Genomic DNA, 56,590 nt, shown 5'->3' with positions numbered 1-56,590 from the left:
TGGTTTAACGCCTATAGGAAGGGCTACGGTTGAAATTTTACGCTTAAATCGAGAAGGTTTAGTTAATCTACGACGTATTCTCTATGCAATGGGAGAACATCCTCCTGTATGAACTCGCCACTCATCAATACCATCCCACAGTTCAGAAATAGGATGTAATTTGCCTTCTTTAATTTGCTGGAGGGAGGTACGGAGGCTGGCTAGGACGAGTTCGGCGGGTTCGTCATCGGCATCTGCGGGCGGACTGACAATATGGCGGTTTATTAATAGTTGGTAGAAGTCGTCCGCTGAAATTTTAGCGAGTTGAGCGGCTTTATCGAGACTGAGGCTGTGCTGCTGATAAAGTCCGATCGCCAATTCGATCCTCACATCAGCTTCAGTCAGGGGGAGATTGTCGGGAAGGTCGATCGTAATTTGCATGATTTATAGTAATCTTAGGTTTGTATAGGCTTTTAAGTGCGATCGATACAGATTCATTAAACTTTGATTGATTCGCTGTATTCTTCAAGATTGAAACGAGTAGATATATCAGCACTTTAACAGTGCTGGGGGTTTGTGGCCCACCTTACCTCCACAATAATTTATCTCTTGTGGAACAGGCCGGAAAGCCTGTTCTTGACAATGGTGCAATATCTCAAATTCAAGTCAACCTAGGGTGCATCGCCAATCACAACTCTCGCCCCACAACGCCGGATTAAACCAGCGACGCACCCTACAACTTATCACTTCAGTAAACCCTATTGAACCTGTATCTCAGCTTTTTGAGAGGGGTTGACGAATACTCACCTATCTAAAGTATGAATAATCGCGAACCCGCCCGATCTAATTTATGTTATATTGCAACTCATATCCCCAGATAATTGACTGAAACGGGCATTTTCTCGGTAGTCTACCGGACAGTCAATCACGCAGGGAACATCTTGAGCAAGCGCTTCCTTCAGGATAGGAATCAAATCGCTAGCAGCTTCCACGCGATAACCTTTTAAACCCATACTTTCGGCAAATTTTACAAAGTCGGGATTGCCAAATTTGATGAAATCTGAATGGCCAAACTGATCTTCTTGCTTCCATTCAATTAACCCGTAGCCGCCGTCATTAAAGATGAGAGTCACAAAATTAGTACCGACGCGCAACGCAGTTTCTAACTCTTGACAGTTCATCATAAAACCGCCGTCGCCGGTGGCTGCTACTACTTTGCGATCGGGATAAACGAGTTTTGCAGCCACCGCGCCGGGAATCGCAATTCCCATTGCCGCAAATCCGTTGGAAATTAAACAGGTATTAGGGCGATCGCAATGATAGTGCCGCGCGATCCACATTTTGTGAGCTCCCACATCAGATATGACAATATCTTCCGGGCCCATGACTTGCCGCAAATCGTAAATGATTTTTTGCGGCTTGATCGGGAAACCGTCGTCTGCTGCATATTGTTCGTACCCAGCGCGAATATCCGCCCGCAATTGCTTCGCAAAAGGGTCTACTTTTTCCATGCGATCCGCGCGCTGCAAAATTTCATTGAGGGAATCAGAAATATCCCCCACAACTTCTACAATAGGAATATAACTGCTATCAACTTCTGCAGGCAAAGCTCCAATGTGAATAATCGGAATTTTCCCGTCAGGATTCCACTTTTTCGGGGAATATTCAATTAAATCGTAGCCAACAGCAATCACTAAATCCGTTTCTTCAAAAGCACAGCTAATGTAATCTCGCTTTTGCAATCCCGTCGTCCAAAGTGCCAAAGGATGAGTGTAAGGAATTACGCCTTTGCCCATAAAAGTATTAGCTACTGGAATATTTAATCGAGTAGCAAATTCTGTCAAAGTATCGCTGGCGTTAGCGCGGACTGCGCCGTTTCCTACTAACAGCAAAGGACTTTTTGCCTTAGAAATTGCTATGGCTGCTTTATTCAGGCTTTTGTAAGCGCCAAAAGTTTTTTCGCGGTTGTCTTTGGTGAGCGGCTTTCCTTCCACAGGCATTGCGGCGATGTTTTCTGGCAAGTCAATATGAACGGCTCCGGGCTTTTCGCTTTGAGCAACTTTAAAAGCTTTGCGGACGATTTCTGAGGTAGTGCTGGGACGGACAATCTGAGCGTTCCACTTAGTAACAGGCGCAAACATAGCCACCAAATCTAAGTATTGGTGCGATTCTATGTGCATTCTGTCTGTACCGACTTGTCCGGTAATTGCTATTAGAGGAGCGCCGTCTAAGTTGGCATCAGCAACTCCTGTCATTAAGTTAGTTGCGCCGGGGCCCAAGGTGGACAAGCAAACGCCGGCTTTGCCTGTGAGGCGGCCGTAAACGTCGGCCATGAAGGCTGCGCCTTGTTCGTGGCGAGTAGTAATAAATTTAATTGAAGAGGTTCTTAGGGCTTCTAAAACTTCTAAATTTTCTTCTCCGGGAAGTCCGAATACGTATTCTACGCCTTCGTTCTCTAAACATTTGACAAGTAGTTGAGCTGTGTTCATTTCGGCTTTTTCCTATTTAAATGGAGGCGGTATTTTTGACAAATCTTTCGTCAAAATACTAGATTAATTTTAACCGCTAATGAATGCGGATTGACGCAGATTAATTGATGTTTTGACGAAAAATTTGTCAAATTTTGTTTATTTTACCCACACTGTTTTGATGTTGACAAATTCGTGAATTCCTTGGATGCTCAATTCGCGTCCGTAACCGGAGCGTTTGATGCCGCCAAAGGGCAGTCTGGGGTCGGATTTGACTAAGCCGTTAATGAATACTGCGCCGGCTTCTAGTTCCGAAATAAACCGATCGCTCTCTGTTCTTACTGTAGTCCAAGCTGCGGCACCCAAGCCAAAGGATGTGCTGTTAGCTAGGGCGATCGCCTCATCGATGCCTGCAACCCGGAATACTAAGGCTACCGGGCCGAAAAACTCTTCTTGACGCGCCGCAGCATCCGCAGGAATATCTGACAGGATAGTTGGTAAGTAAAAATTGCCCGCCTTCTCTGACAGCGGGCGGCCGCCAGTGAGAAGTTTGGCCCCCGATTTGATACAGGTTTGCACTTGACTGTCCAATTCTTTGAGGATTGCTGGGGTAGCTAAAGGGCCGATATCGGTTTCGGGCAACATCGGATCGCCTACTTTTAATTGCTCGAATTTTTCGATAAATCCTTTGATGAATTCGTCGGCGATTTCTTCTGCTAAAATAAAGCGTTTGGCGGCGATGCAAGATTGGCCGTTATTCAGCATCCGCGATGTGACTGCTGTTGATAAAGCTAATTCTAAATCGGCGCTGGACATTACAATAAATGGGTCGCTTCCTCCCAATTCCAACACTACTTTTTTGAGATTTTTGCCGGCATTTGCTGCCAAACTTTCCCCAGCGGGTTCGCTACCGGTGAGAGTTGCTGCTTTGATGCGATCGTCCGCAACTATCTTAGCTACTTTGTCGGCTCCCACTAACAAAGTTTGAAAAACTCCTTCGGGAAAGCCAGCTTCCGCGAAAATTTCTTCGATTTTCAAGGCGCACTGCGGCACGTTGGAAGCGTGTTTGAGCAAGCCGACATTGCCCGCCATCAGCGCCGGTGCGGCAAACCGAAAAACTTGCCAAAATGGGAAATTCCAGGGCATGACGGCTAAAATAACGCCCAGCGGTTGGTAGCGGACAAAGCTACTGCTAGCGTCGGTGGTTGCCGGTACGTCTGCCATAAATTGAGCTGCATTTTTGGCGTAGTAGCGGCAAACTAAGGCGCATTTTTCTATTTCGCCGATCGCCGATTTGAACGTTTTGCCCATTTCCAGCGTCATCATTTCGGCGTAAATTTCGCGATCGCGCTCCAAGATATCCGCAGCTTTTTGCAGCCAACTTGCTCGCTGCTCAAACTGCAAGTCGCGGTAATTGTTAAAAGCTTGCTGTGCTAATTCCAGCTTAGCTTCAATTGCCTCATCCGTTATCTCCTCAAAAGTTGAGAGCGTTTCTCCCGTTGCTGGATTGATAGTAGCAATAGTCATTGTTTCATCTCCTTTTCAAAAAACACAAAACTCCCTTATAGTTTGCAAGCTAACTGGGAGTTGTTGTATAGATGTATTACAAAATTGAAATTTGCCAGCCATACTTTTAGGTCTTCCTAACTTGCAACTCCCGATATTTGTTTAAATGTCTCAATTTTCAATTATACGGCAGGGGAGCAATCGCAAATCTTAAGAAATTTTGTTATTAAAGTTTATGTTCGCCGTCAACCTGTTTGAAACCGACTGCACCTGTCAAACAGACATCTTGCACCATTGTCAAGAACGGGCCGCAGAGCCCGTTCCACAAGAAAATTCATCTCTTGTGGGATGGGCAGGAGATCCCGTCCATAAAAGGCTTGTTGAGAATGGTACAACATCTGGGTTAAACAGACTTCTCCTCAATGTAATTCTGCACGTAAGACTGATAGTAATACCTGCTGCCCTTATCGTTATTAGCCACCATTCCCAACAGCGGAATTCCTGCCATTTTCAAATCCTCAAAAGCTAACAACAGTGCCTCCCGCTCAGTTTGATGCAGCCCAACTACCAGCATCAATCCGTTAGTTTGACCGGCCAACAAATTTGCATCTGCCAAACCCAAAAGCGGCGCAGTATCGTAAATAACTAAGTCAAAATGACTTGCCAAAGCTGCCATTAAATGCTGCATTTTTCGCGAAGAAAGCACCTTGGTGGGATCTGGAGGTACTGGCCCGGATGTTAACACAAATAGGTTTTCATCCCTGGGCGATCGCACGATCGCATCTTCCACATCCAAATCCTCAGCAATCACGTTGTGCAAGCCTTGCCAGTTCGGCAAACCGAGCATTTCGTGCACCTGCGGCCGCCGTAAATCCGCATCCACCAACAGCACTTGCTGGCCCATTGCAGCCGCCGCCCGTGCCAGATTTACTGCCACAGTAGACTTGCCATCAGCTACTTGACAAGACGAAATTACACAAGAATTGATCGGAGTATCAACGTTTAGCAACCGAATATTAGCATTGAGCGATCGAAAAGCCTCTTGAAAAGCATCCGTCGGCATCGGCGAAATTTCCACATCCACCGAAGTCTTCTCAGCAGGCGGCAGTCTCAAAATTTTATCGCTAGCAGGAATTATCCCCAACAAAGGTAGGTGAATCGAATGTTTGACATCCTCGGGAGTCTGGAACACCGTTTTATTATTAAACCGTTCCGCCAACTGCGCCATCAGCATACCGAACACCAAACCAGCCAATCCCCCCAAAGCCAAATTCAAAGGCATAATCGGAGCAACAGCCATCAACTCGCCATTTCTATAGCGCGGAATTTCCGGCTTCGCAATCACCTCCCAAGCCACCTCTTTTTGACCGACAGCTTCTAGCTGCAAAGCTTGCTGTTTCGCCAGCAAACTATTCAGCGTATTATTAGTCAACTCCGCCTCCCGCTGCAAATCCGAATAGCGGCGCAAAATCACCGGAAATCCTTGAGAATATTGATTCAACTCCTTAGCAGCTTGTTCCAAAACCACATTTCGCACCCCCAGCACCTGAATCAAATTAGCAGTACCGATAAACTGCTCGATCAACTTAATCCGCACCGGATCTTGAAAAGCCAGCACCTGCGAATTCACCTTAGCCAAATCAGTTCCCAAAACTTGTTGGGCTTCTTTCTGCAACAAAGGAATCAAATTATTGCGCTGTTCTCGCAACAATTGAATTTGCGGAGTTTGGTCTGTATATGTAGCCGAATTAATGGCAATTTGCCCTTCCAATTGCTGTAATTGAGTCAGCATTGCTTGATAGCGGGGAGCTTGACTCAAAGCCGAAGCCATCAGCGCTTGTTTCTGGTTCAATCCGAGCTGATTTTGCAGGTTAGCATAGAGCAATCTCTGCTGGTTGAACTGTGTTTGCGCGTCTAATCGTTGCGCTTGAATTTGACTAATTTGTTGCGCTAGTTGTTGGCTCTGAATTTGCGGATCAATGAAATTGTATTGCTGCCGCAATTTTTGAATTTCGGTTTGCAGAAGTTGTTGGCGCTTTTTTTGGTTCGGAAGTTGCGATTTCACAAAATCTAGACTCTGGTTAATTTGTGATTTGGTATCTTGCACGCTGTAGTTGCGGAAACCAACAGCCACTTTTTCCAAAACAAAATTAATTTTTTTCGGGTCGTAATCTCGATATCTAACTTCGATAATTTTGGTATTTTTGAACCGATTGACTGACAGCCTGGTTTGTCCAGAAAACGGTAAATTATCTGCTTTTTGGTTCAAAAGGTAGCTGTAATTTATTTCGGGATATTTAGCCTGCAATTGTTTAATAATTGGCGACATCACTTGCGGGCTTTGCAAAACTTGAATTTGCGATTCGTAGTCAAAAACCGGATTTTCTGGCGTGCCGGGAGTCGCCGGTTGCAGTTTCAGCTCGCCGGAGTAGACTTTTGCTAAAGTGTTTTGCGTAACAGCGGGTTCTACTAATAATTGAAACCGCCCTTCGTACTCGCTTTTTTGATTCAGAGTCCAGGCAAAAACCCCCGTTGTCACTGCCACTGCTACGCCGATGACTAAGAAGGAACGGCTGCGACAAATCTCCCAAAAACTTAACTCTTCTTCCTGTGTGTTTTCCCTGTCTAAAAATTGATTGTCTTGATAAACTGCTGTTGATATTTTTTGTCGATCCAAAAGTTGTCTATTGTTATTAAACTGTGTTATTTGAGACTTTTTACCTGGTTTCATTTGATTTTACAACTTATTAGTTTAAACGTCTGTAAGGCTGGAGTCGTTTCATTAATCCGGTTTCTGACTAGATATCTAGTTACCCAACTGAAATTTTTTCTAGAAACCTGGTTTTTGAAGGCCTAGCACTAGTCTATTCAAATCACCGAAAAATATTGAACAACCGAAATATTCCCAACAGCGGGCTCAAAGGAGCGAGAGTTCCGCCTACATTATCCGAGAAGGTAGCACGGCCCGATCGCCTTACCATAATTACATCATTATTTTGCAGTTTGGGATTAGTTTCCTCATTGGCTGTTGCAGAAAAATTCACCTTAACACTTAGCTGGGAAACAGTACCGTTAGAATTCATGCGAATTAAATCTACAGAATCCATTTCGGCGCGCGATTTATTAAAACCTCCGGCTGCTACAAGCGCTTGATTTAAAGAAGTGTTGGGCATCATCGCAAACGATCCGGCTTTCACGACTTCTCCCACAATGCTCACCTTAATTGTATCCGGTGAAAAAGTAGAACTAGCCACTTGTTCACCTTCGACTGCATCAAGATTATCGGCTTTGGGAACAATTACCGTATCTCCCTGTTGTAGCGCTAAGTCTTGAGATACATCTCCCCCTTCTAAAAGTTGCCACAAATTTACATTAATAATTTGTTCCGTACCCGCGCGAGTCAGGCGGCGAACTTGTATTTGTCTGATATCGGCTACCGGTGTAATGCCGCCGGCCATTTTAATCGCTTTAGTTACAGTTTGCTGTACGAGAGTTTCCCCGCCGGCGGGAGTTTCGCTGGCAGCAAACAAACCAGAATTTGCACCTATTTCATTCTCTTGTACTTTACTTTGAACCTCTTTTGCCAGAGTATAAGTACCGGGGCGAGTTACTTCGCCCACCACAGCAATATTAATTGGTTGAGTGCTTTGTCCGGTAATGTTAGCTACTGCTAAAGTGGGTGCTTCTTGACGGTTGAGGCTAGTTACAGTGGGAATAAATATCGTGTCGCCGTCGCGCAAAGTCAAATCGGCGCGCAAATTGCCGTTTTGCAATAAGTCCCACAAATCCACACTAATAATTTGTTCCGGTGCGTTGCGCTGGGGGCGACGGATTTTGATTTGCCGCACGTCTGCTGATTGGGTAATTCCTCCCGCCATTCGCAGAGCCCGCGATATCGTGGGCATTTGAATGCCAATTTGTTCTGAGGTGCCTCCGGGGCCTGCTGCTGAGGATATTGTATAGGCTCCGGGGCGGTTGATTTCACCGGCGATCGCAATTTGCAAAGGACGCGCCGCCAGCAGTTTAAGCGTAATCCAAGGACGTTTGAGATATTTGCCGTATAGCTCCTTGACAGCATTAGAAGCTTGTTCTAAGGTCATTCCTGCCACTTCCAGGCTGCCAATTAAGGGCAAACTCAGGGAACCGTCGGCCTGTATTTGGTGTTGACCGTTGGGGCCGCTGTATTCCGGGACGTTGAAGATGTCGATTTGAATGCGATCGCCCGCGCCCAAAGTGTAAACTTCTGATCGAAAACTTGTAGGCGCACTTTCCGGAAATCCAGGAAATCCCGGCGCTGCGGGTACGGATATCGGCTCGCCCGAAGCAGGAGGAGGAGGAGGAGGAGGCAAAAACTGAGCAGCCGCCGGAGACGAACCCACAGCCCCCAGCACTGAAACTGTTAAACTTTGGACAATCAAATTTTTGACGGCATTACTTGTCAAATAACCCAGCTTGCAGCTTTTGCTGGAAACATCTCTCCGGGTTCCTTTCCTCGAAACAGAAGCGAACAATCGAACCATTTCCGTCAAAGCCAAGAAAGCCCGAGGGTCAGGTTTTTTATCAAGTTGCACGCCGCGCGAAGAACTTTTCACCACCATCGCTTTTTGCCCCTATCCTCTTCCTACCCCGCCAACATCAAATGTAACCTAACTGTTCTAACTTGTTCAGAACTTTTTTAACACTCTCTTCTACACTTTCTTGCTCTGTGTAGCAAATAATCTCAGGATTGAGCGGTTCTTCATAGGGATCGTCAATGCCGGTAAAACCCTTAATTTCTCCGGCTCTCGCCTTAGCGTACAGCCCCTTGACATCGCGACCTTCGCACACTGCTAAGGGCGCTTTGACATACACCTCAACAAAATTTGGCTCCATCGCTCTAATTTCGTCGCGAATTGCTCTGTAGGGGCTAATAGCTGCGGTCATTGCGGCAACTCCATTGCGGCTCAGCAGGTGAGCGACAAATCCAATCCGCCGAATATTAGTATCCCGGTCTTCTTGGCTAAATCCCAAACCTTTTGACAAGTTGGTACGCACGACATCTCCATCCAAGATTTCCACTTTGCAGCCTCGACGCTTCAATTCTGGTTCGAGAGCTTCGCTGATAGTTGTCTTACCGGAACCGCTCAGGCCGGTGAACCACAAAATAAAACCTTTTTCCATTTTTAATTGCTTGGTTAGTAGTGAATAGTGAGGAAATAGTGGGATTTATTATTTTAATCTTTTGGTTCCCATTTTCTGATTGTTTTTGATTTGAGATGCGCTCTAATTTTCAGATTTTTATTAACCGCAGAGGACGCAGAGGACGCAGAGGAAGGGGGAAGGAAAGGGAGGAAAAATAGGTAGTCTTAAAATCCGTTGTACAATTTTTACGATCGCCTGTCGGCTGCGAGCCGTCTTTTCGCAAAAAACCCGGTTTCTGGCCCCATGCGTAACTAAAATCTAAAATCTTCATGTCTTCTCTCTTAAAAGCAGATGTTTTAGTCGTCGGTGGCGGCACCGGCGGCACTGCCGCAGCCTTGCAAGCAGCCCGCCGCGGTGCCAAAACTATTTTAGTCAGCGAATTCCCTTGGCTGGGAGGAATGCTGACTTCCGCTGGCGTTTGTGCGCCGGATGGTAACGAATTAGCAGCTTTTCAAACTGGTTTGTGGGGTGCATTTCTCCGGGAACTTCAGCAGCGACAGCCGGGAGGTTTGGATTGGGGCTGGGTCAGTTTTTTTACTTACGATCCCCGCGTCGGTGCGGAAATTTTTGCTGATTGGGTTAAGTGTTTGCCGAACTTGCACTGGATTTCTGGACAAATAGCTCGCGATGTGATTTGCGAAGGTAACAGAATTTCTGGCGTTCGGTTTGCAGATGTTACTGTTTTGGCAAAAGTCACTTTGGATGCAACGGAATTAGGAGATTTATTGGCTTTAGCGGAAGTCGGGCACCGCTGGGGTTGGGAATTTCAAGCCGAGTGGGGAGAACCCAGCGCGCCGATCGCCCCTAACGATCTCACACAACGGTATTCGGTGCAAGCTCCGACTCGGGTGGTTGTCATGCAGGATTTTGGGGAAGGCGCTGCGGCACCAGAAATTCCCGCGCCTCCGGTGGACAATCCCGATCGATTTTTCGGTGCTTGGGACGGTTACACTCCCGAACAATTTCTCAACTACGGCAGGCTACCGGGGGGATTGTTGATGATTAATTGGCCGATTCGCGGTAATGATTATGGTGAAGGGGTCGATCGACTAATTGAATCAACAGCATCTCGACAAGCATTCTACCAAGAAAGTCTCTGGCACAGTCAAAGTTTCGCCCGCTTCATTCAAACTCAACTCGGCCGCCGCTACGGTTTAGCACAGAATATTTTCCCGATTTCCCAGCCCGAAAATTCACCAAATTCTCCCCTGCTTTCCTCTGCTTTCGCGCTGCATCCTTACTACCGAGAAAGCCGCCGTTTGCGGGGACTCTGTACAGTAACAGAACAAGATATTTTGCCCATTGTTGGTGGAAGAGTCGCGAAATTGCCGATAAATTCTCAGGGAATTTGCGAGACAATTGCGATCGGCAACTACGCCAACGATCATCACTATCCCTGCGGCGACATTCCCTTGCAGCCAAAATCTATCCGCTGGGGCGGCCGCTGGACTGGCACAACTTTTACAATTCCTTACAGCGCGTTAATTCCTGCGAGTGCAGACGGATTGCTGGTTTGCGAAAAAAATATTTCTGTCTCTCACATCGCCAACGGTGCAACTCGCTTGCAGCCGGTGGTGATGAATATCGGACAGGCGGCGGGGATGGCGGCGGCTTTGTGCGTGGAAGCTGGATGTGGGCCGCGCGATTTGTCGGTGAGGGTTTTGCAGGAAGCTTTGCTGCAAGATTCCGAGGCGAGGGCGGCGGTTGTTCCTTTATTTAATTTGACACCGGATCGATCGGATTGGCTCGATCGCCAGCGCTATTATCTCGATCGACCTCAAGCATATCCCGCCAGCGGCGAATGTCCTTCCTCAGATCGAATATCGCGACAAACCCGGTTTCTCAACGAAACTTCTGTATTTGAACCCAGAACCTTGACATCTGAACTTAGTTTCTGCCCAAACCCCAGCAGTCAGACAGCAAATACCCACAACGAATTTTCGGGCATTTTCCGCCGAAAAGGCTCGCAAGACTGGACGCTAACCCTGACAAGTCCCGCATCCTTAGCCTGTCAAACTTGGCAACTCGTGACTTTGGACTGGGAAACTGACAGCTTTTTAGACAATTGCGAAACCGAACAGCCGATCGTAGTGTGGGGCTGGCCCAATAAAGCCGGTGGTTGGCTGCGGCTGACATCTGTAGCATTACAAGAGTAAGGTTTTTTGCAAAGTTCCGAAATTGGCAGAAATCTATCCTGATCGATCGGGCCAAGTCCGTATCAGGTAATAGACACTGACACGGATACTACCCATGCAAACCTACACTGCAATTGCTTTACTGAGCCTGTTGGGCATTACCTTGAGTGCCAGCGCCGCTCGAGCTTTTGAATCTCCCGCCCCAATGCTCGAAACTGCTACCGCCCAATATTATATGTTGTCAGCGCAAACTCAACAAAAGGGCGAGCGTGGCCCAGAGAGAGGCAGCGGACGCAGAAGCTTTATCGAGCCTAATGTTACTCATGCGCTACAAGATTTCTAATATTAATCTATCTCAGCGAGTGCCACAACTGAGTTGGTTCGGGCCGTTGGTTCGATGGATCTGATTTTCTGAAATTCTAATTTTTCAGGTTAAACGGTAACTGCACTTTTTGTTGACACTTCTTAGGAGATTCTTTGTGTGCGATATATGTTAGCATATAAATCTGCAACCGCCATCTAGCTAGAGATAGATTCTAGTATTTGGCGGTTTTGTTTTGAAAACGCTTTCCTCTGCCCCATCAGACCCTCGCCCGTTGTCGGAGCCACTTCAAATTCCTGCGATCGCAATACTTATTTACGTTTGCCGCCCCCAGGTGCGGTTGAATTTTCAACGGCTGTATTATAATTAACGTGCGATAACTAACTTAAATATAGGTAAACCCTGAGTGCAGAGGGTAGAGCAATCTACTTAAATTCGCCAATAAGAACCACTTATTTGGTGTCGGTCGCATTTAAGCCAATGCCCCAGTGAACTCAGGGAAATTAATAGGCCTGAATATTAGGATACCTGCCAAGCTTTCCGGCGACAGTCGGCTATGCTAGATTCGGCGCTCTCGCAATAATTTAATGGAGGATCGCAAGATGCCTCCTAGTTTGGCTATTTCGGGGATTGTGATGAAAAATGACTCTTTAGATCTGGTCAAAAGCCTCAGCCCTAGTGCAATGGATCAGATCATGCTATATCTGGCGTTTAGCGCCATGAGAACCAGCGGGCACAGGCACGGGGCGTTTCTAGACGCGGCCGCAACGGCGGCTAAGTGTGCCATTTATATGACTTATATGGAGCAGGATAACCTGCGGATGACCGGACACTTGCATCACATTGAGCCTAAACGGGTGAAGGTGATTGTCGAAGAAGTTCAGGAAGCTCTGACTAAGGGAAAATTGCTGAAAATGTTGGGTTCCCAAGAACCTAGATATTTGATTCAGTTTCCCTATGTCTGGCTGGAACAGTATGCTTGGTTGCCGGGCCGCCCCCGCATTCCGGGAAATAGTTTGAATGCTGATGAAAAAAAATATCTCGAAGGCAAGGTTCCTGCTAATCCGCCTGATGCTCAACTGATCAATTCTTTTCAGTTTATGGAGTTGATCGAGTTTCTGCACAGGCGATCGCAAGAAGAGATGCACCCAGAAAGGCGAATGCCTTTGAGCGAAGCTCTAGCAGAACACATCAAGCGCCGCTTGATCTATTCGGGAACAGTTACTCGCATAGATTCTCCTTGGGGAATGCCGTTTTATGCTCTCACCCGTGCTACCTACTCTCCCGCAGAGCAGGAAGAGCGCACGTTTACGATGGTGGAGGATACGGCTAGATATTTCCGGCTGATGAAAGATTGGGCGGAAAAGCAACCGAACGTGATGCGAGTTATGGAGACTTTGGATATCCCACCGGAACGGCTGGATCAAGCTGTTGAAGAATTAGATGAAATTATTCGCAATTGGGCCGATCGCTATCACAAGCGAGGCGAACCAACGATGGTTGTACAAATGGTTTTTGGGCCGCAAGACGACGACGCTTAATGTCAGGAAAGCAGTTGGTAGTTGGTAGTTGGCAGTTGTTAGTTGGTAGTTGGCAGTTGGCAGTTGGTAGTTGGTAGTTGGTAGTTGGCAGTTGGTAGTTGGTAGTTGGCAGTTGGCAGTTGTTAGTAATTAACAGTCAACAGTCAACAGTCAACAGTTAGCAGTTAACAGTCAACAGTCAACAGTCAACAATTCAGTGATTAGTCATTAGTTATTAGTCGATCGCTCGAAACTAATGATTAATGATTAATCACTAATAGTGCAGAAACCGGGTTGTTTTCCGCAAATACTGCGTTAATGCCTTGAATGCTGGTAAAAAACCCGGTTTCTTGAGTTTGCGACCTTCAAAAATTACTAAACTAAAAAAGCTTTCCAGACATAGGCCAAGACGATCGCACAAATCGCTCCGATCAGCGTATTAAAAAAATTCACTACCTCATTCGTCAGCCATTCAAACTTTGATTGCACCGTCGCGCCAATCACGCTCTCGATGTTGGTAGCAATAAAAGCTGCAATAATACAAAAAACAACTCCTGTCAAGTCAATTAAACCCACAGCCCAACTCAAAAACGCAATCAGGATCGAACCGACAATGCCCGCGATCGTTCCTTCCAGACTTACCGCCCCTTCCGTACCCCTAGGTACAGGCTGCAGCGTAGTAATCAAAAACGTATGTTTGCCGTAAGCTTTGCCGATTTCGCTAGCGCAGGTATCGGAAAGTTTGGTACAAAAACTCGCGGCATAACCCAGCAACAACAGAGAAATCACATCTTGTGGCACAGGCATATTGCCCGTATCTCCGAAAATAGATAATGCCAAAACTCCCACAGCACAAAAAGTAGCTGTTAAAGCCGAACCCCAGACATTTTCCGGCCCTCGCGCGCCCGATCGCTTTTCAGCAATCCCTTCTGCTTCTTTCTGGGCTTTGCCGATGCGGGTAACTCCCGATCCCACAAGAAAGTAAAACATCACCACCGCATAGCCCCGCCATCCCAAACTCGCCCAGATAATTACACCTAGCAGCCAGCCGTGAAATTGTCCGGCGGGAGTGAGCAATTTTTTGGGAGCAACTGTGGCGATCGCGAGTAAAAATGTATTAAGGGCGATCGCCACCAACCAAGGATTAGACCAAGATAAATAATTAAAGAACAATTCTGAATTCTGCACAGTCACTTTATATACCTCCATGAGCCAAATCTTATTTCATCTTGCCTTCCCCGTAACGGATCTTGCCCAAACAAAAGCCTTCTACGTAGACGGGCTCGGCTGCACATTAGGTCGCGAATCCCCGAATTCTGCGATTATGGGTTTGTGCGGCCATCAAATTGTCGCCCACGTCAGCCGCGAACCCTTGACACCTCAGCGAGGCATCTATCCCCGGCATTTTGGGTTAATTTTCACTTCAGAAGCTGACTGGGAAGGATTGCTAGAAAAAGCACAGCAAAACAACTTAAATTTCTATCAAGAAGCCAGAAGGCGATTTGTCGGTTTGCCTACAGAGCACCGCACCTTCTTCTTAGAAGACCCTTTCCACAATATACTAGAGTTCAAGTATTACTGCGAAGCTGAAGCAATTTTTGGCCTCAGCGAATACGCTGAAGTCGGCGATGCTGTTTGATATCTAGTCCGGTAGCGATTTGCCGTGTTCGTGGGGGCGGGTTTACAAGATTGTTGGTTTTAGGCAATTATTGTAGGTGACACCCGCCCTACAAAATTTGACCTTATACAAGAATGAATCAAACGGTTAATCATGAACTTTCAATGGTTCTGAAAGTGCTTCAGCAACCGCTTTTAAACTGCGGTCATGTCTCACCATCATAGCATGGGCGAATACAGAAACTTTTACTTCTTTGGCTGCGGATATTTGGGAACTAGAAGCCGGGACGATGATAAAATCCCAATCTGTCCAAATCGAAGTAAAATTGAGCTTTGCCAACAATTCAGCATCTCGATTTAAATCTTCCAGAAAAGCACTGCCGGGACGCATTTGAACGCAGCCTTTTCCCCAGAGAGTGTAGGCCGTCCAAGTACCGTTGTGAGGGGAAGATATCGCAATAAAGCGCTGGACTCGGTTAATTCCGCCTAACCTTTGCAAGTAATAGCGAGTTACTAAGCCGCCCATGCTCAATCCTACTATATCTAAAGGCTGTTGTGGCTCGAAGTTTTTGTCTATATAATTTGCCATTTGTTGGGCTAATTCGTCGATGCTGGCGTTGCCCCAGTGGGGCGAAAGATCTAGGCTGTAGACTGACCAGCCTAAATCTCTGAGGTAGGCAGACATTTTGTGAAAGATTCCCGATTTTCTGAATATGCCATGAATTAGCAAGACTGGGTTGCGGCTGAAATTGCTATTCATTTTTAAGGGGAAATTTTATTTTTAATTGGTGCTTTTAGTTCTTCAATTAATGCGTTAATACTTTGGTCGTCTGTCACCATTTGGCGGTGCAGCATTACATTGAGTTTAACTTCTTTACCTACTGGCATTTTGGAGCTTTTCGACGGTACAATCATGATGTCAAACGGGGTCCAAATTGATGTAAAGTTTATTCGTCTGAGATCCATCACATCTTGATTTAAATCGCGCAGCAAGTCGCTATTGAGCCGCATATCCAGGTATCCTGGTAAAGATAGGCAATAGGCGGTGAGGGTGCCGCTGTGAGGGGCAGATATGGTGATGAAACGCTGTACTCGGTTAATTCCTCCGAGTCGCTGCACGTAGTAGCGGCTGATGATGCCTCCCATGCTGTAGCCTACTATGTCTAAAGTCTGTTGTGGCTCGAAGTTTTGAGAGATGTAGTCTGCTAGTTGTTTCGCTAGCGAGTCGAGGCTGAGGCTGCCGTCGTTGGGGGTGAGGTTGAGGCTGTGGACACACCATCCGAGTTCGGTGAGGCGGGCGGACATTTTGCTGAAAATAGCCTTTGTGTCCCAGATTCCGTGGATCAGGATGACAGGATTGCGATCGAGCGTACTGTTCATTTTACTAAAAAATTGCTTACAGATTAAAGCATAAATCGATCGCCTAGGTAATTTTACCCATATTGGGACAGCTAGCGAATCGGCTCGATGTATCCCAGGCTAGTAGGCAATATCTCATAAATTCTGAGATAATCGTAAACAAGTGCAAAGTAAAATTGGGATTCTTGAGTAAAAATTACTAGAATGTCCCTGTTTTTAATCAAAATATTGTTAATTTTGATTAAGAAATATAGACAAAAGTTGCCCAACCTCGTAGGCTAACCTTGTTGACAAGCTTGTACAAATTTCTCTAAAAGAACAAAAGGAGTAAGTCTAATGTTTGGTTTTATCAAAAATTTCTTCGGCGGTATTTTCGGCTTTTTCGGCAGACTGTTGGGCTTGAAAAAGTCTGAATATTTCATGGATTTAGGCGAATCTTCCGCGAAGGAACCCGCTAAGGTTGCACCGGCGAAGGTAGAGGCTGCTGTTGCGAAGAAGGTAGAGGCTGCACCTGCGAAGGTAGGTGATGCTGTTGCGAAGGTAGAGGATGCTGTTGCGGCTGTACCTGCAAAAGTTGAGGCTGTTATGTCAGACAAGTCTGAACCGGCGAAGAAGGCTAAGGTAGAGAAAAAGTCTAAGAAGAAAGAAAAGGAAGCAGTCGCTAGTCTTCCTGCTAAGACTTCGGAACCGGCGAAGGTTCCTGCTGCTGTAACTAACGGGAAAGTGTCGAGTCAAGCTGAATCCGATCGCACTTTTGCTCCTAATAATTTAATGCCGATACCAACTACCACTCGTCGCAGCCCTGGCCCTAGCATGAACAATTTCCGGGAAATGGCTCGTCAGGTGAAAATGAAGTAGAAGTTAGGGATTTGGTAATAGGGAATTTGGCATTTGACAATTGCAAATGCTGGGGTTAAAAATTTAAAAATGAGCAATGGCATTTTTAATTTTTAACTCTTTTTTTGGTTCTATTCCCTATTTCCTTGGTTTCTGAGAAAGGCTAGGGTGCTGTATAGCTGGAAAGCGGGATCCCAAGGAGTTTCGGATTTGCGATCGACCTCTACGTGAGATTTAATTTTGCTCAACATATGCGTGTAATCGAGGACTGTCTCAGCAAAGGGCGTAAATTCTGACCACACTGTAACGTCAAGCTGGCGATCGAATATTTCCAGTAAGCGATTCCAGTTAATTCGGGTGGTACTTTGAGGAATTTGTGGGGATTTTTCGACTCTGGAAGTTGGGTTTTTCAGGTTCGGTGAAGCTGGGATAGCTGCTGAAATTTGGGTGAAGTCAACACCTGCTTTAAATTCGTAACTTTGGTCGCAAATTCGCAGGATGCAGTTGCGGCTGGGAATGTGCAAGTCGCAGATTTGAGCGTAATCTTGGGTAATTTCTTTGTGGCGAAATTGATCGGTTCTGCGGTTGGGTGAGTAGTCCATGATTTCCATGAACATCGGTAACAAACCTTCTACTCTTTGGCTGACTTCTGACCAATTGAATTCTATAGAACCGAGTCGATTTAGATGATCTTTGCAAACAACGGCTGGGGAAGAGAGAGACTGGAAGTGTTGAACGCGGAAAATTTGGATTTTTTGAATGTCGGCTAGGGTTGTCCAAAATACGGGAATCCCGGCGCTGAGAAGTTCTTGACCGTAAATTCGGAGTTCGGCGATGGGGCCGGTTTTGTAGAGTCTCCAGCCACGGCTTTGGATTTGCATCCGGGTGGTGTAGGCATCGATTTTGAAGATTCTGCTGATATTTTGTACGGCGGCGGGCTTGTCTTCGGGACTCACGGGTTCGAGGATCAGGAGTCCGGGTTCGAGGCTGCTGGGGTCGTTTTTGGCGGTTTCGATGGCTTGTTGGCGGAGGTTTTGTTGTGCGGTTTCAATGCGTTGAATGCCTTGGCGGGCTTGGGTGACGATTTTGGGGTTGGTGATGTCGCGGAGTATTTGTTTGTAGGTTGTTTGGGCTTTGTCGGGGTTGTTGGTGAGTTCGTAGTAGCGGCCGATGTAGTATTGCACCCAGGGGTTTTCGGGGGATTTTTTTTGCAGTTGTTTGATGAGTTGGGCGGCTTGTTTGTAGTTTTGGCTTTCTAGGGAGGCGACTATTTCCTGGATGTCTGTCATGGCGGTTGCGGGAATGGGGTTGTTTCTATCTTGGCTGATGTTTTGTTGCTTTGGCTAGTGGTTAATAGGTTTGGCTTTTATGTTAGGATATAAAACTTAATAACTTAAGCATCTTTTGCAGTCTTCTCTCCTGTAAGTTGTGAGTTCAAAGAAGGCATAGCCTGCGGATCTGCATTACCAGGCAAAGCCTGGTAACGAGCAAATATGTAATACCATGCGAGCAAAATAAGTGCTACATAGAACGCCCCAACCGCCCCCTTATTAAGGGGCTAGAACTTCATATATTAGGAAGTATTTATTAAATTGGTCTAATATTTGGGCGGTTTTTTGTTAAAGTTGATTGGATTTCTTGCCTTCATTGGCTTTCAATTCCTGAAATTATCTGCTATGGGGTGTGTTTATCTGCCTTATATCTGCGGTTGAAGGATGGATAGAAGATTTGGGGATAGAGTCGTCCGCTATTTTGGGACGGACAGAGGGGTGAGTTTTGGTCGATCGACATTGCTCAAATCTAAGCGATAATTTGTTGTTGTTGCACCAGGCCCGTTGCCTCCTCGGACTGTGATAATAAAGCCAGTTGGGTTTTTGGGGTCTCGGACTACTTTGTCAATAAATTGTCTTTGTATTTTTTCGACATTTAAAACTTGAGGCCTGATGAAAATTCTTTCGGAAATACAGAAAAGTGAGGCTCCGTCTTGATAGCGGGCTGCGTAGAACCAATATTTTTTACGGTTAGTTGTAAATTCCTCTCTGCTAAATATAGTGTATCTTTCAAGTGGGGCTAATTGTTGGTTGAGGTTGCAATTTTTATCGATGTAGGTTGCGTTGGCTGGTAGTTGCAATTGTTGGGCGAAAACTCCTGGTGCAATCGCGGTAACAATTGCTGAGATGAGGCTGAGGGTGAGGGTGAAGGACGATCGGCTATTCATAAATACTTGCCTCTATTTATTTGTATCAAGTGTTGTACAGTGTACTTGGTATTTTATCTTTCTTTTAAATACTGTTCTAATTCCGCTGTGCGGGCTTTTGTCATCCGATCCAAACATTCATTGAGAAAACCTCCATAACCAGTACCGCCGCGATTTTTATAAACTTCAAATTCGCAGGTTTTATCTCTTAACTGAATCCACCCTAATTGTGCTTCTGCAAGGATCGATCGCTCTTCGGCACTCAAACTAGCAATCAGTTGCTTGTAAACCTCATTCAGCCGTTTGTCTGAGGCTTCATACCTAAACCTAATACAAGTTCTGGCTTCCACATCTCCTTGCGGCCGATCGCAATTAATCTGTTGAGCAATGACAGATTGCCCCGATCGTGCGAAAATTGATGCTGTAGCTAAGATTGTCACAAGTGCGATCGACCACAAGGGCGATCGGTTTTTCGGTAAATTTATTTTCATTACCATAAAACCCACGTATTTTACGATTTTTTATAACACAAGACAGATTTTATTCAATAAATTTAAAGATTATTTTTAGATTGGGCGAGGGTTGGCTCTGTCGGTCGAATTCCCAAAGTATGCTTGATAGCTGCATCTACTGCGGCCATATTTGACCAAATACCAATTTTGCGATCGATTTCAACTTCTAGAAGTGTCACCAGATTGTCTGTCATGATTACCGAGTCAGCCAACAATCGTGTTTGCTGGCCCTCCCTTGTGGCGAGGGAAACAAAAACCCGGCTTGGGTGTCCAACACGAGCTAAATTGCTAGTAATCATTGCTGTAATGGTTTGTCCTAAACCAGTCCCCAAATTATTAGCTTGAACTATCAAAACTGGGCGGCGCTTCGCAGTACGCAAATCAGCATTGGGAAACAGAACCAGCGCTACATCACCGCGTTTATAAATCATCGTAAGCATCCATTTCCGGTTGTTCCCAATCCTCGGCAAATCTGCTCAACCTGATGCGTAAATCTCCTGCTTGTTCGCGATCTATACCGCGAGATTGTAGTTCGACTAATCCTGATTCGGCGAGAAAAGTAACAATAACTTTCCCTTCTGTTAAGTCGCCAGGAGTTTCTAATAACACAACTTTGCCGTCTCGATATATACCCTTTACTGATTTTAACATTTTACTTTTATGCCCAACGACTTATTGACATTTTAGCTTTGTTTAGGATATCTAGCAGCTCAGGGAAATATTTTTGGGGATTGACACTTTTCAAAAGCGGCTCCCACCAAAGATAAAGCCACCATCGGCGCTGTTACCGCCCTCAAAATTCTACTACCCAAAGAGACAGGCTCAAAACCAAATTCGATCGCCCTTTCCACTTCACCATCAGTCCACCCACCCTCCGGGCCAACCGCAATCGCGATCGATAATTCCTCCGTTTCTTGCTCCCCCCTTAGCAAGCGGGGCTGGGGGGATTCCTCCGGTTCTTGCTCCCCCCTTAACAAGGGGGGCTGGGGGGGTTCTAAACCGCTCACGCAGTCCCACAAATGGCGATTTCCCCCGCGAGCCACACAAATAAATCGATGTTTTTGACCGCAATTTTTCACAGCCAAATCAAAGGAAACAGGCTCTAAAATTTCTGGGACAATTTGACGTTCCGACTGTTCTGCGGCCTCTGCAGCAATCCTTCTCCAACGATCGACCTTTTGAGAACTAGGTTTGAGCAAAGTGCGATCGCTCGTCACCGGCACAATACTAGCCACACCCAACTCCGTCGCCTGCCTGACAACCTCATCAAAGCCGTTTCCCTTGGGCAATGCCGCCATCAAAGTTACTGTCACCGGAAGCTCCCCGTTCGCGGCAATCTCCTCTGTTATCGAGGCAAATAACCCGGTTTCCGTGGCGGCTAGAATTGCTAACCACCAATGTCCGCGGCCGTCCATCGCAATAAATCGATCGCCCGCTTGCAACCGCAACACCCGATTTAAATAATGCTGTTGTTCCTTAGTTAAATCGATTTGGTTAGCACAAATTTGGGCTGCGGTAACTGCTAATCTTTGTAATTGAGCCATTGAATTTTAGATTGCTCGTTTTCTATTAGATTTTTTTATTTAACCGCAGAGAGCGCAGAGAACGCAGAGGAAGAGAGGAGATGGATTGTTTACCTGATGTATTTCTTAGTCCGCGCAGGCGGACATCGTTTGTCTAGAAGTGATTTCAATCGCCGTTTTTATCTAAAAACCAAGCACCTCATAAATATTAAAGGCAAAGCATTTACAACCGGAATTATTTGACAAATTCAAGTTTTTTTTCTGCAAATGCTCTGCCCTTATGTTACTTTTGCCTAAACTCTATTTGATGCGATGGAAAATTGACAATCGTAAATCGGCTTATCCTTCCTCCTTAATCTTCTTCAGATAAGTGGAAATCGCTTCTGTCGCTAGCTGTGTAATCGGCTTGCTCTGACGGGCGGCTTCTTCCTTGAGTTCGTTGTAGATTTCATCGCGGACGCTAATTCGACGACGGACTTTGCCGCCAGCAGTAGCAGTCTCATTCTCTTCGCCGTTACTAGACGTAACATCTAAATCATTTATCTCAGTTGTCATCGAGTCAGCAGATTGGTGATTGGTTACAAATTGACGGATAGATTCTAACCCAACACGATCGCAAAAATTGCCAAAACTCTCGCTCAAGTGCCGTTTTTGCTTAAAATAAACAAAAATTGGCTCCAGAAAAGCTTCAAAATCATTTACGTGCAGCTTTTGCTCAATTGGTTGTGCCAGCCGCGTTTGGTCTGGGGAACCTCCCAGCCAAATCTGGTAGGATTCCGGCGCACTCCCGACAAACGCCAATTCTGCTAAATAAGGGCGGGCGCATCCGTTGGGGCAACCGGTCATCCGCACCACAAAATGCTCGTCTTCTAAACCAACTTTGGTCAAAAGTGCCCGAATTCGCTCTAAAAAGCTCGGCATCACGCGCTCGGACTCGGTAATCGCCAGCCCGCAAGTCGGGAATGCCGGACAGGCCATCGCATAGCGTACTATGGGGTCGATCGCTGTTTCCCGCTGAATGCCGCAGCGATCGAGTATTCCCTGAATTTCCTGTTTGAAATCCGGCGAAATATCGTAAATCAAAACGTTTTGGTGGGGCGTTACCAGCATCGGCACATTGTACTTCTGCACGATTTCCCGCAAAGCCGTTTTTAACTGAAACGAACCTTCGTCCTTAATTCGGCCATTGTCTATGGAAATGCCGACAAACAGCTTGCCGTCGCCTTGTTCCTGCCAGCCCAAGAAATCCAAATACTTCCAATCAGGCAGGGGTTTAAATGCTTCTAGCGGCTTGCCAAAATATTCGGCTACTTTTGCCCGGAACCACTGCAAGCCTTTGTCGTTAATCAGATATTTCAGTCGCGCGTGTCGTCTGTCTGTGCGATCGCCAAAATCTCTTTGTGTTGCTACAATTGCCTTGACCAAATCGTAAACATCATCCTTGGCAACATAGCAAATCTCATCCGCAAGCCGCGCAAAAGTTTCTTCTTTATTGTGAGTACGTCCCAAACCGCCGCCGGCATACACATCAAAACCTTGCAACTCGCCAGCTTCATTGGTAATTACTACCAAGCTCAAATCTTGAGAGTACAAATCAACCGAATTGTCTCCCGGTACAGTAACAGAACACTTGAACTTGCGCGGCATATAATGGGTGCCGTAAATCGGTTCTTCCTTGTCGTGAAAGATTGTGCCGTTACCGTTTCGCTGTCTGGCGGCCTTGACTGCTGGGTCTTCCTCGCCTGAAACAGCCTTTTCGCCATCCAGCCAAATTTCGTAATAAGCACCGGTTTGCGGTGCCAGCAAATCGGCTACATTGTTGGCGTATTGCAGCGCATACTCGTATTCTGGGCGATTTTTGTACGGTGCTGGCGGTGCCATGACGTTGCGGTTCAAGTCGCCGCAAGCTCCCAAGGTTGACCCCATATTTTTTATAATTGAGGAAAACACTGCTTTAAGATTTTTCTTCAACACGCCGTGCACTTGGAAACCTTGGCGCGTTGTGACGCGGAGCGTGTGGTTGCCGTATTCTTCGGATAGCTTGTCTAGGGTAAGATATAGTTCTGGGGGCACGAAACCGCCGGGATTGCGGGTGCGGAGCATGAACTGATAGTCTTTTTCTTGTCCTTTAACTCGATTGTCGCGGTTGTCTTGCTGGTACGAACCGTGAAATTTTAGAATCTGAAGCCCTTCTTCGGTGAAGTGGGTTGTCTCTTCTAACAGTTCACTCGCAACGGGTTCTCGCAAATAGTTGCTGCGTTCTTTGAGACCTTCTGATTTTGAGGGCTTGCGCGCCACGGGGGTTGAAGTGGAAGATGTGATCATGGGAATGTATAGTGCCAGTTATAATTAGATACAGCCGATCGAATATTTCTTGACAATTTGACACTTGACAAGTTTTTACTTGACAAATCTCCTCAGAAATGCTGTGTCGGATCTGTTGATAACTCGGTTAATAACTAAGTTAACAACGGTAATCCGGTAGGAATTCTGATGTTGTTCAATTGTAACACGATCGAACCGGGGCTGAAAAATGGTAATTCAGAGTGTATACTTTCGATCGCTTAACTTGACGAAACTTTAGAAATAATTAACCTGAACCTTTGAAATTATGTCACTGTATGACGAAGACACTTTTGTGGTGTTAGAAACAAACCAGCCGGAGCAGTTTTTGACGGCGGCGGAATTATTAGAAAAGCTGAAAGAGGTTTTAGCCGGGGAACACGAAGATTTGCCACAGGATTTGCTCAAATTATCTTCTGTGGAAGAACAAGCTAAGTATTTAATTGATACTTATTGTGAATTAGATGTCGGTCCCGGAAAATTTTTGCAGTGGTATGCAGTGCGTTTAGAAAAATAATTTTGGTTATTGGTTAGTTGTTATTGGTTATTTGTTAGTTGTTATTTGTTGCTTGTTATTTGTTAGTTATAATAACCAATCACCAATAACACTAATCACCAATAACCAATAAGAACTAACTATTCTTCCAACTGTTGTACTGATGATACTTCCACGGCGGTAACATCGATCGTACCGGGCGGCGTCAAACGGCTAAAATGACCTTCCTCTATTTTCAGAGGTTCGCCACAATTAGCACACTGAAACTGAGTTTGATTTAAAGCTGTAAATTCGTATTGACAAACTGGACAATTGTCTTCAATTAAATTGCGTTTCAGCCACCACTGAAGTGCGAAAAATGCGACTACAGGTGTCAGCAGCAACAAACCTACTACAATCAATACTGATTTAACTATCCAACCCAAACCAATTGATCCCAACACGCAGGCGATGCCCAGCAGTATCAGCCAATTGCTAATACGGGGTAGATTTAAAGATATTTTGGGGGTGCCTTGGTTCACGGTGGTCTCCTTTGGTGTCTTTGCGGGTAGGCATAACTCTATCCTACTGAGAAATTCACGCGGTCGATCGAGTTAATTTGGCTATTGTACAGGCCGAAACCGCTCTCTACAGCATAAGTCGATCGGAGTCAGAGGGTTGAAAAATCCCTTGTAAAGATTGACAAAGCGATTGAAAACTAAATTTTGCCAGGGTTTGTTCCCTCAACCAAGGGCGATCGCACCTTTGATCCTCTCCTCGCAAAATTTCTACACAAGCAACCGCTACTGCTGCCGAATCTCGGTGAGGAACTCGCCATCCCAGTTTACCATCTTGCAGCGGCTCTGCCGAACCGTCCGCGTCCCCCGCCAGCACCGGTACTCCGCAAGCTAAAGCTTCTAAATAAGCTATACCGAAGCCTTCCTGGGAGGGCATTACATAAGCATCCGCCAACTGGTAATGTTCTGCTAAATTTTGTGTCGGTACAAAACCCGCAAATATTACTCTTTCGGTAACTCCCAAATCGGCGGCGAGTTTAGCTAATCTCGGGCGATCGTCCCCGCGTCCAATAACTAAGTATTTCACATTGGGAAAACTTTTGGCAATTTCCGGCAAAGCTTGAATTGTGACATCGACTCCTTTGTAACTATCGTGCGATCGCAATCTAGCTACAGTTATCAATATTTTAGCACCAACCAGATCGTATTTTTCTAATAAATGCACAGGTTTGGGCCCAGTCGTAAATATATTTTCATCTACAGTACAAGGCACTATTTGGAATTTGTCAGGATTTAAATTGTTAAGTTCGCAAGTGTGATCGCGCGTGTACCTGCTAATCGTCCAAATGCTGTCAGCGTCTCTCATTGCTATTTGATATTTTGGTGGCAGCAGTTCCCAAACTTCCTTGCCGTAAGTTAAAATTGTGTAGGGAATTCCCAGCGGCTGGCATAAGGTTTTAATTAGCGGTGCGAGTTTGATGTGACCGCAAAAAACCCGTTCCGGTCGTTTTTGCAGCAAACAAGTTAGCAATTTTGCGGCAAACTTAAGACGACCAAGCCAAACGGGATCAGTTTTTAGGTAAGAGAATTTGAGATTTTTTGACTCGAAGGGATTTTGGCAATCAGGAGAATCTCGCAATAGCAAAACTTCTGCTTGTGGCGGAAAGTTGTTGGCTGCGGTTAGTGACAGGTAAGCTTTCAGGATGTCTCGGGCGTAGGATTGAATGCCGCCTTCGCTGGAAAATATTTCTAGGAAACAGAATAGGTGATTTGTCGATCGCATTTTTCTCCCGATAAGAAGACTGGGCGGTTTCAACCGCCTTCCTATCTTAACTTTCCTGCGATCCCCAAAACAAAAATCCCCTCACCATCGCTGGTTAGGGGAGAAAATTATCAGGGTGCATCTACTAATGTGCTTACTATAGCATCATTTTGTGGGGTGTCACCCATCATGGGTGACACCAAGCAAATTTTTCAATGAGAATAAGTTATCGTTGAGGTGCTAAATGATTGCCAAAGCTTGTATGTCTGAGGATATAGTCCCTGTTAACCTAAGATAAGACAGACGCAAGAATCCTCAGAAACCCTGTGAATTCGTAGATTTATGCTTGCCAAAGCCAATATTTTCCACGAAATCGGGTTTCCGATCGCAAATCCTTATAAAATTGAAAATTTAGAAAAAATCTGTGCTAGACCTCAAATTAATCCGAGAAAACCCGCAAGCCGTGCAAGAAAGCCTCAACACTAGAGGAGGCAACTATGAAATCGAGCCGATTTTGCAGTTAGACAAACAGCAGCGGGAGTTGGAAGGCAAGCGATCGCAACTGCAAGCCCGCAGCAACGAAATAGCCAAACTCATCGGCCAAAAAAGAAAATCGGGTTTACCCCTCGAATCCCCCGAAATTCAGACTTTGCAAGCAGAAGGCAACGAAGTCGGCGCGCAGTCGAACGAATTGCAAGCACAGGAAAAAGACCTCAAAGCTCAAATAGAAGTTCTATTGCTGCCCTTGCCCAACTTGCCGGGTAAATCAACCCCCTTGGGCAAAAACGAAGAAGAAAACATCGAAATTCGGCGCTGGGGAGACGAATACATTCCCCAAAATCCCGATATTTTGCCGCACTGGGAAATTGGCGAAAAACTAGGAATCATTAACTTTGAACGGGCAGTAAAAATCGCAGCGCCTCGATTTATTACCTTAATTGGAGCTGGTGCAGCCCTGGAAAGAGCGATTATTCAATTCATGCTCGACCGCCACACTAAAGCTGGTTATATAGAAGTAATTCCCCCATTTTTAGTCAACTCAGAATCTCTGACTGCTACGGGTCAATTGCCAAAATTTGCCGAAGAAAGTTTCAAGTGCGATAGAGACGATTTGTGGTTAATTCCTACTTCCGAAGTTCCGGTGGTGAATTTGTACAGAGGTGAAATATTAACAGCGGAACAGTTGCCAATTTATCACTGTTCTTTCACTCCTTGCTTTCGCCGAGAAGCTGGCAGTTACGGCAAAGATACGCGGGGATTAATTCGGTTGCACCAATTTAATAAGGTAGAATTGGTGAAACTGGTGCATCCGAGTACCTCCGAGGCAGAACACGAAAAGCTCGTGCAGGATGCTGAGGGAGTTTTGCAGGCGCTAAAATTGCCTTATCGGACGATCGAGCTTTGTACCGGCGACTTGGGTTTCGCAGCAGCAAAAACCTACGATTTAGAGGTGTGGCTGCCGAATGCCGGCAAATACCGCGAGATTTCCAGTTGTTCCAACGTCGCAGATTTTCAGGCGCGGCGGGCTAACATTCGCTTTAAAGAAGCGGGGAAAAAAGGCACTCAATTCGTGCACGCCCTCAACGGTTCCGGTTTAGCCGTGGGCCGGACAATGGCGGCAATTTTGGAGAATTACCAGCAGCCGGACGGGACGGTAAAAGTGCCGGAAGTGCTGCAACCTTATCTCAATCGCGAGGTTTTGTAAACTACGAAGACGGGGCGGTTAAAACCGCCGACTTACAAATTTTTTAGCGCTTCCTTAATATCCAGCGCTAAAAATCTATCCAACGCTAAATACATCCAATAAAGAGATAGTTGAGCATCACTATTAGTCTTTTGAAACCCCAAAGCAAAACTCATTTTTTCGTACATCGGGTGAATGATTAGCGTGTGCAAATCGCAAAGATTGGGAAAATCTTGTTTCATTTCTACTAAAACTTTCTGGATGTGTTCGAGAAAAATAACGCGGTATTCTTCTAAATATTGCGGATCTATCATCCAACTGCGAACAAATACTGACTGGCAATTTTCATCTCCCGGAAGTGCCATGATAAAAGGATCGATCTCAGCAGCAACCGAACTTAAATGCAGGCTTTTACTGGGTGCGTTAAAAAAATTAACTTCCGATTCGGCTGCGGTGGGATACAATAAGTAAAAACCTACAGGATTCAGATTGTCGCAGCGGCGCAAAACTCGCATTCCTTTTGAATATTTGCCTGCCAAAAGTCGGAGAATTTTAGCGATTTGGTAGGGAACTGCGTTAGTGCTGCGATTCATCCAGTTGTAATTGGTTGCTAGTAAATTTGCAACGGGAATTGCATCGCACCGAGGATTAAAATTATCTAATTTGAGTTTGACTGAATTTTCCGGCGGCGCGGGATCTAAAATGTCGGAAACTGGTTGAATTTGAATTGCTGTAGCGTTACCGTCAAAGTGTTTTGCGATCAATCCTAGTGCTGCTAATTTGTCTAACATCATGCCGGCGGCGCGATCGCTCCCGCGATCGGAATCGGAGTAAAATAGTTCTGCTGCTTCCCGATGAGTGCACTGCACTTCTGTTGCTAGCAATTCCAGTTTAACCAGCGGCGGTTTGAGGCTGGGCTGGCTTTCCTGAAGCTGTTTGACTGATAGGTAAATCCAAAGCCGTATAAAACATTCAGCCCTAGTGCGAGTTACGCCTACTCGTTTCATCAACAGCGAAACAGCCGCGCGGCGCTGTGATTGAGAATACCAAGCATCTAGTGAAGCAATATCCATTTGAGTCGGGAAGCAGCGAAGGAACTTTAGTTACATATTGGCTCAATTTTACAAAAAACTTCACCCCGCTTCACATTACTTCTTGCTATTGTTGGTCAACTTGTCTGATTTCGCCCAACTCTACAATATAACTGGTTGCTCATTGCAAGTTCGCTGCTTCCCAAAGCACAATTAATTTTAGATATTTTCGGGCTTGATTTAACAAAGTAAATTAGCAATTTTAGAGGTTGACGCGATGTACAGTGCTTATATCAATCGGATTGGAAAATTTTTGCCGGGAAAACCAATTAATAATGATGAGATGGAGGAGTATTTGGGCAAAATTGCCTCGCGCCCTTCGCGAGTCAGACAGCGCATTCTCAACAGCAACGGGATTAAACAGCGCTATTACGCGATCGACAAACAGCAGCAAACACTGTATTCTAACAGCCAAATGGCAGCTTTTGCCGTCCGTGACGCGATCGCCCAAGCTAATTTGGAACCAAGGGCGATCGACTTGCTAGCCTGCGCCACCACTTTACCAGACTTATTAGTACCGGGATTTGCCAGCACAGTACACGGCGAACTTTCTGAATTATCTCCCCTAGAAATAGTTTCCACTCAAGGAGTTTGCTGTGCCGGAATTACCGCCTTAAACTACGCCGCATCTCAACTCGAACTCGGCAAAAAACAAACAGCAATCGCCGTCGCCTCCGAATTTCCCTCGCGCCTGTTCAAAAACACCAAATTTGAAGCAGAAACATCAGTCCAAGCCGGAAAACCCCTGCCTTTCGATACAGAATTTCTGCGCTGGATGCTATCAGACGGTGCCGGAGCATTTTTGCTGCAAAACCATCCCAACAACACAGGAATTAGCTTAAAAATAGAATGGATTGAATTAATTTCCCACGCCAACGCCTATCCAGTTTGTATGTATTCAGGATTAGCCAGCCCCACAGCAACCAAAAGCTGGTTAGATTATTCTTCCTACCTCGATGCAGCCGCAGCAGGAGCTTTTGACTTGCGGCAAAATATTCGCTTGCTCGACAATGTAATGCAATTAGGCGTTGAAGGTTGGCTGAGATTGATTAAAGCAGGAAAAGTTTTTCCGCAGGAAATCGACTGGCTGTTGTGCCACTATTCCTCTCACTTTTTTCGGGAACAAATTGTGGAACTTCTGGAACAAGCAGGCTGCATGATTCCTGAAGAAAAATGGTTTACCAACTTGTACACCAGGGGAAATACAGGCTGCGCCTCGATTTATTTAATGTTAGAAGAATTGTTCAATTCTGGCAAATTGCAGCCGGGACAAAAAATCTTTTGTTTTGTCCCGGAAAGCGGCCGCTTTACAACAGCTTACATGATGTTAACTGTTGTGGAAAATGCCAAGAAATCTATGATTTCTCAAATCTCTAAATCCGTTGATGTTCCCGAAGCTTCGCCTCTCGAAAGTGTTAAACCGCAACAGCCCAACTCTCCGCAAGCTTATTTGTTGCGGGAGTTAGCCTGGATTTGGCTGAAGTTCGATCGCGAAATTCGTTCTGTTCCCATTGTCCGCAAATTGTACCGGGGAGAGTTTACAATAGAAGACTATCAAGCATTGCTGTGCAATCTCCGCCCGCAAGTTGTCGAGGGTGCTCGCTGGATTGCGCGTGCTGCTTCTAACATGACTGACTTTCGCCTGCGATCGACTTTTATCGGCCACGCCCAAGACGAACACCGCGACTATCAAATGCTAGAAAAAAATTATGTTTCTGTCGGCGGCGAGTTGTCAAAAATTGTCGAATATGATAAGAATATTGGCAGCGAAGCTCTATCAGCTTTTATCTTCCACCAAGCATCGCGGGAAAATCCGGTCGATTTAATTGGTAGTATGTTTATAATCGAAGGATTGGGAAATCGGTTGGCTCTCAAGTGGGCAAAAGAAATTAAGGAAACTCTCGGTTTGCAAGACGAACAAGTATCGTTTTTAGCTTATCACGGAGTTAATGACGAGTCGCATTTAGCTAAACTAGAAAATTTAATTAATGCCGAATGGATGACGGATGATATCGCCCACCGCATTGTCAAAACTGCCCGCGTTACTGCTCGTTTATATTTGCTGCAATTGGAGGAAATCCGCTAATGCAAAAGCTGCAAAAACAAGATACGGAAAATCTCCAGGATGAGCGAAAAATCCCTTATGTTACGAAACCCTACAACCGCCGCGATCCGAATGTTTGGGATGTCCTGTTTTGCGATCGGTCAATTCCCGTCGATTTAGTTGCAAAAGCATACATGATCGGGGATTTACAAAACTGGACTCGCAGTTATTTGCTCATCCCGATCAAAGTAATTGCTAACTTGTTGCTGGCGGTAATTATGACAACAAAGCGCCTGTTGCCCTTTCAATTTCGCGCTTACACTTTAATGCACAAATCGGCCGCATTTTTCCTAAATAACTTTGTCTCGCCAGAAGCTTGTTATTTAATTGTGCGGCATATAAACGCGGGTTCAAACATTATCAACTTCTTGATTGATAACGGCCCGGACACCCAGATTGAAAAATCAAAACTTTATCCGCGCACAGTTAGCGATTTAGCTGATAATGCCTTTCTCGAACACGACTTAATTCTGTATAACTTTGTCTGGGATTACAACCAGGCAATGCTGACAAATCCCAATTGGTTGCAGGTTGTCAAAAAACGGGGAATAAATTATGATAGCATTCAACCTGTGGAAGTTGCAATTGATTTTGAAAGACTGAGGTGGCTGAGGATTCTGGATTTAGAATCGGCGATCGAATTGTTTAAAGTATTTTATTCTCTGTGTTTGACTAGCGACGAATTTGCGCGAGCAGTGATGTCGCTTCAGTTAGATGAAAACTTCGGAGTGTACGTCAGCGAAATTACGGAAAATTGCGATTGGAATCATGTCATTGTGAACCGCCATCCGCTAGCGCCAAACAGTCCGTTTAATGCAGCGCGCGACTTGTTTTTGCATGGGATAATTTCGGAATATCTCTATCGGTACTTGGAACTGCGAAAAGATATGAGCAATGCTGAAAATTAGAATTCATTAGCTCTGGCATAAAAACAATTATAGCCTTTATCAGAAAGATGAGGTACTATGCGACATAGGGCATACATCACTTTTTTGAAAACCGCTATAAATAGGTTCGTAGCGAGGACTTTAGTCCGCATAAAACCCAAAATAATAAAGGAGAGAATCTCAGTTTTGTAAAAATGAAATGCTCCCAATTTTACTCGGAACAATTGCTCGATATGATAGGATTTGCTTAATCATCGAAAACCTCTAAGCTTATGTACCCAAGGAGTTGCCAAACATTGTTGATTTTTAGCTCGAATCACAAAGAAATATCAAGCTGCTGCTAGCTGTGAATTTTCCGCTACTTTCGACAATTCCTGAACCACAATCCACTTACCTGTAATCGGATCGCGGTAAGTGATAAACGGATTAGATTTTAAAGGTTCACTGCAAGATTTAATTGCCATTTGTCCACACTCCTTAGAAATTGTCCTCAATAACTTCTACTACAACCCTATAATTTAATAATCGGCTATTTTGCCTAAAATCTGCGTGATTTATTCCTCAACAATAAGTGATATTTTAGGTGATTTTGAGTGATACATAACACGGCTTAATGTGATTGAAAGCTGCATTGGATGTGAGCAGTATCACCAACACTCGGAAAAACAACTCAGCCTTATGCTCTTTAGCCTTTACCTTCAAAAGTGCCACTATTTTCAGTGAATATCTGATATTATTAAGTAAGGTAAAGACGTTTATCAGAGATCGCCCTCACAAATTTATGGTGCTATTTGGATTTGGCAAAAAGTCGAGCCTGCCCTCTGCTCAAGAGGCTTTGCCGGGACGGGCAGAGCAGATAGCGGTACCGGCAACTCATTTTGTTAACGGCAATCCGCTCAAACCTCCCTTTCCAAACGGCATGGAGATTGCCGTGTTTGGTTTGGGCTGTTTTTGGGGCGCGGAACGGAAATTTTGGCAGCAAAATGGAGTTTTTTCGACTGCTGCGGGTTACGCGGCGGGGATTACTCCGAATCCTACTTATAACGAAGTTTGCAGCGGGATGACGGGACACAATGAAGTTGTTTTGGTTGTGTTCGATCCGAAGGTAGTGAGTTACGAAACGCTGCTCAAAGTTTTTTGGGAAAGTCACAATCCGACTCAAGGAATGAAGCAGGGTAATGATTCGGGTACTCAATACCGATCGGGCATTTACACCTATTCAGCCAAGCAAAAACAGCTAGCTGAAGCTTCGCGCGATGCTTACCAGCAAGCTCTGACGGCGGAAGGTTACGGCAAGATTACCACAGAAATTCTGGAGGCTCCTGAGTTTTATTACGCAGAAAGCTATCACCAGCAATATCTTGCTAAAAACCCGAACGGTTATTGCGGTTTGGGCGGTACTAAGGTTTGTTTGCCTGCTATGTCTCAGGCTTAAAATTTTACGCGCCTTATGGATAGGGACAAATAGATTGGGACACCACAATGTTGCGTCTCTACAACATATTTTATGACACAACATTGTGGTATCTCTACAAAATATTTGGCGGGATGTTGCTGCTACCCCGCCATAAATATCCGGGTAGATTAGTAGTTGAAAATAGGTGAGAAATGCTGACGGGTGTTGTAATTATCAATCTACTAATATCTATAGTGTGTTTTTATATAGCTGCGAGAGTGTGGAAAATTAGGCGGACGATCGCACTTTTGGAGTTTCGGATTGCAGCAATCGATCGCTGCAGCAGCAATGTCCTCGGTAAATCACCGGATTTTTTTGCTAAAAGGCAACAAGGTGCTCATCAACTGCGACGGAATTATCAACAACTGGAATTGCAACTGCAACAGGTTCGGCAACTTTTGGGATTGGTGGGTTTGGGGCGAATGCTCTGGTCCAAGCGCGATCGAGCTTTGAGGTAAGCTATCCTAAAACGTATGGAGAGAGAGTAGTTATAAAAATGTCATCTAAACGTTCGGGATTATTTATTGGCGGTCTGTTGGTGGGTTCTGCGATCGGGGCCGTGACTGGGTTGCTGATGGCGCCGCGACCGGGCAAGGAGACGCGGCAGATATTGAAAAAATCGGCCGATGCTTTGCCGGAGTTGGCGGAGGATTTATCGAGTAGCGTGCAGTTGCAGGCCGATCGACTTTCGGAAACTGCACTGCGTAATTGGGACGAAACTTTGGTTAGACTCAAAGAGGCGATCGCGGCCGGTTTGGAAGCAACTCAGCGGGAACGCCAAACACTGTCGGAAACTGAAGTCGAAGTAAGTCCTCCGTTGCGCCCTCCTGTCCGCTAAATTACATGAAATCCCAAACCCCAAATCCGAGATTCAAGTGAGTGATCCCATATTCTGGCTAGGACTTTCAATTTTGCTAGTGGCGGTTAGCCTAACTGCTGTTTTAGTGACTTTAATACCTGCGGTGCAAGCGCTAGCAAGGGCAGCCCGCAGCGTCGAAAAGCTCGCTGACACGCTTGCGCGCGAGTTTCCGCCTACTTTGGAGGCGATTCGGTTGACGGGGCTGGAAATTAGCGAGTTGACGGATGATGTTAGCGATGGGGTGCAAAGTGCGGGGGAGGTTGTCAAACAGGTCGATCGCAGTATTGGTAGCGCCAAGAAGCAGGCGCACAACGTGCAGGTGACAACTCGCAGCGTGGTGACTGGGGTGATGGCAGCTTGGAAAAGTTTAACTCGGAAGCCGCCGATTTCTGGGACAAATCGCCGATCAGATAGATTGTCGGCGAGTCAAAGAAGTGCGATTTCGCTGAGGGATTCGGGTTTGGATGACAGGTATTCTGGGAGTTACGCTGCGAGTGCGGGTAATGGGGAATCGCCACGGTTGAGGAATGGCGAGGGTTCTGGTTTAGCGGGGGATTCGGAAGATTTTGAGCAAGTGTCGAAGGATTCTTGATAGTCGATCGCTTTTTACCTTGATTGTTTCAACTTTTGAATTTCCTCAATACTCAATCCGGTTGTTTGGGCGATCGTTGCTTCATCTAACACATCCAGAAGTCCTTTGGCAATTTCAAGCGCTTTTTCCTTCATTGCCTGTGAAACAGCCTGTGAAACAGCCTGCTTAACAGCTTTAGTAATAGCATTCCGCTGGTCTTGTATGTAAATTTCCTGATGTTCTAAATCTTCCAACTCTTCGCGGGTTAAAGCGGCGCGATTTGCAACTTCAAAAGCTTTCTGAATTGCTGGCACTTCTCCCATTTGTTCCGGTACGAGTTCTAAACTTTTGGCATTTCTCAGGAAATATATCCACTTATCGGTTAGCGTTTCTAATTCCTCTAGTTTTTTGCCGAATTTAGGTAATTCGACAAATACTAACTCAATATCATAAATTAGATAGTCAACCAGATAATCTCTTTCTTTTAGGACAAAGCGGGAAATTACTTTGTCGAGAGTGGGGAACATTTCAAAGTCAGTAATAGTTAAGGCAATTACCGGATTTAGTAGCGTGTAATCTGCTCCCGTATCGAGTTGAATCGAATAAGCTTTAGCAGCATTGTACAAAATCCGCTTTTCAAAGCCTTCTACATTCAATACCTGCATTTCGATAATAACTGTTTGCTCATTATTCAGCTTGGCTCGGATATCTAAGTAAGTATCTTTAACTCCTCTAATTTTGGGTGGTTGATAGGGATTGAGGATTTCTAAAGATTCGATCGCAGAATTGCCTTGATAGAGGATGGCGTTGAGAAAACTGATGAGGATGTCTTTGTTTTGTTCGTCGCCGAAGATTTTTTTAAAGGCAAAATCTGTTTTGGGATTGATAAATCTCATTTTTCAAACCTCCACCGTGAAGGAATTGCTCTCGATTGTAATTATACCATTTATACTGTTTTATATGTTATTCTCAGACCTTCAAGCTTTTCTGTAAGATTGCTGGTTGAGGGGGAATCGCCCATCTAACCGTCTTGATTCAAGTCTTCGGTTTTTGGGGTTTCTGAAGTTGAGGGGAATTCTAGTCGAATGTTAATATCAATTGATACTGTACTTTCTTTAAAACCTATATTAACTATTTTTACTAATGCTTCTGTAGGTATAGAATTATTTATTTTAAATTCTGGAGAAGAGAGTATTTTATATCCAGCTTCCTGTAGCCGATCGCAAATATTGCGCCAATTTCCTACAGGTTCGTTAGGTACATCGGCGAGTTTTTTCACATATTGGTATAAAGTTTTACATAAATAAACCTCTGCACTTTTGGAAGTCTGAAACAGTTGGCGGGCGATTTCGGCGGGGCTGCAACCGGAAAGCAAGCCTCGGAGGTAGAGTTTTTCGGTTTCTGTGAGTCCTCGGCGCGATCGGGGTGAGATTTGCCGTTTAGCTTCTGCGAAAGCTTGGTATAGCCTTTCTAAGTCCCAGTGTTTGCCGGCTTCGGCAAATAAGTCTTCTTTTGATGCCATTGTCGGGTGTGTTGAGATGTGGCTAACGATAGCATAACCGAAATTGCTAGCGTTTGTTAGTTGCTGGCTAACAATAGGTAGTCTAGTATTAAATTACCGACTCATTGTCTAAGTGCAAATACTTAGATAAGCCGGAAAGTGCGATCTCAATATTTCAAATTTTGCCTGTTTAGTTAACTTTCGTTAGTCAGACAGTTAGTTTTTGTTCCTTAAACTGAGGTATTCCAATGGCTAAAGGTGATGAAATAGCGAAAGCAGCAGGTTCCGCTGCTGCGGGTGCTGCTGCGGGTGCTGGTGTGGTAGCTGCTTCTGGTTTTACGGCAATTGGTGCTATTGGTGGAGGTGCTGGTATGGGTGCTGCTGCTGGCCCCGTTGGTATAGCCGTAGGTGCATTGGCAGGTTTGGCATTTTACGGGATTAGCAAGGCTCTTTCTGACTAAACATTGACTCGCGCCAGGGACTTAAGTTTCTGGCTAATAACTAAAGTCGGTTGTTGATGTTGAGCGCTTGTTGCAGGAGTCCGCCGGGGGTTAAAAACCCCTGGCGGATAGGTTGGTAAGCGCACAATCTCTATCAATTTGAACCGCGAATTTCTAGCTTTAACTTAGCCCGTCCCTCAACTAAAAAGTGTCAACTTATGTCTTCTCAAGAATTTCAAGCAGCATACACCAGCATTGACAGTACAGGCACTTTCCTCTTACAATATCTCAAAGAATTGCGTGACGGACTCCGCATTCAGGGAGATGAAAGTCAAGGGCTACAAAGCATTGAAGATGAAATTAACAAAGCTTTAAAGGCTTTGCAAGATCAGAAGTATCAAGTAGCCGTCATAGCAGCAATGAAAGCTGGCAAAAGCACCTTCTTAAATTCTATCATCGGTGCTGATGTGCTGGCGAGTGAAACGGCCGCCTGTACTATCTGCCGTACAGATGTCCGACACATTAAACCGGGCGAAACTCCTAAACTTTTAGAGTATCGAGAAGGACAAAGAAAACCAGTCATTCTTGTTAAGGGTGACGCTGGCGAAATTCAGCAAAAATTCCTGCAGCGTACCCGTGAAATCAGAGAACAAGGCAATCCTGATAACATTACACGCTTTGAGATAGAGCATCCGATTGAAGCAATTAGCCAATTATCTTCTCTCACAGGCTTTACCTTAGTTGATACTCCTGGCCCTAATGAGTGGGAGTCTGCCAACTTCAACATTAATGAACTGAAGCAGACAGCACTAGAAGCACTGCGAACCTGCAATGCCATTCTGTTTATTTTAAACTACGCTTCCTACAAAGATAATGCGGTTGCTGATTTGTTTAAGGATGTTGTTGAAAATCGTAAGGATTTTATAGCTGAGAACACGGGAAAAATTTACTTTATTTTGAATAAAGTTGACCAAAAAACAGAGAGAGACAAAGAAATTGCTGATGTCATTAAAGATTTAGAGCGAGAGTTAGTTGGCTTTGGCTTTTGCAATCCAGTTATTTACCCTGCTAGTTCTCGACAAGGACTTTTAGCGAAACTGATTCAGCAAGGAAAAGCAACTGACAAGGAGATAAAAGATTTTGAAGATTTCTTTAGTGCCAAATATGCTGAGAGAGATGAAAAAGGTAGGAGAGTAATTCCTTTACCTGAAGAAATTGCCCCAAGAGCTTTGCAAGATAGCGGTATTCCGAGCATTCAAGAAACAGTCATTCAAAGGATTACGCAAAATTCAGGCTGGAATTTATTGAGTGAGGTGGTGGCAGAACTTGATAAAGCTGCTAAGGCAATTGAGGATACTCAGAATACACAGATTAGGGGTTGGGAAATGGGAATTGAAGCCCTAAAAGAAAAAGTAGAAGACTACAGAAGACGTTCGGAGAATGCGAGGGCGAACATTGAATCTGTAAAGAAAACTGTAGAGGAACAGAAGCAAACACTAATCAAAGGATTTAGTCAAGGCATTAACACATTTGCTAATGAGGCTAAAGCTCAGATAGCCAGTGAGATAGATAAAATTGCAAAGTCTCGTTCCGCCAACTCTCCAAAGCCTAAAAAAACTCAACAAAGTCGTCAACTACCACCAGCAACATCTGATAATATAGGCTGGGGACAAAGAGTAGGAGACATGGGAGAAGCCGTATTAGAATTAATCCCTGGCTTTGGTCAAAGCCTAGGGAGAGTCTTTAAGTTAGGTGCATCCTTGTTGGATATACTGGGTGAGTCTATTCCACAAGCTTTCAGTACCTCTGCCTCTGAACAGATTGTTGAGAGTGAAGAGTTCGATCCGTGCATTATCCGGTGTAAAACGAAGGCAGAAGCTGGGAAAATTGTTGAAACTATCAATGAGTTTTGTGCGCCACACATTCATAATTGGTGGATAGATACTCAAGATGAGCTTGTTCGAGATGGAACAAATATTCGCAAAGAGTTAGCCAAAATAATTCAAAAAGATATCCAAAAAATCTCAGATGAACTGTCTGCTTATCTGGGCGATGCTTTGCAGGTGAAACTCAACATCAACCCGATTCAATTTCCCAGCTTTGATTTTCCCGGAATTGATGCACGGATTAAAGATGTCCAATTAGCAGTAGTTGTGGGAACTAGCAAGAAAGAAACAGGGAGAAAAAGTCGCTGTTGCAATTCAGATGAAGTCTATCATGCTGATGTTCCTGTAATGGAAAATCGCTCCTTCTTTGAAGTTGATTTACGCCAAACATTAGATTCGATCGACCGCAAAATAGATGAGCAGACAGCTAGAAATAAAAAACTGTTAGAGCGAGTCATTGGAAAACAGGTGGAAGCTGATTTCCGAAGTGCAGAACGGCAAATCAATGATTATATCAACAGGTTTCAAAATGACTTCGATCGCGTTTTGAAGGAACGGGAAACGAAAGAAGCAGAAGCGCCGGAAATTCTGGCTCGTCTTGAGTATCAAAAAGCTAAGCTTATTGAGTACCTCAGTCAATTAAGTTCGATTCGGGAATCTCTCGATAGTTGGAAGCCAGTTAAGTAAAGTTAGAGAAAGTACGAGATCCCTTTTTCCCCGAAACAACCAAAAGGGCTCTCGCCTTTCCCATGCTGAATCCCAAAGTACGCGCGTGCGAAGCTATCGCGTAGGGAATCGCCCTTATTGTCCGTGCATTGCGAGATTCCTCCCCTAATTTACCGCACGTTTGAGAATGTGACCGACAACTCCCTACCTGTCGCCAACCAATCCATCAAGTTCGTGTTCGATATCTTCCAACCAGCCAAGCTTACTCGTCCACTTACCATTAGGCAATTGTCTGGCTGCATGAGTTGGAATACCCTTGGAATCAACATAGAGCCCTATTTTCTGATATCCAACTTCTAATCTATCGCCTTTACAAATTTCATATCCCAGCATTTCATAAGCCTGAATATACTCTTCTAGAGTCTCCTCTTGTGGCACGCCGTCAGGCTAATAAAATTGCTCTCCAGGTATCGGTTGCCACCAACGATCCTCTTCCCCAGCAGCCCATGCAAAGCAGTTATATTCTTGAGATTTGGGGCTAGTAATTTGATAATCCGTGCGATACAAATTCGGCCACTTAAATTCAAATTCGGGTCTTCTATACATTCTCTTCAATCGCGTAGCCTTGATTTATACCCCACTCAATCCAAGCTGAAGCCATCTGTTTTATCCTTCCCCTTTGTTCTGGTTTAATCGGATTTTCCCCCGTAATTGCACCCAAAGCCGACAACCAGTAAACAGGATTTTTTTTCAATTCTGATAGCAACAGCGGTAGGATTTTAGTTCCCATACTAATAATTTCCTGATAGGCAGGATGCTGAGACATTTGGGCAGTTGAAGACAGTCCAGCAACATCTTCCTCCCAATCCGAGGCTAGTGCATAAAATTTGTTAACTATCTCTGGGGAGATTTCAGCCTTTTTGTTGAGAATATTTTGAGCGGTATTTTGTGAAGAAACTTTTTCCTGTGCGAGTAAGTTTTCTATGCCTATTAAAACTAACTCTTCTATCGAGACATTTAAGTTGTTCGCGAGTTTTTGTAATTTTAGTAGGCGTTCATCTGAAAGGGCGATCGCGATCGTGTTCATCTGATTTACAAACTAGCATTATGCCTAAAGTATAACAAATAAATTATAGTTTCACGTTTTTTTTAGGGCAGCTTTCACAGCAGGATGAATCAATTCTTCGGGAATTCGATTGCGCTCAATATAAGTATTTATTTCTTCCGGCTTATCCAAATAAAAGCTCAATGCGTCAAAAATTTGAGCTAATTTCAGATGAGGTAATTGCATCGGAATTTCTTCAGGAGTAATACCCAAACGCGACAATTCACGGAAGTTCTCGTTCCCGCGATAATTGGTTCCCCTTGCAAGATTTCAGGGTGAGGTGCGACATAACGCGAAGCAGATTGTGTAGTCATGGGAGATTAACCGGACAGATCGATCTTGATTATAACTTACCCTACAACGCCGTCCGACTAATTGTAGTTTAACATGACCTAATATTCACTTTTCAAATGTTAAGCAGATTTTACTATTTGTGGCGAGATCCCTTTTCCCCCAAATAACCAAAAGGGATCTTGGCTTTCCCATGATGAATCCCAAAGTACGCGCGTGCGAAGCTATCCCGTAGGGAATCGCCCTTATTGTCCGTGCATTGCGAGATCCCTTTTCCCCGAAACAACCAAAAGGGATCTCGCCTTTCCTTAAGTTAAAATATAAGTTGTCAGATTAGATAATATAACTTATCAGATTAAACAAGGACAAGTTATGCCTGTAAACTGGAGAGAACATATCGTTAGTACCCCCGATGTACTGCGAGGTAAACCAAGAATCAAAGGAACTAGAATTCCCGTTAGTCTAATTTTAGGATATTTAGCATCCAATAACACTGTCGAACAAATCATAGATGAGTTTCCAGATATCGCCAAAGAACAGATAGCTGCTTGTCTTGATTATGCTCGCGATTTGTCGAATTTTGAAACAGTTGCCTAATGAGTTTAAGATTCTTTATTGACCAATGCGTTCCTAAGTCTATTATTCAAATCCTTCGCGATAACGAACATGAAGTTTTTGTAGGGGGAGATTACATTCCAATTGAATCTCCAGATACTATTGTCATTGTCAAAGCTCAGGAATTAAATACCATACTTGTTTCTCTCAATGGAGACTTCGCAGATATTGTGACTTATCCGCCAAGTTCATATTAAGGAATCATTTCTCTTCAACTGAGAAATCACCCGGAAATAATTCCTCAGTTGATGGCAAGGCTAACAGAATACTTATCATTGCACGATAGTGAGGAGCATTATCGAGGTAAATTACTACTGGTAGAAGTTTACAGAATTCGCATTCGAGAGTAAAGATTGATAGCGATATCCCTTTTTTCCCCAAACAACCAAAAGGGATATCGCCTTTTCCATGTCGAATCCCTGCATTGCGAGATCCCTTATTGTCCGAAAGTGCGAGATCCCTTATCCAACTTTCATTCCCCTCACATTACTAAGCAACTGCAAGTTCATATTGCGGAATTAAAATTTCATATACCTTCAAAATAGCCATAGCATATTCAATCCCTTGACTATCAGCAAATTCCACTAAATACTGACATTCTCTTCCCGTATCATAGACTTCAACAACAGTTTCCACAAGTCCTACTGGCAAACTAGAAAGCAATTCTCTGGACGGGTAAAGCAATGATTTATCGCTTCACTTACCCGCCCCAAACTAAAATTCACGCCCTACTTATACCTTAACTTCCCCCCGCTAAACTCAGAAGCAACAATCATCGAGCCAATCCCCGCATCCGTAAATATTTCTTGCAGCAAAGCATGAGGAATTCGCCCGTCAATAATGTGAGCGCCCTTCACACCCTGAGCCAAACTTCGCACACAACAATTAACCTTCGGAATCATCCCCCCAGACACAACTCCCGACTCAACTAACTGTCTCGCTTCTTGAATATCCAACTTAGCAATCAGACTCTCCGGCTTGTGATAATCCTCCAAAATTCCCGCAGTATCAGTCATCAAAATCAACTTTTCTGCATCCAAACCAGCCGCAATTTCCCCGGCTACGGTGTCAGCATTAATGTTGTAAGATTGACCGCGTTCATCCGCCGCCACGCTCGATACCACCGGAATATAACCGCTGTTCACCAAGGACTCCAAAATGTTGGTGTCCACGCCGCTAACTTCACCAACAAATCCAATTCCCTCGCGGCCATCTGGACGAGCTTGAATCAGATTCGCATCCTTGCCGCACAATCCCACTGCTTTGCCGCCTGCTTGGTTGATTAACGAAACAATTTCCTTATTTACTTTCCCCACTAAAACCATTTCTACGACTTCCATTGTGGCCGCATCAGTTACTCGCAAACCATCCTTAAATTGCGGCTCAATTCCCAATTTTTCCAACCAAATATTAATTTCTGGGCCGCCGCCGTGAACTACAACCGGACGCATCCCCACGCAAGCTAGGAGCACAATATCCCGAACTACTTTGTCTTTGAGAGTGCTATCTTTCATCGCCGCACCGCCATATTTGACTACAATTGTGCGGCCAGCAAAGTTTTGAATGTAAGGTAGTGCTTCGGAAAGCACCTCTACTCGATTAGTGTCTGGATTCCTAACAAAATCGCTTTGTTTGAGCATGGGTAATTTACAAAAGACTAAAAACTTAATTCTAAACTTTAATGGCTAAAGCAAATATCAACAGCTACAAAAATCACTTTTTCCCTGGAATTTATCGACGATTTGCCCGATCGCCCTTTTTGAGAGCTATCCTCATAATTATCATAGGTTTTTTTAATGATATAGCTTGAAATTTTGTCTTATAACTTATAAAATTCTTGGTAAAGTCAAGAAATGTATCGTTATCCTTGATTTACTGAACCTTATATGTTAACTGCTGTCGCCCCCAATTCCGAAAACCCTCAGTACACGCTACCATCAGAGGCTGACTCGTCCCCCCGAATAACGGTATTTTGCGATTTAGACGGGCCGATTGTCGATGTGTCCGATCGCTACTACAGCACTTACAAACAGGGATTAGCCGACACTCAAGCAGCCTGTAGCGAGCGAGGAATCAGCCTCAACCTGCAAATCCTCAGCAAACAGCAGTTTTGGCAAATGAAACAAAATCGAGTCCCCGATGCTGAAATAGCCAAATCTTCCGGCTTGTCGGGAGAAGAAATTCACGTTTTTCTCGGATGCGTGAGTCGGATTGTCAATCAGCCAGACTTATTGCACCTAGATCGCATCCAGCCGGGAGTGCAATGGGCGATCGCGCTTTTGCACTCCCGCGGCGTGCGGCTGATTTTAGTCACCCTGCGGCCGAGACATCAAGCCGTTCAACTGTTGCAAAATTACGGTTTAGCCAGACTGTTTACCAGCATTCGCGGCACTCAAATGCCGGATGCTGCCTACCACAACTATACAGCCTTAAAAACCGAATTGTTAGCTGAAGTTGCCGAAGAATTTGAGTCATCTCTCGGTTCGGCTTGGATGATCGGAGATACCGAAGCAGATATCCTCGCAGGACAAGCATTGGGAATACCTACAATTGCCGTTACCTGCGGCATTCGCAGCCGCCATCAACTGCAAAAACACCAGCCTAATTTCATTCTCAGCGACTTGATTATTGCCGTTCATCACTTATTAGGAGCGGCCCCAAAGGCGATCGTTGAGTGACAACAGTTAACTGTTGACTGTTAACTGTTGACTGTTGGCTGCTGACTGTTGACTGTTAACTGTTGACTGCTGACTGTTAACTGTTAACTGTTGACTGCTGACTGTTGTTAGTTGTCGGATGACTGTTATTAGTTGTCGGTTGCTAGTTATTAGTTTTTAGTTTTTGGTTGTTATTAGCTAATGCTTTCAGACCAACTGCCAACAACCAACTGCCAAATGCCAATGACTAATGACTAATGACTAATGACTAATGACCAATGACTACTGACTACTGACTACTGACTACTGACTACTGACTACTGACTAAGATTTTTCTAAACTCCTAGTCATTTCCCACAAGTGATTGAGGGGAAAATAAATCACCGGAGCCCAAAGACTGCTGAGAATAGCAGAACACAAAGCCACTCGCTGGTGATCGCTCCAAATTTCTACTAAACCCCGATCGCCCATAGCCAAAAATTGTAGCCCCATTACCGTTTCCGCCACCACCGCCATCGCAAACACAATTAGGGCGATCGGAATCGGATCTCTCTCAACAATATCCGCCGGAATCGACCAGGTTTTGAGCAAAACAACCGTTAAGACTCCTACAATAACTAGACTCACAGCGTGGCTAGGATGAGGAGCAGTCATCGCATCTTGAAGAAACCCCAAAACCACGCCCATGCTAGCGGCTCCCCAAACTGTACGTTTCCGCTTAATGCTCCAAGCTACCAACCAAATTAACAGCCAGTTAGGGCTAATTCCCAGCAATTCCATTCCCGGCATCCGAGCAGGCAATATTAGTAAGCACAGCAGCACAGAAGCAAATGTAACGCCAAAGTTGAGAAATTTGCGCGATCGCCCAAACATTCTAGATAAAGCCTTCATTACTGCTTTTCTCCCCCATCCGGCGTAGAAGATTCACCAGCAGCATTCTTTTGTTCAACTTCCTTAGAGTGAGGGTAAATCACCGCCCATTCCAGAGAATTCATCGGTGCAGAAAACTCAACAATAGCTTCAGGAGCCGGAGTTTTATTCATATCCACGGAAACGATTTTTCCTACCGGCAAACCAGCAGGGAACAACTGACTGAAAGAAGAAGTTGAAACCACATCCCCAGGTTTGACATTGGGAACATTATCAAAAAACTCCATCACAGCCTGATTTCCGCCTTTACCGCGCATAAAACCCATGTTGCGACTGCGAGTAATTCCCACACCCAATTGACTCGTAGGATCGCTGACTAAAAGCACCAAGCTAGTATTAGGAGTAACGCTGACAACTCGACCTACCAAACCGCCAGGGCCCATCACAGTAAAATCTGTTTTTATGCCATCATTACTGCCGCGTCCCAAAGTAATTTGCTGCCACCAGTGGTCAGCGCTGCGGCCGACAATAGGAGCGACAATTCCTTTAGGTTGTTTAGCAGAAACATAACCTAAAAGCTCTTTTAGCTTTTGATTTTGAGCTTCCGATTCTAATAGTCGCGCTTGCAATTCTTGAGTCCGCGCCGAGATGAGTTGCTCTTGTCCTGAGCCGTTGGCTTGAAAAGGACGAGACACCCAATTGTAAACTTCAAACAGTGGAGCACCTTGTGTTTGTCTAACTCCCCAAGCAGCAGTTACAGCTAAACCTAAAAGAGCTATTGGTAGACGCAGATCCCACCACCTGCGGATTGTGTTTTTTAGCATAATCTCAGTAATGTAAAATTGTTATGTCAGGATTTTAGATTTGAGATGGCAGCCCTATTTCTAAATCCAAAATCCCAAATTTGTTAACTACATATTGCGCGACGACTGCCCGCTGAAAACCCGTTCCAATTGTTTGTTTTCCAAGACCCTACCCGTGCCCAAAACCACGCAGCACAGAGGATCGGCTGCCACATGAGTGACAATTCCTGTTTCGTGACTGATCAGAGTATCTAAACCTTTCATCAGCGCCCCGCCGCCGGCCAGCATAATTCCCCTGTCAATAATATCTGCTGCTAATTCCGGGGGGGTGCGTTCCAAAGTACGCTTGACAGCTTCCACAATTACTGAAAGCGGTTCCGACATACTTTCGCGAATTTCTGGGCCTTTGATTGTCACAGTTCGCGGCAGACCGGAGAGCAAGTGCAAGCCCCGCACTTCCATAATTACGTCGTCATCCTCAGTCGTCGGATATGCAGAGCCCACTTGAATTTTAATTTCTTCAGCAGTGCGTTCGCCGATGACCAAATTGTGAACTTTTTTCATGTATTGGACGATCGACTCATTGAGTTCGTCACCCGCTACCCGCACAGACTCGCTGATCACCGTACCTTGCAAGCTCAAAACGGCAACTTCCGTCGTACCCCCGCCGATATCTATAATCATATTGCCAGTCGCCTCAGCAACAGGCAGTCCGGCCCCGATCGCCGCAGCGATAGGTTCATCAATTAAACGTACTTCTCTAGCGCCAGCCTGAGTAGCCGCTTCAATGACCGCCCGCCTCTCCACTCCGGTGACACCGCTGGGGATGCCAATAATTATCCGGGGCGAAACCAAGCTTCGGCCTTCGTGAACCCTGCGGATAAAAGTCTTGAGCATGAGTTCGGCAGTATCGAAGTCTGCGATTACCCCGTCGCGAAGCGGGCGCAGTGCTATAACGTTCCCTGGCGTGCGCCCGAGCATTTTTTTAGCATCTTCTCCGACAGCCAGCGGTATTTTTAAGTCTTGGTCGATCGCCACTACAGACGGTTCTTGCAGAACAATACCTTTGCCGGATACATAAACGAGCGTGTTAGCAGTACCGAGGTCGATACCCATATCTCTAGATAAGGAAAATCGATTGAGAAGACCCACTGATTTGTACCCCCCCCCAAACTAAAATACTAATGTGTGCAATAATGTTGTTACAAAAGTGTAACCGAGGTGGATTCTATTACGTTTTTCATTCTGAGTCTAGTCAGAAACGTACATTGTCGATCGCGAGTTGAGTGAAGACTCGCCAATCATCCACAATCAATATGTTCTGGTAAGTGGGTGTAAAATCAGGATGAAGCCCTGATTCGCGCTGTTACAAGTTAAGCTGGCAGACGATCGCGAGTCCAGGAGAGTTTAACTACACCACCAATCGAGCACATTCCCGAAAAAGTTTATGAGTCTTAATGTTGTGACTTTAGTAGGCCGCGTCGGCGGCGACCCGGACGTAAAATATTTTGAGTCGGGTACAGTTAAGTGTAATTTGACGCTGGCAGTCAATCGCCGAACCAAAAACAGCGATCAGCCAGACTGGTTCAATCTGGAAATCTGGGGTAAAACAGCTCAGATTGCTGCTGACTACGTTCGCAAAGGTTCTCTCATTGGCGTAACAGGCTCTTTGAAGTTCGATCGCTGGCAAGACCGCAATACCGGTTCAAATCGCTCGAAGCCGGTAATTAAGGTAGACCAGTTAGACTTGCTTGGTTCCAAACGGGACAATGAATCGGGTATGTCGCAAAACAACAGCGAATTCTAGTGTTTGGGGCATTTGGGAAGTAATATGTGTCAATTGGGTGGGTGCTGGTGACTTCAGAAAAGTTAGAAATTGTTCAAACTGAGTATAAAGCAGGCCAAGTAGCTTTTGAGAGCGGCCGCTACGCTCAAGCTATCCAGAGTTTAGAAACAGCTACCGGTTTGGTTGATCGCACTTCCCGGTTGGGCGGCGAGGTGCAAATGTGGCTGGTGACGGCCTACGAAGCCTCTGGCGATACAGAAAGGGCGATCGAGCTTTGCCGCAAACTCACCCGCCATCCCCGCCAAGAAACCCGCCAGCAAGCCAAGCGCTTGCTATTCATACTCGAAGCCCCCAAACTCACCATCCCTCCCGAATGGATGGTCAAAATCCCCGATTTAGCAGCTTTGGATGAAAATCAATCAATCAGTTTTCAAGCCAATCCCAAGGCTGATATCAAATACGCCAAACCCAAATTAGTTGCACCGGAACCTGTTGATTTGAGCCAGGTTAATACGAAAGATAATAGGTTTATTTGGGTGGCATTAATTGCAACAATTATAATTTTTTGCTCTTTAGTATGGCTAAGTTAGGCTAACTTCTACTTAATGCAAACAACCCTAACCCAGCCGCGCTTAGCGCATTTCAATACTTGACGATCGTTTACATAGTTCCTTTTTACAGGGCCTATCTACTTAAACGGTGAAAAAATATTAATTTCCAACCCTTAGCAAAGGGTTGCTCTTGCTGAGTGTAAAAAATTGTATCAAAATTCAGCATTTCCGATCGTCCATGACAAAATAGGCAGCAACAGTTCGATCTATCGCTCAGGGTTATTTTTTGTCCCGTAATGGCAACATTACTTGCCAAAGCTTGTTAAGGATGCCATTATTACCTGGACTTTTCAGAAAAATTTCCCTACAAATACTGCTAATTGTTCCATTTGTTGTCCAAACAGTTGGAGCAGTGGCTGTTGTTGGTTATCTTTCCTATAGAAACGGTCAAAAAGCAGTAAATGATGTAGCTACTCAGTTGCGGAATGATACTAGCGATCGCATCAAGCAAAATCTAACTTATCTGGTTGCTATTCCCTTTCAATCCTTTGAAACCTATGATGCAGCCCTGCTCCAAAACCGTATCAATCTTAATAATGGGAGAGACGTAGAGAAGTTTCTATGGGGACAACTCCCTGCCTTTCCCCTGATTGCTGCCGCAGCTTTTGTTACCCCAAATCAGGAGTTTTTTGCTGGTGAGCGGCAGGATGATGGCGCGATCGTCATCCGTACTTCGGAGGTAGAAAATAACCACACTTTGACGACCTATACCACCAGTCCTTCAGGGGAACGCCGAGAAATTATCAACGCCGGGAAACCTAACTTTGACCCCCGCAACCGCCCCTACTATAAAATTCCAGTGCAGCAAAAGCAAGCTGTTTGGGCAAAACTGTATCCTCACATTACAGGTAAATACCTATACATTGCCGCTGGCAAACCCATATATACCAAGACTGGAGCTCTCCAAGGAGTGTGGATGGCAAGCTTAAATCTGGTAATGTTTGGGGACTTTTTAAGTAAACTCAAAATTGGTAAAACTGGGCAAAGTTTTATTCTGGAACGTTCTGGAGAAATGATTGCCACCTCTACAGGGGAAAAGCCCTTTCAATATTACCCAGACAAGGTTGTCCAACTGCCAGAACAACGAATTGAACGACTCAACGTTGTCAATAGTAGCAATGCCCTCACCAAAAAAGCGAGTCAAGCTTTGCTAGAGCAGTTTCATGATTTTCAAAATATCCAAGCATCTCATCAACTGAAATTTACCGTCGCTGGTAAAAATTATTTCGTCCAAGTCGATCCTTTTCGAGATGGTAAAGGTATTGACTGGTTGGTGGTGGTGACTATTCCAGAAGCAGACTTTATGAATCAGATTCATGCTAATACTCAGACTACAATCCTGCTCTGTTTAGCAACTTTGATTTTGGCAATTTTGTTGGGTATTCTGACCGCTCGCCGGATTATCCGTCCTGTGGAGCGGATCACCACTGCTTCGGAAGCGATCGCTGGGGGCAATCTCAACCAACAAGTCGAGGTTAGTTCCATCGTTGAACTTGGCAAATTAGCCAACGTTTTTAACGGCATGACCCAACAACTGAAGGATTCTCTAGATGCCCTCCATTTGGCAAATGAAGAGTTGGAAGATAGAGTGGAGCAAAGAACTGGAGAACTGCGCCAAGAAAAAGAAAGGTCAGAACAATTACTTTTGAATATCTTACCTGCCGAAATTGCCGATCGCCTCATGCGAACTAATGAATCCCCTGCTGAACATTTTGAAGAAGCCACGATTTTGTTTGCGGATATCGTAGGTTTTACTGGGATCTCGGCTCGGATAGAGCCGATGCAATTGGTAGCAGGTTTGAACCAAATTTTCTCTGCCTTCGATCAACTCACTGAAAAGTATGGTTTAGAGAAAATTAAAACCATTGGGGATGCCTACATGGTAGTTGGTGGTTTACCCGTTTCTCGAACGGATCATGCCGAAGCGATCGCCAACATGGCGTTGGATATGCACGCCTATATGCAAGAGGTGGAGAATATTTTTGGGGAATCTCTACAAATTCGGATCGGGATTAATACGGGGCCTGTAATTGCGGGAGTAATTGGGATTAAGAAATTTATCTATGACCTCTGGGGTGATGCGGTGAATATCGCCTCAAGGATGGAATCCCACGGTAAACCGGGATACATTCAAGTCTCCGATGCGACTTATCTCAAATTACAGCATAAATACTTACTAGAGCCAAGGGGTACGATCCAGGTCAAGGGAAGAGGAGAAATGATGACCTATTGGCTTTTGGGTCGGGGGGGGATCAATATTAGCCACTAGCATTCGATAGGTGAATAACTGTTAACTTGTTCTTCCAGCCAGGGAAAAGTTTTGGCGCTATAAAATGCTTCGGAAGATGAATTCTATCAAGCGATGGATGGTTTTACGATCCGGTGTCGAGAAACCGGTTTTTTTTGCGAATCTGTCGGCTACAGCGCGTCTTCTCAGTAAAAACCAGGTTTCTAAGTCTTTGCGAGTTCTGGTCACACCCAAAATCAAACTAACCGGGTTTTTCGCAGTTTTTCGGCGGTGTATCGATATTTTGGGAAAAAACCCGGTTTCTGGCCACATCCAAAATCGCTAAAATAAAACAAAGACCAACCAGAAAGGCGATTATTGTGAGCGATTCCACCATAGAACAGATATTGAAATTGGCCTCTCAGCGAGCCTCGGCCGCTGAAGTATACTACCTGTCGAGTCAAGACACGCCGATCGAATTTGAAAACAATCGCCTCAAATCCCTGCAAACCAAAGCACTGCAAGGCGTAGCACTCCGGCTGATTTACAATGGCAAAATCGGTTTTGCCAGTTCCACAGATTTAACACGGATAGACGATTTAGTAGATGCAGCGATTCAAACAGCCGAAATCGGCGATCCCGCAGAATTTGAACTCGCCTCCAACTTCCATCTAAAAGGCCCGGAAACCACCTACACTCCGCCCACAACTGCCGAATTAGTCGAAAACGGCAAAAACCTCATCGAGCAAGTTCACGCCTACAATCCCGATATTATGGTAGATGTAGGCTTTCACGTCCGCAGCGGCCGCGTCAAAATTGCCACGACGCGAGATGTGTATGCCGAAAGAAGCAGCCAAATAGTCAGCGGGACGATCGCCGGAAATTTGGTCAAAGGAGAAGACTTTATGCAAGCATACAGTTACGATGTCGCGCGCGATCGGGCGATCGACACCAACAGCATCCTCCAATCACTCCTCGAAAAATACCGCCTCGCCGAACATCCAGCCACCATCGCCAGCGGTTCCTACCCAGTATTGTTCACCCCCAGAGCCGCCGCCAGCACATTAGGAAGTTTGTTTGATACCATCCTTTCAGGTCAAGCAGTCGTCCAAAAAGCCTCTCCCCTAGCCGACAAAATCGGCGAAACCTTATTTGATGAACGCTTCACCTTTTTTGAAGACCCTACTTTAGGCCCTTCCGCCTGTCCCTTCGACGACGAAGGTACGCCCACCACCCGCAAAGTCTTGATAGACAAAGGCACCGTCACCGGATTTTATTGGGATCGCAGGTGGGCCGCTCGCGCCGGTGTACAATCAACCGGCAACGGTTTTCGCGGTGGATTGTCGCGCCCAGGCCCAGATTTGACTAACTTCTGCATTTCCCCAGGAAACACCAGCATCCAAGACTTGATTGCTAGCATGGATGAAGGTCTAATAGTAGAGCAAGTTTTAGGTGCCGGTCAATCCAATCAGTTAGCAGGAGAATTTTCAGTCAATTTAGACTTAGGCTATAAAGTAGAAAAAGGCAAAATTGTCGGTCGCGTCAAGAATACAATGGTGGCAGGCAGCATTTTTGAAGCCTTTAAAAATTTGGCAGATTTGAGCAGCGAAGCCGAATGGGTAGGCGGTGCGGCCTATTTGCCGAGTATGCTGTTTCAACAGTTGGGTGTCGCTTCAAGGCAATAAGTTGAGTGCTCCTAGAAAAACTTTTGCCATAAAAATGTTATGACGCTTGACCCCAAAAACCCGGTTTCTGCCAAAAACCGTCGGTGAAATCGCCAATACTGTTAAGAAACCGGGTTTTTATTCCGCAGTGCGTAATATCGTTTCCCGTTGCATCGGAATGATGTTAACCGTCAACAGTCAACAGTCAACAGTCAACGCCTGAATTTACTATTCCGATCAAGAGAGGATTTGATATAAGTTGAGAGTTGTCAGAAAAAAACAGAAACTGTGTCGGCAAATTATCGCTTTGCTAAGTCATGCAAATAGGAAAAAATAGGGAAAAGGTACAATGAAAGAGCAAAATGTCAAGGATAGAACTGGGAAGAAGAAAAAGCACTTTTTCTTTCTTTTACCTTTTGTTCTTTGCCTTTTAACTCTAGTGACTGGATGTGTTCAGTACGATGTCGGAGTCAACTTTCAAAGTCAAACTCGCGGCGAAATTGTCCAGCACATTAAACTGGGGGAAAAGTTGACCAGCTTCAGCAGCGAAACAGTTGGAGATTGGTTGAACAGCGTAGAACAGCGGGTGAGGTTGCTGAACGGAAAAACTAAACGGCTTTCCGAGACAGAAGTTATGGTGACTATTCCTTTTAATAATGGAGCCGAGTTACAAAACAAGTTCAACAAATTCTACAATCCGATCGCACAAACCACCAAAAATCATCCCGTCGCAAGTAAGCTAGAAACCGATTTACCGAAGTTTGAATCTCACATGGATGTCAAGCAGAATAATTTGTTATTGGTGCTGCGAAATCGGTTGAGTTTGGAATTGGATTTGCGCTCTCTTTCCCTGCTTTCCTCAAACGGCAGTTTGCTACTGAGTCCGGGGGGGCTTTTGGAGCTAGAATTTAGCTTGAACACTCCTTGGGGCGCAGAAAGTATGGAAACTGTCGCCGGTGCGCTCGTACCCGAAATTTACCGCGAAGGAAAGCAGTTAGTTTGGAAGCTGAAACCAGGGGAAATTAACTATTTGGAGGCGACATTCTGGATTCCGAGTCCCGTAGGAATTGGGGCGTTAATTATTGCCTTATTTGTAGTGGCGGGCGTTGCTTTGAAATATCAAATATTGCCAGGACTCGGAATCGGCAAGAAACCGCAAAACCTCGGCCAAGCCTAAAGAGGATATATTTGATCGGGGCGAGTCATATCGTGTCCGGTTGATTACCATAACAAAAACGGTTCGTAGTGCGGACGACCGTCCGCTCTTAAGTTACGGACGCTGACTGATGTACTACGAACTTTATCTAGGAAAATACTTCGGACAGTCTTAGGCCCGATCCAATATCTGAAACCCATGCTGGCTATAGTGTGGACTATTTTTTCAAAGTTTAAGTTGAGCCTTAAGTTTGAAAAAAAGATTAAAAATGTGAAGGCTTGCACTGTAAAGCTTCCAGAGGCTTTAAAAAACTGTCGGAAGTATTGCTTAGGATAGAAAACTTAATAACTTAAGCACCTCCTACAGTTTTATTTCCTGCAAGTTGCGAGATAATAAGGAGGTAGATACTCTGGATTTGCATTACCAGGCTCTTCCTGGTAACGAGCCAATTTAGGATAAAAAAATCGTTTTTTTTGTTGGTAAATGTATCAGTTTAAAATCTAAAACTTGTTCGCTAGCGAAGTCAGATAAATTCCGGTTGCACTCATACATGATGTTAACAGTTAACAGTTAACAGTCAACAGTCAACAGTTAACAGTCAACAGTGAATTTACTATTCCGATGCTAACGGATTTGATATCAAAGAATCTAAAATCTAAAATCGAATGGTTGTTTCCAGAGACCAAAATGGTTTAGAAACGATTTCTGAGGGGATCGCAATTTTAATTGATTTGGCAGAACGGGGAGAAATCAATCCTTGGGACGTGCAAGTCATTGAAGTGTTCGATCGATGTTTGAGCAAACTGACAAACGCCTGCGATGCCGATAGGGGTACGGATTTCTCCGATTTGTCCCACTCGGGTCAAGCGTTTTTGTACGCTTCAATGCTGGTGCTGCTCAAAGCAGAAAGTATCGTTCTCTCTGAGCCCCCCGCAAATCCTGAATTCGACGAGGTCGCGCTAGAAGACTCAGAGCATTCGGGAGGGCGACATTTGCCGCAGCATTTGGAGCGACAATTGCGCCGTCGCGGTGTCGCTCAACTCCCACAAAAACGCCCGGTGACTCTCCCGGAACTAATCGAGCAGTTGCAGCTTATGAAAGCAGCAATGGAGCAGACAGTTGCTCCCCGCCGCCGCCCGACCTCAAAAATGCGATCGCAAGCAGCCCAGGCTATTTTTGAGCTAGCTCACCAAGAAAATCTTGTGGAAACTGCTAGCGAACTAGAACGGCTTCTGACAGGGCGCGGGTCTGAAATTGATGAGGGCTGGCTCGACTTGGAAGAACTTCTGGAACTTTGGCGCCATCACGATTTGCACTCTCCTGTTGACGCCGAGTCCCCCCTATCGACTGGGGAAGTTCACTTGCCAAATCATGACCGCGTGGGTGTTTTTTGGGCGTTGTTGTTGCTGTCGGCTCAGTCTAAAGTAGAGTTGCTTCAAGAGGAGTTTTACCAAGACCTCAAAATCCGGCCGCTGTGAACTGAAACGGCATGGTAGTCAACCTGGGAAACCAATAACTCTCCCCCTGCGTCGGTTAAGACTTTAGGCAGAACCTTGCTCGCCGACATTCTAAGGCTGAGTATGAAATGCGGACAGCCCGATTGCGAAGTTCTGGTTAATTCTCGATTCCTGATTTTTTAAATCTAGTAAATAGGGAATAAATCATTAATAGCCTGGTACGATGTCGCCTATAAACAAGTCGGGATTGTGCTGCGATCGCGATCGGTGCGATCGCAACCGCTAGCATCTAAGTGTTGAGTTGATATCAATTAATAGAGGGTTGAGGAAGTTAATAATGAAAGCGATGATTCTGGCGGCCGGTAAAGGCACTCGCGTCCGTCCCATTACTCAGACAATACCCAAACCGATGATTCCGATCCTGCAAAAGCCAGTGATGGAATTTTTGGTTGAATTGCTCCGCCAACACGGGTTCGATCAGATTATGGTCAATGTTTCTCACTTGGCCGACGTGATTGAGAACTATTTCCGAGACGGTCAAAAGTTTGGGGTACAAATTGGCTATTCTTTTGAAGGCCGGATTGAAGACGGCAAAATGATTGGAGAAGCCATCGGTTCGGCTGGCGGCATGAAACGGATTCAGGATTTTTCACCGTTTTTTGATGATACTTTTGTGGTGCTGTGCGGGGACGCTTTGATTGACTTGGACTTGACTGCTGCTGTGAAGTGGCACCGGGAAAAAGGGGCGATCGCTACTATTGTGATGAAATCTGTTCCTCGGGAACAAGTTCCTAGTTACGGAGTGGTGGTGACAGACGATTCTGGCAGAATTAAAGCTTTCCAAGAAAAACCTTCTGTAGAAGAAGCTCTGAGTACCGACATCAATACTGGGATTTATATTTTTGAACCGGAAATATTCAATTACATCCCTTCGGGTAAGGAGTACGATATCGGTTCCGAGTTATTCCCCGCGCTAGTAGAAGCAGGGGCTCCGTTTTACGGAATTAGCATGGACTTTGAGTGGGTGGATATTGGCAAAGTTCCTGACTATTGGCGGGCAATTCAGAGCGTGCTGTTGGGAGAAATTAAAAATGTTTCAATTCCGGGAATTGAAGTGCGCCCCGGCGTTTACGCTGGTTTGAATGTGGCTGTGAACTGGGATAAGGTTGATATTACCGGGCCTGTTTACATTGGCGGGATGACCATTATTGAGGATGGAGCAAAAATTGTGGGCCCGACAATGATCGGCCCAAATTGTTGGGTGTGCAGCGGGGCGACTGTGCAAAACAGTGTGATTTTTGAGTATTCCCGTTTAGGCCCAGAGGTGCGGTTGATTGACAAACTGGTGTTCGGGCGCTATTGCGTTGACAAAACCGGAGCTGCGATCGATTTGCAAGAAGCGGCGCTCGATTGGCTGATTACTGACGCTCGCCAAGTTTTGCCTACTCAACACGGAGAAGAGCGGCGGGCGATCGCAGCAATTCTCGGTAATCTTTAATAATTGGTGTAGCCTTTCGAGCGTAACATGAGGTGCTCTCGTGGGCATAGGCCTCCGTAGCCTCCGTGGGCATACCTCACCACGCGATCGAACCGCTATAGTGGGTATTTTCTAAAGGTAAGGTGCTGGTAACGAATAAAAATCGTTTGTAGTGAGGACTTTAGTCCGTAAAACGCCAACTAAAGTCCGCACTACAAACCTATCGATCGGACGCGATATGACTAATTACGACTGAAGATAGGTGTACTGGCCCAGACTTCGTTCGTAATTTTGCAGCAAAAGTTGGGCTTCAGAAAGAGTAATTTTATTTTGCTGCAAAGCTGCTTCTGTCTGACGGCGGATGCTTTCAACCAAGCTTTCTGAATCGTACTGTACGTAGCTGAGGACTTCTTTCATAGTGTCTCCTTTCACCACGTGTTCGATATGATAGCCAGAAGGCGTTAGCTGAATGTGAACTGTATTTACATCGCCGAATAAGTTGTGAAGGTTGCCCATAATTTCTTGATAAGCACCTCCCAAAAATAGCGCTAAATAGTAAGGTTCTCCCGGCTTGGGAGTATGCAGTTCTAAAACCGACTTGACATCTCGCAAATCGATAAATTGGTCTATTTTGCCGTCGCTGTCGCAGGTTATATCGGCTAAAATACCGCGCGCAGTAGGTTCTTCGTCGAGTCGGTTAAGGGGCATAATTGGGAACAATTGATTGATTGCCCAACTGTCTGGTACTGACTGGAAAACAGATAGGTTGACGTAATAAATAGACGCCATCACCTTTTCTAGGTCTTCCAAATCGTCCGAGACGTATTCTTTTTGCCGCGCGATCGCCTGTATTTTATCGCAGCAAGCCCAGTACAACTGTTCGGTTTTTGCCCGTTCCGCAATTCCCAAATAGCCTAAGTTAAATAAACTGACTGCTTCTTCCTTAAATTGGATCGCATCGTGATAGACTTCT

General features: G+C 45.2%; 56 protein-coding genes and 1 pseudogene (2 of these 57 only partly in view). 26 read left to right on the top strand and 31 right to left on the bottom strand.

What is annotated here, in order from left to right:
- Positions 1-112 carry the 3' end of an HNH endonuclease gene (locus QUA01_RS02130; protein WP_333089544.1) on the top strand. Its footprint begins 314 nt before the window's first position, so the window shows 112 of its 426 coding nt (coding positions 315-426); its start codon lies off the left edge, out of view; it ends in the stop codon at positions 110-112.
- Here QUA01_RS02130 and QUA01_RS02125 read toward each other — a convergent pair.
- The 6 genes from QUA01_RS02125 to cysC form a co-directional block, all read right to left on the bottom strand.
- Positions 82-420: a UPF0175 family protein gene (locus QUA01_RS02125; RefSeq protein WP_333089545.1), complete on the bottom strand. Its 339-nt coding sequence runs from the start codon at positions 418-420 to the stop codon at positions 82-84. The two genes, QUA01_RS02130 and QUA01_RS02125, sit on opposite strands and share 31 nt — an antisense overlap.
- A 407-nt stretch (positions 421-827) precedes the next feature.
- Positions 828-2,468, bottom strand: coding sequence for an acetolactate synthase large subunit (locus tag QUA01_RS02120; protein WP_194067973.1), 1,641 nt, complete (start codon positions 2,466-2,468; stop codon positions 828-830).
- Between the two features lie 138 nt (positions 2,469-2,606).
- Positions 2,607-3,974: an NAD-dependent succinate-semialdehyde dehydrogenase gene (locus tag QUA01_RS02115; protein ID WP_194067972.1), complete on the bottom strand. Its 1,368-nt coding sequence runs from the start codon at positions 3,972-3,974 to the stop codon at positions 2,607-2,609.
- A gap of 382 nt (positions 3,975-4,356) precedes the next feature.
- Positions 4,357-6,684 carry a GumC family protein gene (locus QUA01_RS02110; RefSeq protein ID WP_333089547.1) on the bottom strand — a complete coding sequence of 776 codons (2,328 nt, stop codon included), beginning with the start codon at positions 6,682-6,684 and terminating at the stop codon, positions 4,357-4,359.
- A gap of 142 nt (positions 6,685-6,826) precedes the next feature.
- Positions 6,827-8,545, bottom strand: a complete 1,719-nt coding sequence (locus QUA01_RS02105) for an SLBB domain-containing protein (protein ID WP_442921543.1) — start codon at positions 8,543-8,545, stop codon at positions 6,827-6,829.
- A 43-nt stretch (positions 8,546-8,588) separates the two neighbouring features.
- Positions 8,589-9,113: an adenylyl-sulfate kinase gene (gene cysC, locus QUA01_RS02100; RefSeq protein WP_333089551.1), complete on the bottom strand. Its 525-nt coding sequence runs from the start codon at positions 9,111-9,113 to the stop codon at positions 8,589-8,591.
- 290 nt (positions 9,114-9,403) lie between these two features.
- Here cysC and QUA01_RS02095 point away from each other — a divergent pair, with 290 nt between their 5' ends.
- The 3 genes from QUA01_RS02095 (at position 9,404) to hetR (ending at position 13,132) form a co-directional block, all read left to right on the top strand.
- Entirely contained in the window at positions 9,404-11,290 is a 1,887-nt protein-coding gene (locus QUA01_RS02095) for an FAD-dependent oxidoreductase (protein ID WP_333089553.1), read from the top strand.
- Positions 11,291-11,384: 94 nt separating this feature from the next.
- Entirely contained in the window at positions 11,385-11,612 is a 228-nt protein-coding gene (patX, locus tag QUA01_RS02090; protein ID WP_194011834.1) for a heterocyst-inhibiting protein PatX, read from the top strand.
- 614 nt (positions 11,613-12,226) lie between these two features.
- The gene (hetR, locus tag QUA01_RS02085; RefSeq protein WP_333089819.1) at positions 12,227-13,132 is read left to right on the top strand and encodes a heterocyst differentiation master regulator HetR; all 906 of its coding nucleotides are present in this window, start codon (positions 12,227-12,229) and stop codon (positions 13,130-13,132) included.
- Between the two features lie 354 nt (positions 13,133-13,486).
- Here the strand turns inward: hetR and QUA01_RS02080 are convergent, their stop codons facing one another.
- Positions 13,487-14,299, bottom strand: a complete 813-nt coding sequence (locus QUA01_RS02080; RefSeq protein ID WP_333089821.1) for a TIGR00297 family protein — start codon at positions 14,297-14,299, stop codon at positions 13,487-13,489.
- A gap of 19 nt (positions 14,300-14,318) precedes the next feature.
- Here QUA01_RS02080 and QUA01_RS02075 point away from each other — a divergent pair, with 19 nt between their 5' ends.
- Complete coding sequence (locus tag QUA01_RS02075; RefSeq protein WP_333089555.1) at positions 14,319-14,750, top strand: VOC family protein; 432 nt, start codon at positions 14,319-14,321, stop codon at positions 14,748-14,750.
- 126 nt (positions 14,751-14,876) lie between these two features.
- Here the strand turns inward: QUA01_RS02075 and QUA01_RS02070 are convergent, their stop codons facing one another.
- Together QUA01_RS02070 and QUA01_RS02065 are read right to left on the bottom strand one after the other, a co-directional pair.
- On the bottom strand, positions 14,877-15,488 hold the full coding sequence (locus tag QUA01_RS02070) for an esterase/lipase family protein (protein ID WP_333089556.1): 612 nt from the start codon (positions 15,486-15,488) through the stop codon (positions 14,877-14,879).
- Between the two features lie 2 nt (positions 15,489-15,490).
- Positions 15,491-16,108, bottom strand: coding sequence for an esterase/lipase family protein (locus tag QUA01_RS02065; protein WP_333089557.1), 618 nt, complete (start codon positions 16,106-16,108; stop codon positions 15,491-15,493).
- A gap of 315 nt (positions 16,109-16,423) precedes the next feature.
- Here QUA01_RS02065 and QUA01_RS02060 point away from each other — a divergent pair, with 315 nt between their 5' ends.
- Positions 16,424-16,945, top strand: a complete 522-nt coding sequence (locus QUA01_RS02060; RefSeq protein ID WP_333089560.1) for a hypothetical protein — start codon at positions 16,424-16,426, stop codon at positions 16,943-16,945.
- 110 nt (positions 16,946-17,055) lie between these two features.
- Here the strand turns inward: QUA01_RS02060 and QUA01_RS02055 are convergent, their stop codons facing one another.
- The 7 genes from QUA01_RS02055 to sir form a co-directional block, all read right to left on the bottom strand.
- Positions 17,056-18,213: a tetratricopeptide repeat protein gene (locus QUA01_RS02055; protein WP_333089561.1), complete on the bottom strand. Its 1,158-nt coding sequence runs from the start codon at positions 18,211-18,213 to the stop codon at positions 17,056-17,058.
- A 458-nt stretch (positions 18,214-18,671) separates the two neighbouring features.
- The gene (locus tag QUA01_RS02050; RefSeq protein ID WP_333089564.1) at positions 18,672-19,142 is read right to left on the bottom strand and encodes a hypothetical protein; all 471 of its coding nucleotides are present in this window, start codon (positions 19,140-19,142) and stop codon (positions 18,672-18,674) included.
- A gap of 53 nt (positions 19,143-19,195) precedes the next feature.
- On the bottom strand, positions 19,196-19,612 hold the full coding sequence (locus QUA01_RS02045; RefSeq protein ID WP_333089565.1) for a lysozyme inhibitor LprI family protein: 417 nt from the start codon (positions 19,610-19,612) through the stop codon (positions 19,196-19,198).
- 62 nt (positions 19,613-19,674) lie between these two features.
- Positions 19,675-20,064 carry a type II toxin-antitoxin system PemK/MazF family toxin gene (locus tag QUA01_RS02040; RefSeq protein WP_333089567.1) on the bottom strand — a complete coding sequence of 130 codons (390 nt, stop codon included), beginning with the start codon at positions 20,062-20,064 and terminating at the stop codon, positions 19,675-19,677.
- Complete coding sequence (locus tag QUA01_RS02035; RefSeq protein WP_333089568.1) at positions 20,054-20,284, bottom strand: hypothetical protein; 231 nt, start codon at positions 20,282-20,284, stop codon at positions 20,054-20,056. Before QUA01_RS02035 ends, QUA01_RS02040 begins: the two co-directional genes overlap by 11 nt.
- 59 nt (positions 20,285-20,343) lie before the next feature.
- Positions 20,344-21,177, bottom strand: coding sequence for an RsmE family RNA methyltransferase (locus tag QUA01_RS02030; RefSeq protein WP_333089569.1), 834 nt, complete (start codon positions 21,175-21,177; stop codon positions 20,344-20,346).
- A gap of 318 nt (positions 21,178-21,495) precedes the next feature.
- Entirely contained in the window at positions 21,496-23,481 is a 1,986-nt protein-coding gene (gene sir, locus QUA01_RS02025; protein ID WP_333089570.1) for a sulfite reductase, ferredoxin dependent, read from the bottom strand.
- A 286-nt stretch (positions 23,482-23,767) separates the two neighbouring features.
- Between sir and QUA01_RS02020 the strand changes: the two genes are divergently transcribed.
- On the top strand, positions 23,768-24,016 hold the full coding sequence (locus QUA01_RS02020; protein WP_333089572.1) for a chlororespiratory reduction protein 7: 249 nt from the start codon (positions 23,768-23,770) through the stop codon (positions 24,014-24,016).
- A gap of 119 nt (positions 24,017-24,135) precedes the next feature.
- Here QUA01_RS02020 and QUA01_RS02015 read toward each other — a convergent pair whose 3' ends face one another.
- Together QUA01_RS02015 and QUA01_RS02010 are read right to left on the bottom strand one after the other, a co-directional pair.
- A complete protein-coding gene (locus QUA01_RS02015) occupies positions 24,136-24,516 on the bottom strand; it encodes a hypothetical protein (RefSeq protein WP_194009028.1) in 381 nt (126 codons plus the stop codon).
- Positions 24,517-24,622: 106 nt separating this feature from the next.
- Positions 24,623-25,774, bottom strand: a complete 1,152-nt coding sequence (locus QUA01_RS02010) for a glycosyltransferase family 4 protein (protein ID WP_333089573.1) — start codon at positions 25,772-25,774, stop codon at positions 24,623-24,625.
- A gap of 403 nt (positions 25,775-26,177) precedes the next feature.
- On the opposite strand from QUA01_RS02010, the gene serS reads away from it, so the two are divergent.
- Positions 26,178-27,458, top strand: coding sequence for a serine--tRNA ligase (serS, locus tag QUA01_RS02005; protein ID WP_333089575.1), 1,281 nt, complete (start codon positions 26,178-26,180; stop codon positions 27,456-27,458).
- A 32-nt stretch (positions 27,459-27,490) separates the two neighbouring features.
- Here serS and QUA01_RS02000 read toward each other — a convergent pair whose 3' ends face one another.
- Positions 27,491-28,510: a hypothetical protein gene (locus QUA01_RS02000; protein WP_333089577.1), complete on the bottom strand. Its 1,020-nt coding sequence runs from the start codon at positions 28,508-28,510 to the stop codon at positions 27,491-27,493.
- 235 nt (positions 28,511-28,745) lie between these two features.
- On the opposite strand from QUA01_RS02000, the gene QUA01_RS01995 reads away from it, so the two are divergent.
- Together QUA01_RS01995 and QUA01_RS01990 are read left to right on the top strand one after the other, a co-directional pair.
- Positions 28,746-30,614 (top strand): 3-oxoacyl-[acyl-carrier-protein] synthase III C-terminal domain-containing protein, encoded by a 1,869-nt coding sequence (locus QUA01_RS01995; protein ID WP_333089578.1) that lies wholly within the window; start codon positions 28,746-28,748, stop codon positions 30,612-30,614.
- Positions 30,614-31,540 carry a DUF6999 family protein gene (locus QUA01_RS01990; protein WP_333089579.1) on the top strand — a complete coding sequence of 309 codons (927 nt, stop codon included), beginning with the start codon at positions 30,614-30,616 and terminating at the stop codon, positions 31,538-31,540. The genes QUA01_RS01995 and QUA01_RS01990 overlap by 1 nt, the downstream gene beginning before the upstream one ends.
- 308 nt (positions 31,541-31,848) lie before the next feature.
- Here QUA01_RS01990 and QUA01_RS01985 read toward each other — a convergent pair whose 3' ends face one another.
- Positions 31,849-31,983: a hypothetical protein gene (locus tag QUA01_RS01985; protein WP_255515882.1), complete on the bottom strand. Its 135-nt coding sequence runs from the start codon at positions 31,981-31,983 to the stop codon at positions 31,849-31,851.
- A gap of 317 nt (positions 31,984-32,300) precedes the next feature.
- On the opposite strand from QUA01_RS01985, the gene msrA reads away from it, so the two are divergent.
- From msrA to QUA01_RS01965, 4 genes are all read left to right on the top strand, one after another.
- Positions 32,301-32,954 carry a peptide-methionine (S)-S-oxide reductase MsrA gene (msrA, locus tag QUA01_RS01980; RefSeq protein WP_333089583.1) on the top strand — a complete coding sequence of 218 codons (654 nt, stop codon included), beginning with the start codon at positions 32,301-32,303 and terminating at the stop codon, positions 32,952-32,954.
- 173 nt (positions 32,955-33,127) lie between these two features.
- A complete protein-coding gene (locus QUA01_RS01975; RefSeq protein WP_333089586.1) occupies positions 33,128-33,433 on the top strand; it encodes a hypothetical protein in 306 nt (101 codons plus the stop codon).
- Between the two features lie 38 nt (positions 33,434-33,471).
- Positions 33,472-33,813 (top strand): YtxH domain-containing protein, encoded by a 342-nt coding sequence (locus QUA01_RS01970; protein WP_265236682.1) that lies wholly within the window; start codon positions 33,472-33,474, stop codon positions 33,811-33,813.
- 37 nt (positions 33,814-33,850) lie between these two features.
- Positions 33,851-34,426 (top strand): DUF948 domain-containing protein, encoded by a 576-nt coding sequence (locus QUA01_RS01965; RefSeq protein ID WP_333089588.1) that lies wholly within the window; start codon positions 33,851-33,853, stop codon positions 34,424-34,426.
- Positions 34,427-34,440: 14 nt separating this feature from the next.
- Here QUA01_RS01965 and QUA01_RS01960 read toward each other — a convergent pair whose 3' ends face one another.
- Positions 34,441-35,301, bottom strand: coding sequence for an Rpn family recombination-promoting nuclease/putative transposase (locus tag QUA01_RS01960; protein ID WP_333089590.1), 861 nt, complete (start codon positions 35,299-35,301; stop codon positions 34,441-34,443).
- A gap of 125 nt (positions 35,302-35,426) precedes the next feature.
- The gene (locus QUA01_RS01955) at positions 35,427-35,927 is read right to left on the bottom strand and encodes a helix-turn-helix transcriptional regulator (RefSeq protein WP_333089592.1); all 501 of its coding nucleotides are present in this window, start codon (positions 35,925-35,927) and stop codon (positions 35,427-35,429) included.
- A 227-nt stretch (positions 35,928-36,154) separates the two neighbouring features.
- On the opposite strand from QUA01_RS01955, the gene QUA01_RS01950 reads away from it, so the two are divergent.
- On the top strand, positions 36,155-36,367 hold the full coding sequence (locus tag QUA01_RS01950; protein WP_333089593.1) for a hypothetical protein: 213 nt from the start codon (positions 36,155-36,157) through the stop codon (positions 36,365-36,367).
- A 197-nt stretch (positions 36,368-36,564) separates the two neighbouring features.
- The gene (locus QUA01_RS01945; RefSeq protein ID WP_333089595.1) at positions 36,565-38,919 is read left to right on the top strand and encodes a dynamin family protein; all 2,355 of its coding nucleotides are present in this window, start codon (positions 36,565-36,567) and stop codon (positions 38,917-38,919) included.
- A 183-nt stretch (positions 38,920-39,102) separates the two neighbouring features.
- Here the strand turns inward: QUA01_RS01945 and QUA01_RS27290 are convergent.
- The 3 genes and pseudogenes from QUA01_RS27290 to QUA01_RS01925 all read right to left on the bottom strand — a co-directional run bounded on the left by QUA01_RS27290 (position 39,103) and on the right by QUA01_RS01925 (position 40,189).
- A pseudogene (locus QUA01_RS27290) lies at positions 39,103-39,504 on the bottom strand (DUF7689 domain-containing protein).
- Positions 39,497-39,985: a hypothetical protein gene (locus QUA01_RS01930; RefSeq protein WP_333089602.1), complete on the bottom strand. Its 489-nt coding sequence runs from the start codon at positions 39,983-39,985 to the stop codon at positions 39,497-39,499. The pseudogene QUA01_RS27290 and the gene QUA01_RS01930 overlap by 8 nt, the downstream one beginning before the upstream one ends.
- Before the next feature lie 51 nt (positions 39,986-40,036).
- Positions 40,037-40,189 (bottom strand): hypothetical protein, encoded by a 153-nt coding sequence (locus QUA01_RS01925; RefSeq protein WP_333133086.1) that lies wholly within the window; start codon positions 40,187-40,189, stop codon positions 40,037-40,039.
- Positions 40,190-40,666: 477 nt separating this feature from the next.
- On the opposite strand from QUA01_RS01925, the gene QUA01_RS01920 reads away from it, so the two are divergent.
- A complete protein-coding gene (locus QUA01_RS01920; RefSeq protein WP_333089607.1) occupies positions 40,667-40,891 on the top strand; it encodes a DUF433 domain-containing protein in 225 nt (74 codons plus the stop codon).
- A complete protein-coding gene (locus QUA01_RS27285; protein ID WP_333207949.1) occupies positions 40,891-41,106 on the top strand; it encodes a DUF5615 family PIN-like protein in 216 nt (71 codons plus the stop codon). The genes QUA01_RS01920 and QUA01_RS27285 overlap by 1 nt, the downstream gene beginning before the upstream one ends.
- 292 nt (positions 41,107-41,398) lie before the next feature.
- Here QUA01_RS27285 and QUA01_RS01915 read toward each other — a convergent pair whose 3' ends face one another.
- Together QUA01_RS01915 and argB are read right to left on the bottom strand one after the other, a co-directional pair.
- Positions 41,399-41,560 carry a hypothetical protein gene (locus tag QUA01_RS01915; protein WP_442922017.1) on the bottom strand — a complete coding sequence of 54 codons (162 nt, stop codon included), beginning with the start codon at positions 41,558-41,560 and terminating at the stop codon, positions 41,399-41,401.
- Between the two features lie 77 nt (positions 41,561-41,637).
- A complete protein-coding gene (gene argB, locus QUA01_RS01910) occupies positions 41,638-42,549 on the bottom strand; it encodes an acetylglutamate kinase (protein ID WP_333089610.1) in 912 nt (303 codons plus the stop codon).
- 246 nt (positions 42,550-42,795) lie between these two features.
- On the opposite strand from argB, the gene QUA01_RS01905 reads away from it, so the two are divergent.
- Positions 42,796-43,587, top strand: coding sequence for an HAD family hydrolase (locus QUA01_RS01905; RefSeq protein WP_333089611.1), 792 nt, complete (start codon positions 42,796-42,798; stop codon positions 43,585-43,587).
- A gap of 303 nt (positions 43,588-43,890) precedes the next feature.
- Here QUA01_RS01905 and mreD read toward each other — a convergent pair whose 3' ends face one another.
- From mreD to QUA01_RS01890, 3 genes are all read right to left on the bottom strand, one after another.
- Positions 43,891-44,457: a rod shape-determining protein MreD gene (gene mreD / locus QUA01_RS01900; protein ID WP_333089613.1), complete on the bottom strand. Its 567-nt coding sequence runs from the start codon at positions 44,455-44,457 to the stop codon at positions 43,891-43,893.
- Positions 44,457-45,260 carry a rod shape-determining protein MreC gene (gene mreC, locus QUA01_RS01895; RefSeq protein ID WP_333089615.1) on the bottom strand — a complete coding sequence of 268 codons (804 nt, stop codon included), beginning with the start codon at positions 45,258-45,260 and terminating at the stop codon, positions 44,457-44,459. The genes mreD and mreC overlap by 1 nt, the downstream gene beginning before the upstream one ends.
- 87 nt (positions 45,261-45,347) lie before the next feature.
- Positions 45,348-46,355, bottom strand: coding sequence for a rod shape-determining protein (locus QUA01_RS01890; RefSeq protein ID WP_194009048.1), 1,008 nt, complete (start codon positions 46,353-46,355; stop codon positions 45,348-45,350).
- A gap of 331 nt (positions 46,356-46,686) precedes the next feature.
- Between QUA01_RS01890 and QUA01_RS01885 the strand changes: the two genes are divergently transcribed.
- The 7 genes from QUA01_RS01885 (at position 46,687) to QUA01_RS01855 (ending at position 55,638) form a co-directional block, all read left to right on the top strand.
- Entirely contained in the window at positions 46,687-47,046 is a 360-nt protein-coding gene (locus tag QUA01_RS01885; protein ID WP_333089616.1) for a single-stranded DNA-binding protein, read from the top strand.
- A 47-nt stretch (positions 47,047-47,093) separates the two neighbouring features.
- Entirely contained in the window at positions 47,094-47,615 is a 522-nt protein-coding gene (locus QUA01_RS01880) for a tetratricopeptide repeat protein (protein ID WP_333089824.1), read from the top strand.
- Between the two features lie 289 nt (positions 47,616-47,904).
- On the top strand, positions 47,905-49,905 hold the full coding sequence (locus tag QUA01_RS01875; protein ID WP_333089618.1) for an adenylate/guanylate cyclase domain-containing protein: 2,001 nt from the start codon (positions 47,905-47,907) through the stop codon (positions 49,903-49,905).
- Between the two features lie 338 nt (positions 49,906-50,243).
- The gene (locus tag QUA01_RS01870; RefSeq protein ID WP_333089619.1) at positions 50,244-51,548 is read left to right on the top strand and encodes a TldD/PmbA family protein; all 1,305 of its coding nucleotides are present in this window, start codon (positions 50,244-50,246) and stop codon (positions 51,546-51,548) included.
- 328 nt (positions 51,549-51,876) lie between these two features.
- Positions 51,877-52,704 carry a DUF3153 domain-containing protein gene (locus tag QUA01_RS01865; protein ID WP_333089622.1) on the top strand — a complete coding sequence of 276 codons (828 nt, stop codon included), beginning with the start codon at positions 51,877-51,879 and terminating at the stop codon, positions 52,702-52,704.
- Between the two features lie 644 nt (positions 52,705-53,348).
- Positions 53,349-54,161 carry a segregation/condensation protein A gene (locus QUA01_RS01860; RefSeq protein WP_333089624.1) on the top strand — a complete coding sequence of 271 codons (813 nt, stop codon included), beginning with the start codon at positions 53,349-53,351 and terminating at the stop codon, positions 54,159-54,161.
- Positions 54,162-54,477: 316 nt separating this feature from the next.
- Entirely contained in the window at positions 54,478-55,638 is a 1,161-nt protein-coding gene (locus tag QUA01_RS01855; protein WP_194009059.1) for a sugar phosphate nucleotidyltransferase, read from the top strand.
- A 225-nt stretch (positions 55,639-55,863) separates the two neighbouring features.
- Here QUA01_RS01855 and speA read toward each other — a convergent pair whose 3' ends face one another.
- A protein-coding gene (speA, locus tag QUA01_RS01850) for a biosynthetic arginine decarboxylase (protein WP_333089627.1) crosses the window boundary here: on the bottom strand, positions 55,864-56,590 show its 3' portion. The gene runs 1,283 nt beyond the window's last position; the window shows 727 of its 2,010 coding nt (coding positions 1,284-2,010); the start codon falls outside the window, past its right edge — the gene reads right to left on this strand; its stop codon occupies positions 55,864-55,866.

The organism is Microcoleus sp. S36a_B3 (assembly GCF_036700745.1).
In the GTDB taxonomy this organism is placed as follows: Bacteria; Cyanobacteriota; Cyanobacteriia; order Cyanobacteriales; family Microcoleaceae; genus Microcoleus.
Note: the sequence above shows the minus strand (reverse complement) of the source record. Positions and strands in the feature narration are given on the sequence as shown.

What these genes read in the sequence shown, in the direction of transcription:
- QUA01_RS02125 (WP_333089545.1), bottom strand. Translation starts at nt 420, where the DNA reads ATGCAAATTACGATCGACCTTCCCGACAATCTCCCCCTGACTGAAGCT.
- QUA01_RS02120 (WP_194067973.1), bottom strand. Translation starts at nt 2,468, where the DNA reads ATGAACACAGCTCAACTACTTGTCAAATGTTTAGAGAACGAAGGCGTA.
- QUA01_RS02115 (WP_194067972.1), bottom strand. Translation starts at nt 3,974, where the DNA reads ATGACTATTGCTACTATCAATCCAGCAACGGGAGAAACGCTCTCAACT.
- QUA01_RS02110 (WP_333089547.1), bottom strand. Translation starts at nt 6,684, where the DNA reads ATGAAACCAGGTAAAAAGTCTCAAATAACACAGTTTAATAACAATAGA.
- cysC (WP_333089551.1), bottom strand. Translation starts at nt 9,113, where the DNA reads ATGGAAAAAGGTTTTATTTTGTGGTTCACCGGCCTGAGCGGTTCCGGT.
- QUA01_RS02095 (WP_333089553.1), top strand. Translation starts at nt 9,404, where the DNA reads ATGTCTTCTCTCTTAAAAGCAGATGTTTTAGTCGTCGGTGGCGGCACC.
- patX (WP_194011834.1), top strand. Translation starts at nt 11,385, where the DNA reads ATGCAAACCTACACTGCAATTGCTTTACTGAGCCTGTTGGGCATTACC.
- hetR (WP_333089819.1), top strand. Translation starts at nt 12,227, where the DNA reads ATGAAAAATGACTCTTTAGATCTGGTCAAAAGCCTCAGCCCTAGTGCA.
- QUA01_RS02075 (WP_333089555.1), top strand. Translation starts at nt 14,319, where the DNA reads ATGAGCCAAATCTTATTTCATCTTGCCTTCCCCGTAACGGATCTTGCC.
- QUA01_RS02070 (WP_333089556.1), bottom strand. Translation starts at nt 15,488, where the DNA reads ATGAATAGCAATTTCAGCCGCAACCCAGTCTTGCTAATTCATGGCATA.
- QUA01_RS02065 (WP_333089557.1), bottom strand. Translation starts at nt 16,108, where the DNA reads ATGAACAGTACGCTCGATCGCAATCCTGTCATCCTGATCCACGGAATC.
- QUA01_RS02060 (WP_333089560.1), top strand. Translation starts at nt 16,424, where the DNA reads ATGTTTGGTTTTATCAAAAATTTCTTCGGCGGTATTTTCGGCTTTTTC.
- QUA01_RS02055 (WP_333089561.1), bottom strand. Translation starts at nt 18,213, where the DNA reads ATGACAGACATCCAGGAAATAGTCGCCTCCCTAGAAAGCCAAAACTAC.
- QUA01_RS02050 (WP_333089564.1), bottom strand. Translation starts at nt 19,142, where the DNA reads ATGAATAGCCGATCGTCCTTCACCCTCACCCTCAGCCTCATCTCAGCA.
- QUA01_RS02045 (WP_333089565.1), bottom strand. Translation starts at nt 19,612, where the DNA reads ATGAAAATAAATTTACCGAAAAACCGATCGCCCTTGTGGTCGATCGCA.
- QUA01_RS02040 (WP_333089567.1), bottom strand. Translation starts at nt 20,064, where the DNA reads ATGATTTATAAACGCGGTGATGTAGCGCTGGTTCTGTTTCCCAATGCT.
- QUA01_RS02035 (WP_333089568.1), bottom strand. Translation starts at nt 20,284, where the DNA reads ATGTTAAAATCAGTAAAGGGTATATATCGAGACGGCAAAGTTGTGTTA.
- QUA01_RS02030 (WP_333089569.1), bottom strand. Translation starts at nt 21,177, where the DNA reads ATGGCTCAATTACAAAGATTAGCAGTTACCGCAGCCCAAATTTGTGCT.
- sir (WP_333089570.1), bottom strand. Translation starts at nt 23,481, where the DNA reads ATGATCACATCTTCCACTTCAACCCCCGTGGCGCGCAAGCCCTCAAAA.
- QUA01_RS02020 (WP_333089572.1), top strand. Translation starts at nt 23,768, where the DNA reads ATGTCACTGTATGACGAAGACACTTTTGTGGTGTTAGAAACAAACCAG.
- QUA01_RS02010 (WP_333089573.1), bottom strand. Translation starts at nt 25,774, where the DNA reads ATGCGATCGACAAATCACCTATTCTGTTTCCTAGAAATATTTTCCAGC.
- QUA01_RS02000 (WP_333089577.1), bottom strand. Translation starts at nt 28,510, where the DNA reads ATGGATATTGCTTCACTAGATGCTTGGTATTCTCAATCACAGCGCCGC.
- QUA01_RS01995 (WP_333089578.1), top strand. Translation starts at nt 28,746, where the DNA reads ATGTACAGTGCTTATATCAATCGGATTGGAAAATTTTTGCCGGGAAAA.
- QUA01_RS01990 (WP_333089579.1), top strand. Translation starts at nt 30,614, where the DNA reads ATGCAAAAGCTGCAAAAACAAGATACGGAAAATCTCCAGGATGAGCGA.
- QUA01_RS01985 (WP_255515882.1), bottom strand. Translation starts at nt 31,983, where the DNA reads ATGGCAATTAAATCTTGCAGTGAACCTTTAAAATCTAATCCGTTTATC.
- msrA (WP_333089583.1), top strand. Translation starts at nt 32,301, where the DNA reads ATGGTGCTATTTGGATTTGGCAAAAAGTCGAGCCTGCCCTCTGCTCAA.
- QUA01_RS01975 (WP_333089586.1), top strand. Translation starts at nt 33,128, where the DNA reads ATGCTGACGGGTGTTGTAATTATCAATCTACTAATATCTATAGTGTGT.
- QUA01_RS01970 (WP_265236682.1), top strand. Translation starts at nt 33,472, where the DNA reads ATGTCATCTAAACGTTCGGGATTATTTATTGGCGGTCTGTTGGTGGGT.
- QUA01_RS01960 (WP_333089590.1), bottom strand. Translation starts at nt 35,301, where the DNA reads ATGAGATTTATCAATCCCAAAACAGATTTTGCCTTTAAAAAAATCTTC.
- QUA01_RS01955 (WP_333089592.1), bottom strand. Translation starts at nt 35,927, where the DNA reads ATGGCATCAAAAGAAGACTTATTTGCCGAAGCCGGCAAACACTGGGAC.
- QUA01_RS01950 (WP_333089593.1), top strand. Translation starts at nt 36,155, where the DNA reads ATGGCTAAAGGTGATGAAATAGCGAAAGCAGCAGGTTCCGCTGCTGCG.
- QUA01_RS01945 (WP_333089595.1), top strand. Translation starts at nt 36,565, where the DNA reads ATGTCTTCTCAAGAATTTCAAGCAGCATACACCAGCATTGACAGTACA.
- QUA01_RS01930 (WP_333089602.1), bottom strand. Translation starts at nt 39,985, where the DNA reads ATGAACACGATCGCGATCGCCCTTTCAGATGAACGCCTACTAAAATTA.
- QUA01_RS01925 (WP_333133086.1), bottom strand. Translation starts at nt 40,189, where the DNA reads ATGCAATTACCTCATCTGAAATTAGCTCAAATTTTTGACGCATTGAGC.
- QUA01_RS01920 (WP_333089607.1), top strand. Translation starts at nt 40,667, where the DNA reads ATGCCTGTAAACTGGAGAGAACATATCGTTAGTACCCCCGATGTACTG.
- QUA01_RS27285 (WP_333207949.1), top strand. Translation starts at nt 40,891, where the DNA reads ATGAGTTTAAGATTCTTTATTGACCAATGCGTTCCTAAGTCTATTATT.
- argB (WP_333089610.1), bottom strand. Translation starts at nt 42,549, where the DNA reads ATGCTCAAACAAAGCGATTTTGTTAGGAATCCAGACACTAATCGAGTA.
- QUA01_RS01905 (WP_333089611.1), top strand. Translation starts at nt 42,796, where the DNA reads ATGTTAACTGCTGTCGCCCCCAATTCCGAAAACCCTCAGTACACGCTA.
- mreD (WP_333089613.1), bottom strand. Translation starts at nt 44,457, where the DNA reads ATGAAGGCTTTATCTAGAATGTTTGGGCGATCGCGCAAATTTCTCAAC.
- mreC (WP_333089615.1), bottom strand. Translation starts at nt 45,260, where the DNA reads ATGCTAAAAAACACAATCCGCAGGTGGTGGGATCTGCGTCTACCAATA.
- QUA01_RS01890 (WP_194009048.1), bottom strand. Translation starts at nt 46,355, where the DNA reads ATGGGTATCGACCTCGGTACTGCTAACACGCTCGTTTATGTATCCGGC.
- QUA01_RS01885 (WP_333089616.1), top strand. Translation starts at nt 46,687, where the DNA reads ATGAGTCTTAATGTTGTGACTTTAGTAGGCCGCGTCGGCGGCGACCCG.
- QUA01_RS01875 (WP_333089618.1), top strand. Translation starts at nt 47,905, where the DNA reads ATGCCATTATTACCTGGACTTTTCAGAAAAATTTCCCTACAAATACTG.
- QUA01_RS01865 (WP_333089622.1), top strand. Translation starts at nt 51,877, where the DNA reads ATGAAAGAGCAAAATGTCAAGGATAGAACTGGGAAGAAGAAAAAGCAC.
- QUA01_RS01860 (WP_333089624.1), top strand. Translation starts at nt 53,349, where the DNA reads ATGGTTGTTTCCAGAGACCAAAATGGTTTAGAAACGATTTCTGAGGGG.
- QUA01_RS01855 (WP_194009059.1), top strand. Translation starts at nt 54,478, where the DNA reads ATGAAAGCGATGATTCTGGCGGCCGGTAAAGGCACTCGCGTCCGTCCC.